The following is a 57671-nucleotide window of genomic DNA, read 5'->3' on the forward strand; positions in this document are numbered from 1 at the left end:
CACCCCCTGGCTGCACTACTACAATCACCACCGCGGCCACACCAGCATCGGCGGCCCACCCACCACACGCGTACCCAACCTCCCAGATCAATACAATTAGGGATCTTGCGGTCACCGGGCGCGGCGGGCCTGGTATGTAAACCGAGCCGCCAAAGGCACGTTGAACTCGTATCGGTCGACGGAAAACGCCGTGATCTGGCTTGGCAGCCACTACTACCCACAACTGGAATCACCCGCTGGCACGAAGCTCCGCCGCCACCTGACGCAACACTGCCCTAGCCTCGTCACCTTCCACCGCAACGGACCACAGTTGCTCGGCGATGCGCTCGTAGAGCACCACATCATCCGGGTCTTCGGTGGACGCCTCGCGATGAAGAGTCTCGACAAGTACATGTCCACTCAGGATGGTGAACCCGTGCAATGGCGGCAACGGGTACTCGACATTGAGTGGGATTATGCCGAACCGTATTGCCGGCAGCCCTTCGAGCGCGAGCAGCCTGTCGATCTGCGCCGCCATTGTCGATCGACTGCCTACCGGACACCGCAGCGAAAACTCAGAGGTCAGCAGTTCAATGGTCTTGCCAGAGTCGTAGAGCACATTCTGGCGCTGCATCCGCGCTCGTACGGCCTCGTCCACGTCACGCACGGTCCCGCGCAGCGTGGCAAGCGAGAGGAACACGTTACGCGCGTACTCCGCTGTTTGTAGCAGCCCGGGAATCAATGCGAGGTCGAACGACCGGATGTGCGTCGCTGCCTGTTCGGATGACGCCATTTCATCCTGGAGGGCCCGATGGCCGGCAGCGAGTTGCCGAACCCACCGGGCTTCATCCGTGCGGATCGAACGCAGTGTGGCACGCAGTTGCTCTGTTTCGTCGTCCGAGGCTCCAGTGACCTGACACCAGGTCAGTAGATCGACATCGGTGACGGCCTGCTTGCCGTTCAAGATCTTCGAGACCTTGCTCGGTTGCCAACCAGCTGCCTTCGCAAATCGACGACCGGACATGCCAGAAGATGACAAGAGCACAGCAAGCCGGTCAGCTAAGCCGATTCGGCGCTGCTCAGTGCTCAACCACGTGACCTTCCGGTGCGACTGGTCATCGATGACGTTGTCGGTATTGCTCGTGCGGTACCGCGTGCGGCCAAATCAAATCACGCCAGCGCCGGTGCTGGGCCACCACCTCCGCATCGGCGCTGACGTGAATCCCGGCAAGTGTCCCATCAGCAGCGAAATCCAGAGCGACGACGCGGCCGTCATCGATCAAGTAGTAGTCGTAGTCGGGCATGGCCAACTCACCCGCCGTTGATTCGCCGACCCACCGGATGTCCTCTCCCGCGTTCACGTTCATGTACGCGACATCGAGTTGACACCGCAGGTACTCAGTAAGCGGATCCGTGAGTAACCGTGCCCGCTCAAACGAGATACCACGACGACGTAACCCTTGGATGTAGTCGACCCAAGCGCGATCGTCGCCAGGGTCGCGCCCGAGTCCGTCCCGCCATCTCTGCAACAGCTTCGCATCAATGGCCGAGTAGTCGCCCTGGCATTCCCAGCGCCATGAGCTCGAAGTGATGCCGGCCAACGCGCCGGGGAGCGAGTCGGCTTTGCCTGTGGACCACGTCAAACCGTTGCCTCCCGCCCGGGCAGCTCCCTCGGAACCTCGATGACGGTCTCATAGTCTGGTATGCCATTGCCGCTCCGTTTCCGCACCTCAGCGAGCACATGGGCATCAGTGACGACCGTGCCCAGCACGAGGTAGGTACCTTTGTCGGTTGCCCACAGGGTCCGGCACCCTCCGTCTGGCGCGAACGAAAGTAGCTCTTTGGGAACCTCGATGACGGCCATGTGACTGGACATGCCGTTGCCGCTATGTTGCCGCACCACTGCAAGAATCTCTGCGTCAGTGACGATCGTGCCCTGCACGACGTAGGGTGTCTCGATCAGTCGCCCACAAGGTCGGGCACGCATTTTTGTCCGAGGTAGTCCCCAAGAAAATCGCTTCCATCTGAACCTCCAACTCTGACTGTTGACCCCTGGGAATCATCTCGACAATTTTCACATCACCGCATCTCGCATTCGAGTGAATCTCCAACACTGCCCGCCTGTTCGGGTGAAACACGGATGTGTTTCTTGTATGTTTCTCATATTTCTCTGACGATGACATGGCGAGCTGAATCATCGGCGCGCGCCAGTCCAACGCCTGTTGGCGCGGCATCAAGACCGCCGCTCGCGGCTCGCTGCCTTGTTCGCTACGTCCAGAACGGGAGCCGATATGAGTTGGTACGTAAGGGAAGACGGAACAGTGGTTGATTTCGACGGCAACGGACCGGTGGACGACGAACCGGACGGCGACGAGTGATGCCAGCTTGGCTCATCACGCCGGCCGTCGCGGCGCTGCTGGTGCTCGGGCTACTGGCGATACGCGGGTTCGCCCGCGCCGCAACTCCGCCTCACCCGCAGCGGGTTCGGGTGGTCATGGACGAAGCGCACGGCTGGCCACCGGTCAGAAAAGTTGATCTCGCCGACGGTGACCTCATTGAGGGCGATAGTCGATGGCTCGGCTAGCCGGGCTGGTTCAGCGGTGGCTCGCCACAACCAGTCCCGCCCAGCCCGATCCCGTGCTGGCCACACGTGAGTGCCCGCGCTGCCCCACGCTGATCGTCGGGCCAGATCAACACACCGCGAACCGGCGCCTCGCCAGCCATCTGCGGCGCAACCACTGGGGCCGACCAGGTCGCTAGCGACGCGTAGTCGTATACATCCGGCGGTCACTGGGCGCGGCAGGCTTTCCTCCTGAAGTAACGTGGTACGAAATCGTTCGACCCAGGAGTAGCCGCGAGTGTCACCCAACACCACCGGGCAGGAAGTCACGCTGCACTTGTCCGGCGAGCGGACCGTGCCCGACGTCCCCGCGGAGAACTACTGGTTTCGCCGGCATGAAGCCGCCTACGAGTACCTGCTGCCCTACTGCGCCCGGCCGGTCGTCCTGGAGGCCGGCTGCGGCGAGGGCTACGGCGCGCACCGGATTGCCGAGGTCGCCGACCAGGTACTCGCGCTGGACTACGACGAGCCGAGCACCACGCATATCGCCGTGAACTATCCGGCGCTCACCCCGGTTCGCGGAAACCTCGGCTTCCTGCCAGTACGCGCGCACAGCGTGGACGTGGTGGCGAATCTGCAGGTGATCGAGCACCTGTGGGACCAGGCGGGATTCCTCGCGGAATGTTTCCGGGTACTCCGGCCGGGCGGGCGACTGCTGGTCAGCACGCCGAACCGGATCACCTTCTCGCCCGGTCGAGACACCCCGCTGAATCCGTACCACACCCGCGAACTCGCCCCGGCGGAGCTGGCCGGCCTACTCACCGAAGCGGGGTTTCAGACCGAGCGGTTACTCGGCCTGCACCATGGCGCCGCGGTGCGCCGGCTGGACGAGCGCTACGGCGGCTCGGTCATCCAGGCACAGCTGGACGTCGTCCTCGATCATCTTCCCGGCCAGGCGCCGTGGCCGCCCGAACTGCTCGCCGATGTGGCGGCGATCGACACCGCCGGCTTCGACATCCACGACCGGGAGCTCGAGGCCAGCCTCGACCTGATCGCCGTGGCGGTGCGCCCGTGACCGAGGAAGGCACCTTCTGTCTCGTCCTGCACAGCCACCTACCCTGGCTACCGCACCACGGCAGCTGGCCAGTCGGCGAGGAATGGCTCTACCAGGCATGGGCGCATTCCTACCTGCCGGTGATCGAGCTGCTCGAACGCCTGGCCGCCGAGGGGCGCAGGGATATCCTGACCCTCGGCGTGACGCCGATCCTCGCCGCCCAGCTGGACGATCCGTACTGCCTGCGGGCCTGTCATGACTGGCTGGGCACCTGGCAGTTACGCGCCCAGCACGCGGCCGACCGGTTCCGCCACGCTGACCCACTCCTGCGGGAGCTGGCCAGCGCCGAGTACCGCGCGGCCGACCACGCACTCGCGTTGTTCGAAACCAAGTGGCAGCACGGATTCTCCCCGGTACTGCGCTCGCTTGTGGACAGTCAGGCGATCGAGCTGCTTGGCGGCCCTGCCAGCCATCCGTTCCAGCCGCTACTCGAACCACGGCTGCGCGGTTTCACGCTACGCACCGGACTTGCCGATACCGCACTGCGGATTGGTAATGCCCCCTCGGGGATCTGGGCACCGGAATGCGGCTACGCCCCCGGCATGGAGCACGACTACGCCGCCGCCGGTGTCCGCCGGTTCCTCGTCGATGGTCCCGCGCTGCGCGGCGAAACCGCACAGGCGCACGAGGTCGGCGACTCGGGCGTGGTCTGCTTCGGCCGTGACCTGGATGTCACGTACCGGGTGTGGTCCCCGAAGGCCGGCTACCCAGGCCATCCCGCGTACCGCGATTTCCACACCTGGGATCACCCGACCGGACTGAAGCCCGCGCGGGTGACCGGAAAGCACATCGAACCAGCGGACAAGAAGCCCTACGACCCCGCGCTCGCCGCCGAGGCGCGCGCCGAACACGTCGCCGACTTCGTGCGCACCGTGGTGCGCAAACTGCGCCGCATTCGCGCCGAGCAGGGCAAGAACGGGTTGGTGATCGCCGCGTACGACACCGAACTGTTCGGGCACTGGTGGCACGAGGGACCGCAGTGGCTGGCCGACGTACTGCGCGCCCTCCCGGAGGCAGGTGTGCGGGTAACCACGCTGCGCGGCGCGCTCGCCGCGGGCCATCAGGGCGCCCCCGTTGACCTGCCGGCATCCTCCTGGGGGTCCGGGAAGGACTGGCGGGTATGGGACGGCGCTCAAGTGTCCGACATGGTTGACACCGGGGCAGAACTGCAACGCGCCATTCTGTCCATTGTCGACGACAAGCTCGGCACGCTGCGCGATCCGACCATCGACCAGATCGTCCGCGAAGGACTCCTCGCGCTGTCCAGCGACTGGGCTTTCATGGTGACCAAGGAGTCCGCGGCGGACTACGCACGGCGGCGCGCCACGCAGCACACCGACCGGTGCACCGAGTTGATCGACCTACTGCGTGCTGGCGAGAACGAGCGAGCAGCCGAACTTGCCGCGTGGCTGCGCCGCGTGGACGGGCCGTTCGGCCAGCTGGACGCGAGGGGACTACGAACCGGTTGACGGCGTACCCGCATCCAGAATGGTGCTGTTGACCTCGCGCAACGAGGACTCGTCGAACTTCCGGACTCTGCGGTCATAGCTGAACAAGCCGTTGACCTCGTTCTCCACATCGGTCAGTTGCGTGTAGACAGATGCGGAAAGGCCCTTGGCGCCGATCACCCCCAGCAGATCGTCGGTCAGCTCGCGGTACCTGCGCAGCAACGCGACCCGGCTCTCGGTCATCTCGTAGGCCTGCGGTTCCCCCGGCCACAGATGACCTGGCACGACCAACCCCAGCCCGCCGTACTCGCCATCCACGATCGCCCGATCCGGATCGGGGTCCGGGTCTCCCGGCCCGACATAGGTGTGGTCGTCGTAGATATCGCCAGCCCCACTGTCCGGATGCGAATGGCAGCAGTTCACGCCACTGTTCGCGTCGACCAATCTCGCTGGGTCGATCCACTTGACCCAGTCGGATACCCGTGCGGTATCAAACTCGCCCCATCCCTCGTTGAACGGAACCCACGCCACAATGGACGGAACCGAGTACAGCTGCTCGATCAGATCGGCCAGCTCACGTTCGAAATTCCGCTGCGCACGCTCCCCCGGCGGTGGCTGCGGTCCTGGCGGATCGTCCAATGTGACCGGCAGCGACGGCATATCCTGCCAGACAAGCAAGCCGAGCCGGTCCGCCCAGTAGTACCACCTAGCCGGCTCAACCTTCACATGCTTGCGGATCATGTTGAAACCAAGCTTCTTGGTCTGCTCGAGGTCGAAGCGCAGCGCTTCATCGGTCGGCGCGGTGTACCCACCATCAGGCCAGTAGCCCTGGTCAAGCGGTCCGTGCTGGTAAGTGATCTTGCCGTTCAATGCGATGCGCTGCCGGCCAGCATCATCCGAAAGCAGCTCGATCGAGCGCATCCCGGCGTAGCTGGACACCTTGTCGCCGACCGCACCATCAGGCTCCACCAGCCGCACGGTCACGTCGTAAAGGTACGGATCTTCTGGCGTCCACAACCGTGCCCCCGGCAGCGAAAGCGCGCTCGGGTCGCCGTTCGGTACCGCCTCGCCCCGCGCGCGCACCGTGCCATCCCGCGAGCGCACCACGATCTCCGCCCGTTCCTCGGTCACCCCGGTTGCCCGCACCCGTACCCGTAACGCCTCGCCTGCTACGTCCGGTTCGAGTTCGAGCGCGTCGATCGACGCCTGCGGAACGGGTTCCATCCAGACCGTCTGCCAGATTCCGGAACTACCCCGATAGAGGATGCCGCCGGGGTCGTCGCGCTGCTTGCCGACCGGGTAAGGCGCGCGTTCGTTGCGGTCCACCGCGCCCACGATCAGTTCCTGCGGGCCGGATCCGCGTAGGGCGTCGGTGATGTCTGCTTGGAACGCGGTGTATCCACCCTGATGCGTGGCCACCCGCTGGCCGTTCACCCACACCGTGGCTTCCTGGTCGACGGCGCCGAAATGCAGCAGTAACCGTTGGCCGGCCCAGTCCGGCGGGACCTCGAAGCTACGCCGGTACCACATGCGATCGTCGTGCCGTTCGATCCCGGAAAGCATCGACTCCGGTGGATACGGCACCAGGATCCGTTCGGCGAGTGTTCGCCCGAACGGCGGTTGCGGATCACTGGCCCGCTCGTACTGCCAGCTCCCGTTGAGGTTGCGCCATTGCGCGCGGACCAGCTGTGGTCGTGGGTATTCCGGAAGTACCGCATCCGGATCAACGTCGGCGGTCCACGGCGTTGTCAACGGCTCGGGCTTCGACTCCTCCAGCGGTCGCGAATCCGCGTTCGCGCCCGGTCCGACGGCAAGCACGAAACCCAGTATGCCCGCGACCAGCGGCACATACCGGCGCCCCGACCGCCGTGCCCACACGAGTACCAACCGTGCCCGGCAATCAGAGACTTGTCGTTGCCCCGACCGGGTGGCGCTACGGTCCGCCGCCTCCCGGATCCGGTCGATGGTTCAGCACGCCCATCGGATCCACCCTGCGCACTTCTTCGGCTCGGCGAGCGTCCAGCTCACCGAGCGACATACCCGACGACGCACGCAGACCCTGACGAATCTTGCGTTCCCTGCGCTGTTTGAGCAGCGCGCCGAGGAACAGTGCGACCAGCAGGCCACCAATGGCGATCCATCCCCAGACTGGCATTGGCACCCACTCCCTCCGCCAACGACTGTCTCATATCGTGGGCGAGTAAGGACGAAAAGCCAGCACGATCGTGCCGACGGCAACCGCGACTCGGTCGAATCGTTAGGCATACCGGCAGTGTGGAATCTTTTCCGAGGTGCAAGGATCGACTCGATGCGCGTGTTGATGTTGTCCTGGGAGTACCCGCCGGTAGTCGTCGGTGGTCTGAGCAGGCATGTGCAAGCGCTTGCGCGCTATCTTGCCCGCCAGGGCAACGAGGTTGTGGTGCTGTGCAGGCACACCGCCGGAACCGATGCGCAGACCCATCCGACCACCGATGCCGTCGCGGACGGCGTGCGGATCATCCGGGTCGCCGAGGATCCCGCACACCTACTGTTCGAGCGGGATCTGGTGGCCTGGACGCTGGCCATGGGGCACGCGATGGTCCGCGCGGGCAATTCGCTGATCGCCAACTGGCGTCCGGATGTCGTACACGCGCACGACTGGCTCGTCGCGCATCCGGCGATCGCGCTTGCCGAGGCCGCGCATGTGCCGCTGGTGAGCACCTTGCACGCCACCGAAGCCGGTAGGCACAGCGGCTGGCTCTCGCATCCGCTGAATCAGCAGGTGCACTCGGTGGAATGGTGGCTGGCCAACCGCGCGGACGAGGTGATCACCTGCTCGGCCGCGATGCGCGCCGAGGTCGCACAGCTGTTCGAGCTCAGCGAGGACGATATTCACGTCATCCACAACGGGATCGAACACACCGACTGGGAAGTGCCGCAGGATGAGGTGGCCGCGATGCGGGCGCGGCACGGCAGGGGAACCGCGCCGCTACTGCTGTTCTTCGGTCGACTCGAGTACGAGAAAGGTGTGCAGGACCTGCTCACCGCGCTACCCCGGATCCGGCGCAGCCATCCGGGCACCCGGCTGGTGGTGGCCGGCGAAGGCCGGCACCTGAACGAGCTGGTTGACCAGGCACGCCGCGCGAAGCTGCTGCGCTCGGTGGATTTCGTCGGCCATCTGCCGGATCACACGCTGTCCGCGGTGGTCGCCGCGGCCGACGCGGTCGTGCTGCCCAGCCGGTACGAACCGTTCGGCATCGTGGCGCTGGAGACAGCGGCGGCCCAGACGCCACTGGTCTCGTCCACCGCCGGCGGGCTCGGCGAGGTCGTGCGGCACGGCCGCACCGGATTGGCCTTCGCGCCCGGCGATGTGGCTGGCCTTGCCTCGGCGGTTCGCGAGGTGCTTGACGACCCGGAGGCGGCGGCCGGGCGTGCGCGGCTGGCGAAAAGCCGGCTGCGCGATGATTTCGACTGGACCGGCATCGCGGTCGCCACCGAGGCCGTCTATCGCCGAACCTGGCTGCGCCCACATCCACCGCTTGGCCGGCCCAAGATCGCCACCGGGAACGCCTTCGGCCCGTGACGGCGCTCGGCGACAGCTAGCGTGCGCGCCTGCGCCGCGCGCGGAACAGCGCCCGCGTCCCCGCGATGGCTACCGCTACGCCGCCCGCGAGGGCACCGACCACCCTGGATAGTTCGACAGCGCGGGTGACGTGCCCGGAGTCGGGATTGCGTCCATCGCCGAGCACCGGCCGGTCCTCGACCCCGTGCCGGTAGTTCGTTCGACCGCCGAGCCGCACCGAAAGCGCCCCGGCGAAGGCGGCCTCCACCTGCCCCGCGTTCGGGCTCGGATGCGCGGCCGCATCGCGCCGCCAGGCATCCCACGCGCCGCGCGCGGAACCACCGACCACCGGGGCCGCGCTGACGGTCAGCGCCGCGGACAACCGCGCGGGCAACAGGTTGACCAGATCGTCCAGTCGCGCTGCCGCCCAGCCGAAGCGGAGATAACGCGGCGAGCGGTGCCCGACCATCGCGTCCAATGTGTTCACCGCGCGGTAGCCGAGCACACCGGGAACTCCGGCGACGGCACCCCAGAACAGTGGGCCGACTACCGCGTCCGAGGTGTTCTCCGCGACCGACTCCACCGAAGCCCGCGCCAGACCTCGGTTGTCCAGTGCGTTCGGATCTCTACCGCACAGATTGGGTAGCCGATCCCGTGCCGCGTCCAGTTCGCCGGCATCCAGCTCCCTGCCCATCGCGGTGCCTTCGGCGGCGAGACTCGCGCCGCCAAGCGCCACCCAGGTGGCCAGCGCGGTGCTGACGGCCTGCCCGACGGGGCTGTGCCTGGTCAACCGCTCCACGGCCAGCCCACCGGCGATGGGCAGGCTGGTGAGCACCACCGCGTATCCGGCACCGACCAGCCGGTTATCCCGGTAACCCGCGCGTTCCGCGGCCTGTGCCATCCGCCCGAACGCACTCACCGGGTGCCAGCGGCGTGGATCACCGAGCGCGGTATCCGCCGCGACGCCGAGCAACAGTCCCATGGCGCGTCCCGCGCTCACCCGAGGCTCCGTTCCGCAGTCCGTTTTGGTACCGCGAGGTTATCGCGCCCACAACTGCCCCGAGCACCGAGACCCGACGTACGGAGGGTTACCGAGTACCACGAAACCCGTTAACCTCGGTGGCTCGCTCGACAGCGAGGAGGCAGCAGATGTCCACCAGACGACGGCACAAGGCCCTCGCCATCGCCACCGCCCTGCTCATCGCGGGTGGCCTCGGCGCGCTCACCCCCGCGGCGGCTGGCCAGCAAGCCACCCCGGAAGCCGATGGCCCTGGTATCTACCGGGTCCACGACGCCGCGGATCGGGCCGATGAGCTGCAGGGCGCCGGCTTCGATCTGGTTGAGGACCGCGCTGGCGATGACCTCTTCGTGGTCGGTGATGCCGCCGAATCGGATCGGCTCCGCAGGGCCGGATTCGCCAATTCGCTCGAAGAAACCGTGCGGGCTCCCGGCGGCGGGCAGCGAGCGAACAACCAGGACACCTATTACGGCGGGTACCACACACCGGCGGCGCAGTACGCGCACCTGGACGAGGTCGCCGCGGCGCATCCGGAACTGACCAAACTGGAAACATACGGTGAGTCCTGGCGCAAGACGACGGGTAACGGCGGTCACGATCTGCGTGCCATCTGCATCACCAAGCTCGCCGAAGGGGATTGCGCACGCGACCCGAACGCCCCGAAGCCACGGTTCTTCCTGATGGCGCAGGCACATGCCAGGGAGATCGCCACTGGCGAGGTCGCCTACCAGTGGATCGACCACCTGGTGAACTCCTATGGCTCGGATGACGCGATCACCAAACTCCTTGACACCACGGAGATCTGGGTCGTTCCAGTAGCGAATCCGGACGGGGTGGACATCGTCGCGCAGGGCGGCGACAACCCGGTGCTGCACCGGAAGAACGCGAACGACACGAACGGCGCCGACTGCACCGGCGGCGAGAACAGTCAGATCGGCATTGATCTGAACCGGAACAACGACAGCTACTGGGGCGAGAGCGGGGTCTCGCAGAACCCGTGTGACCAGACGTATCTCGGCCCGAAGGCCAACTCCGAAGTGGAGAACACCGCACTACAGGGCCTGCTCACCGACCTGTACCCGGATAAGCGGGATGACGGTGACTCCGCGGCCGCGCCGGCGGACACCACCGGTGTGTTCATCACCCTGCACAGCGTCGCCGGCATGGTGCTGTTCCCCTGGGGGCACGACAGCGCGGTGCAGACCGGTAACGACGAGGGGCTGCGCAGGCTGGGTGGCGAACTCGGCGATATTCTCGGTTACCAGTCCGGCCAACCAGGCGAGCTACTTTACGACGCGTCCGGCGCGCATGAGGACTGGCTCTACGACAAGCTCGGCGTGCCCGGTTTCACCATCGAACTGGGCGATGTGGACAGTGGATCGTGCAACGGTTTCCTGCCGGAATACTCGTGTGCCACCGACTACTACTGGCCACAGTTCAAGCCGGCGTTGCTGCACGCGGCACAGCGCGCGGCCGCGCCGTACCAGGCGCCGAGCGAGCAACGTTAGCCAGTTTGGCCGGCGAGCAGGTCGGTCATCTCGATCAGGGCCTGGTCGGCGATTGCCGTCATGGCTCGCTCGGCCCGGTCCGCCTCGCCGCAGCTGATCGCTTCGGCCACCTCGGTGTGCCAACGAACCGCGTCCGGCAACGGCTCGTCCGGCATCAGGTGATAGTGCGTTCGTCCACTGAGGACTTCCGCGACAACCTCGTGTAGCTGCTGGAACATCGGGTTGTTCGAGGCCGCGAGCACCGTGCGGTGGAAGTCGATATCGTGCGCGAGAAACGCGGTTAGGTCACGTGATTTCGCGGTGCTCACCATGCGCATCGCGACACCGATCAACTCGCCACACTGCTCCGCGGTCGCCCGCTGCGCGGCGAGCCGAGCGGCCATCGGTTCGATAGCGCCGCGCAGCTCGGCAAGGGACCGCAGCTGGTCCAGCCGGCCGTCGCCGGCCAGCCGCCAGCGAATCAGCTGCGGGTTGTAGGCATCCCAGTTCGCGCTGGGTTGCACGGTGATCCCGACTCGCCTGCGCGCGGCCACCATACCCATCGATTCGAGCACCCGAACCACCTCGCGCACCACGGTGCGCGATACCCCCAGCCATTCGGCCAGTTCCTCGCTGCGCAGTACCTGGCCCCGCGAATATGCCCCGGTCACGATCGCGCCACCGAGGCGGTCGAGCGCATCGCCGGAAATGCCCTGCATATCCACCTTCCTTGGGCGCATGCCCGAGCACGAGCCAAGATCATCTAAAAAGTACGACTAATTTTGACATAACTCTTGAATAAGTACTACTAAATACGCTTCACTTGTCGCCGCCGGGCAACAGACGCCAGCGGGAGGACGCCGTGCCGCACGCGACCGAGACGGTCATCGTGGTGATGGGCGTATCCGGGTCCGGCAAATCGACCGTGGCGACACTACTGGCGGAACGGCTGAACGTGCCGTTCGCGGAAGCCGACGAGTTTCACCCACCGGCGAACATCGCCAAGATGCGCGGCGGCCACCCACTCACCGATGAGGACCGCTGGCCGTGGCTACGCGCGCTGGCCGGCTGGATCAGCGAGCGTGGCATGCGGGACGGCGGCGTGGTCACCTGCTCGGCGTTGAAACGCGAGTACCGGCGGTTGCTGATCGACGCCTCGGCCGATGTCTGGTTTCTGCACCTGGCCGGCGACCGAAAGTTGATCGCGGACCGGATGCGACACCGCAGTGGACATTTCATGCCACCCGAGCTGCTCGATTCGCAGCTCGCCGATCTGGAACCGCTGCAGCCAGGAGAACCGGGCATGGTCGCCGATCTCGCGGCGAGCCCGGGACAGATCGTGACGGACGCGCTGGACGCGCTTACCGCTCGGGCGAAGGAGACAGACCAATGACCCTCGCCGCCCCGGCCGAGATCAACGAATGGCAGCTGACCGGCGCCACCTTGCTTGGTATCGCGGTGCTGGTCGTGCTGATCACGAAATTCAAACTGCACCCTTTTCTGGCGCTGATTCTCGGCTCCGGGGTGATCGGGCTGGTCGCCGGGATGCCGGTGGACATGCTGGTGGAGAGCTTCACGGCCGGGTTGGGCGAGACAATCGCCGGGGTCGGGGCGCTGATCGCGCTTGGTGCGATGCTCGGCAAGCTGCTCGCCGATTCGGGTGGAGCGGATCAGATCGTGGACACGATCCTGACCAAGGCGCGCGGTCGGGGCCTGCCCTGGGCGCTTGCCGGCGTTGCCGCGCTGATCGGTTTGCCGATGTTCTTCGAGATCGGCCTGGTGATGCTGGTTCCGGTGGTGCTGCTGATCGTGCGGCGCAGCGGGCAACCGATGATGCGGCTGGCGATCCCCGCGCTCGCTGGGCTTTCCGTGTTGCACGGGTTGGTCCCACCGCATCCCGGGCCGCTCGTGGCCGTGGACGCGTTGAATGCCGATCTCGGGTTGACGCTTGGCCTCGGCATTCTGGTCGCTATCCCCACGGTTGCGATCGCTGGGCCGATGTTCTCGGTTCTCGCGGCGAAGTGGGTCGATGCGGCACCGCCCGATGCGCTCGTTCCTGAGTCCAAAGAGGATGATTCCACGCGGCGGCCCAGTTTTGCCGCGACGCTGTTCACGGTGCTGCTGCCGGTCGTGCTCATGCTCGGCAAGGCGATCGCCGCGATGCTGCTCGACGAGCAGGACACGGTACGCAGGGTACTGGACTTCGTGGGTGACCCGCTGGTCGCGTTGCTTGCCGCGGTACTGGTCGGCATGTTCACCCTTGGCCGTGGGGCTGGCTTCGGGCTCAGCAGGATCGACCGGTCCATCGCCGATTCGCTGCTGCCCATTGGCGGCCTGGTGTTGATCGTCGGTGCCGGCGGCGGGCTCAAGCAGATCCTGGTGGACGCGGGTTTCGCGGACCTGATCGTGGGGCTGTCCCAGGACGCGAACATCGATCCGCTACTGCTTGGTTGGCTGATCGCGGTGGCGATCCGGCTGGCGACCGGTTCGGCGACGGTCGCGACGATCTCGGCGTCCGGCATGGTCGTACAGCTCACCGCCGGAATGGATCCGTTGCACACGTCACTGCTGGCGCTGGCCATTGGCGCCGGATCGCTGTTCTTCTCGCATGTCAACGATTCCGGGTTCTGGCTCGTCAAGGAGTACTTCGGGCTTTCCGTCGGGCAGACCATCAAGACCTGGTCAGTGATGGAGACCCTGATCTCGGTCGTCGGGCTGGCAATCATCCTGCCGATCGGCTGGCTCTTCTAACACCGCCTACCCGATAACGCGCTAACCCTAAAGAACGCGGTCACCGTGGACTCGTCTGCGCGGCGCGACACTCCCCACAAACCTCGAACCGAACGAGAAGATCCTCCTGGGAAACGTCCCACGCCGGAGAGCAGACCACACCACACAGAGCCCGCCAACCACGCTGCACACCAGACACCCCCGGCTGAAACCCATGACCATCGGGGATCCAATGCGCAAGCTTCGGACCAACCCGCGAAACCATCCATTGCCGACTACCAAAAGGCGACTCCTCCGGCCACGGCTCAACCCTACTCAACACATCCGGATAGCCCGGATAAACCATCCAACGCGGAACTCGGCACACAGCGATCACCTCAAACTGTCATAAGAATGGAATTTATTTGCGCAGCAAAACATAAACTGCACGATTCAAGTCGAGCACTATAAGAACATCAAGATAAGGTCATATAGTCTTGTCGTGCCCGCGCTATTATCTCGCGCGCTTCGTCACCAAACGAGACATACGAGTCCAGCTCAGCCCAATGATTTTCGTAGCTTCCGACTTCCGTGGCGTCGGTAACCAGCGCAGTCGCCGTCTGTGTACCAAATAAGACAGCACGTGAGTCGTATATCTCGAACGAGTGCAGCAACGGGACGAACACCGGTGTCGTCCACGGAACAACGCCTATGTCGATGTTATCTCGCCGTGACTCTTCGATGATGCGATCCAGCTGAGCGATCATTACTGCGCTGCCGCCCATATTCCATCGAACGGCACCTTCGGCGAGAACAAAAGTGAAGTGGCGATCCGTATCAAGGAGCTGTTGCCGAGACACGCGGGCGGCCACCGTGCGATCCAGATCTTCGGCGGCTAGCGAATCACCGAACAGCGCGCGCATATAAGATTCCGTCTGTAGCAACCCTTGAATCATCAGGGCGCCGACGCTTCGAATCCGCTCGGCAGACTCCTCTACGCGTCCAATTCGTTCCTGAAGTAGCCAGCCACCACGTTCGAGCTCGACCTGGGCAGAAATGCGGGTTTCGCTCAGTTCATGCGCCATCCGAACAAGCCTGCGCCGAACGCTAGCCGGCGCGTCGTAGGCAAGACACAACGCTTCAACTTGTTGCACGGTAGGCATGAATGCACCGGTCTCCGTGCGGGATACCTTGGATTGAGTCAGGCCGGCCCGCTTGGCCGCGGCGGCGCCCGATAGTCCCGCCGCCTTACGGAGTGATCGCAAGGTGGCGGACAGCGAGTTCTCCGGCTCCCTCATCCAATCCCTTCTGGCTCATGTCGAACTGACCCGCCAGTACTGCGGGTGATGCAGCCAGTACTCGGCGAAATCCACACCTGCCGTCCACGCCGCGTCCCGCGCCGCTGTGTACTGCGGCAACAGTTCCGGCTCCGCGATTGTAGCCCCACGAAACGCACCATCAGACATGTAGTGCATGAGCAACAGGTGCTCGTCACCAATGAGCCAGAAATCCTTGTTGACCACCTCTGGAGGCTTGGCGCGCTCGGTCACATCCAATATACGAATGCGCTCACCGGCAGCAGCGTTGTACGCGTAGCCCCATTCGAATTGGTACCGTAAGTAGTCCGTGAGCGGCGAGCTAACGACGTGCACGCGATAAGTAATAAGGCCCCGGGATACCTCATCACGAATGACGTCCGGCCACGTTTTGTTTACTGGCTCCGCTTCACCCGCCAGATACCTAAGATAGTCGTCACCATCTGAATCTACTGAGTATTGCGACAGGGTCTCTAGCCGGAACAGAGTGCTAACAAAGTGCCGGTCAATGTACTCACCGAGCTGATCTTCATCAAGCATGGAGCCCTGCCAGTTCCGGCAATCGTGACGTTTTGATCTCGACCGCTGACTCACCAGTTGGCAGATCGAGCTCAGCCAGCACCACCGGATCATCCACCTGGTCGCCGCGCAAGAGCACGGACCCGTATCCGGTGAAGCGGATGTCCGCGCAAGCAGCTCGCCCGGCCAATTCAGGCAACAATCTCAACGGAACCTCAACCACGCCTTGTTGCGGTGTCCCACAATCACCAGGTACTTCGTAGCCTTGGATGACATACGTACCACGATCGCTGATGTTGATATTGGGACACGTTCTGCCGTTGGCACAAGTACTACGTAGTAAGCAGATTCTCATCTGACCTCCCGTCTCATTTTATGCATACTAGACTGCATAAAACACTGACGCAACTCGGCCCGCCCGTTGGTCAGCGCGGTCGGGCCGCGCAGCGGTCACTCGGCGGTTCGGTGCAGGCCGGTGAGGCGGGCGAGAGCGGCGAATCCGTCGTCGGTGCCCGGCCAGTGCACACGGACGGCGTCGAGGCCAGCGCGGCGAACGACGCTACGGAGTACCGCGGTGACGATGATGGCGTCGTCGGCGTAGCCCAGTACCGGCAGGAAATCCGGAATGATGTCGATCGGGAAGGCAAGGTAGGCCATCAGCAGACCCAGCCGAACACGGACGCCGCGTGGCAGATTCTTGTCCGCGGCAAGTCGACGGACCAGACGCAGCACGTCGGGGAGCAACCGCACCGCTTCGCGCAGCAGGCCCCCGCGCGGACGAATGACAAGCAACACGAGGACGAGAGCTAGCCAAGCCAGCAGTAGCGCGGCCGCGATGCCGATGAGCAGATCCCACCAGAACGAGCCAGTCATGGCTGACCACCGCTCGCAGCTACCGCAAGATCCCTGAAGAATGCGGTTGGGCGGGTACTAGTCGGCGGCGGCCCAGGCCTCCACCATGAGGCGGGCGATCGATGACCCACCGGGCAGGCCGATCTTGTCGGTCCGGCCACCGGCCTCGATCGCCTCCTGAACGTCGGCTCTGGACACCCACCGTGCCTCGGCGATCTCGCCATCGGCCAACACCAGCTCCTCCGCCCGGCTAGCGCGGGCGGCGAACCCGAGCATCAGCGAACGTGGGAACGGCCATGGCTGACTTCCCAGATACCGCACGTTGTCCACATGCACGCCGACCTCTTCACGGATCTCCCGCACCACACAGGCTTCCAGCGATTCGCCGGCTTCAACGAAACCGGCGAGCACCGAGTACCGGCCAGCCGGCCAGCTCGGCTGCCTGGCCAGCAATACCTGTTCGCCGTTGACCCCCGCATCGTCGTGCACCAGGCAGATCACCGCCGGATCGGTGCGCGGATACTCCTCATTGCCGCAGTTCGGGCACTGCGTCGCCCAACCGGCGAACACTCGCCGCACCTCGCCGCCACAACGGGCACAGTGCTGACCACGCCGGTGCCAGTGCAACAACGCGACCGCGGTGGTCAACAGCCCCGCCGAGGTGTCGTCCAGCACGGCGCCAACCCCACGCAGGTCAGCCCAGGTCTCGCCGTCCCCTGGTGCGGGTGGATCCCAACCGCGCCGCCCGAACTCCGCGAGATCAACCGGCGCATCGTCGCTGCCGTGCGTGGCCCAGTACGCGACACCATCCTGTTCACCAAGCAGTACCACGTCCGCCGGCGGCGCACTGCCGAACTCCGCCGCAGGACGCAGCGCGAGGGAGCCACCGCCGTCCCTGACCGGTGTCCGGCCGAGCTTGTCCACCACGACAACCCAGGAATCATTCCACTGCGCGGTAAGCCGCTCCGCATCCTGACGCAGCTGCTCGTCTCTGACCACAGTGGACCGGGAAAGCGTGGGAACCGCACCGAGTTGGAAGGGCACCGAGCTCATGGCAACTGCGCACCGCCAAGCGAGTCCAATGCGTCCCAGAGCAGGTCGGCATCGCCGACGATCACCCCGGTGAACCTACGCGGCGCGAAGAACTCCCTTGCCGCCTCGGCAACCTGCTCGGTCGTGACCTCGGCCAGCCGACCAGGATGCGCGCGCAGCCACTCCGGATCCAGTCCGACGGCGGTCAGCGCGTCCAACTGGCTGGCTAGCCCCGGCTGGTTCGCGGTGGAGGTCAGCAACGCGCCGATAGCGTACTGCCGCACATCGTCCACTTCGGATTCTGACGGCGGCACCAGGCCCAGCCGGCCGAACTCGTAGCGCATCTCGAGCAACGCGGCCGCGGTTACCTCGCTTGCGGTATCCGCCTCGACAAGCAAGCTTGCCCCGAACGGGTTGAACTCGAGCGCGGAACGCGCGTGGTAGGTGTATCCCTTGTCTTCCCTGATGTTCTCCACCAGGCGCGAAGAGAAATAACCACCATAAGCCAGATTCGCCAACTGCAACGCGGGATAGTTGGGATCCGTTCGACCAACGGCGCGCGCGGACAGCCGCAGCTGCGACTGCACCGCGTCCGGCCGGTGCACCAGCTGCAGATCGCCACCAACCACATCGGCGAGTACCGGCAGCTCCGGCGCCGAGCGGTCCGCGGTCCAGGCACCGAGCACATCGCCAACCTCGGCCACGGCGCGCTCCGGATCGATGTCGCCGACCAGAATGAGCACCGAGCCGCGTGGCACCACGGAGTTCTTGTGCAGCTCCCGCACCTGCTCGGCGGTTACCTCGGCGACGTCCTCGGCGTGCGGGATCTCCTTGGTGTACGGGTGATCCCCATAGCGCCGCCGCTGCAACGCTTCCCTGGCGATCACACTCGGCTGCGAGCGCGCCACCGCGAGCCGTTCCACCAACCGGTCCCGCTCGCGCTCCACTTCGTCCTCGGCATAGCTTGCGGAGACCAGCGCATCGCCGAGCACGTCGAGCAGCGTGCGCAACCCGCTGGAAAGCGAACTCCCGGAAAACCGCAACCGCTCGGGATCGACACGGGTATCCAACTCGCCGCCGATCAACGCGAGATCGGTGTCCACCGCGATCCGGTCGCGCTTCGCGGTCCCGGTCAGCGCCGTGTTCGCCAGCACCTCGGCGCGCGCCGCGTAGCCCTGACCGGTACCGGCGAACGGGATCCGCAGGCGCAGCTCGACCATCGGTACCGTGGCTAGCCGGACGGCGAGCACTCGCAACCCGTTGGCGAGCACCGTGTCCACATAGTTCAGTTCGGCGGCCGCGCGCTGCTCGCTCAGCGACGGCAACTCCCTCGGTCCGCGGTCGGTGCGGCCGATCTGCTCGGCCGTACGGTGTGCTGCGTTCATCCTCAGTCCTCCTGGCCAGCGTCGCCGGCACCTGGCTCAACGGTGAGCACCGCGCGGGAATCAGGGCGCAGGGCTTTCGCCGCGGCGGCGACCTGCGCTGGTGTGGTCGCGGAAATCCGCTCGGGCAGCTCGTAGATCAACCCGGCATCCGCGTAGAGCAGTTCGAAGCTGCCCAGACCAAGCGTGCGACTCATGACCCGGTCATGTTCCCGATGCAGGCTCGCCGCCCACCGCGCCGTGACCTTCGCCAGCTCCTGCTCGTCCGGCGGCGTTTCCGCGATGGCAGCCAGCTCGGCATCGACGACGCCAAGCAGATGATCGGTACTGACTCCCGGCGCGTGCACCACCGTGATACTGAAGGTATCCGGATCGCGCGCCTCGAATGGCCCGAAGAGCCCCGCGCCGGCGGTAACCTCGGTGGCCAGCGGCTCGCGATGCAACAAGCGCTGCTGCAGCCGGGAACCGTCGCCCTCGGTCAGCAAGCCGGCGAGCACCAGATAGCCGAGGTAACTGTCCACGTCGTTCACGGGATCGGGCATCCGGTAGCCAACCGCGAAGGCAGGCAGCGGGGCGTGCGGGTCCGGATGGACCTGCCGGAGTTCGCGCTGCGGCGCGGGTTCGGAGAAATCCTTGCGCGCTGGCGCGGAACGCGCTGGCACATCGCCAAAGTGTTTCTCGATCAGCGTCCGCGCACCGTCCACGGTGATGTCGCCGGCGACGGTGAGCACCGCGTTCGCCGGCGCGTAGAAGGTGTCGAAGAAGGCCGCGCAATCGTCCACAGTGGCCTTTTCGAGATCGGTGAAATCTCCGTAACCGTTGTGCGCGTTGGGAAACGTTTGGTAGAGCACCTGCGGAAGGTAGATCCACGGGAACCCGCCGTATGGGCGGTTCAACACGTTCAGCCGGATCTCTTCCTTGACCACGTCGATCTGGTTGGCAAGGTTCTCCTCGGTCAGCCGGGGTGCGCGCATCCGGTCTGCCTCAAGGAACAGTGCGCGTTCCAAGCCTGCGGCCGGCAGGACCTCGTAGTAGTCGGTGTAGTCCGGATGCGTGGAACCGTTGAACATCCCCCCGCTGGACTGCACATGCCGGAAATGCGCAAGCTTTTCCAGGCTTTCGCTGCCCTGGAACATCAGGTGCTCGAACAGGTGAGCGAAACCCGTCCGGCCTTCCGGTTCCGATCGGAAGCCCACGTCGTAGTGCACGCTCACGCCGACCACCGGTGACGTGGGATCGGGCGCGAGCACCACGCGCAGGCCGTTGTCCAGCGTCAGCTTATGTAGCTCCGGTGCGGCCATGGCCCGAGCCTACGGGTTGGCTACCGCACGTTGGAGCGGGGTGGTCGCTGCGTTCACCGGGCGCTAACCAGCCACCGGAGCTGGCGCAGACTCCTCGGCAGGTCGCAGCGAACGCACATGCCCGGACTCGGCGAGCACCCCGTCCAATGCCGCGACAAAGGCTGGGAAATGTCCGGAAAACCGGCCAAGGTTCTCCTCACCTTCGGAGCCACCGAACCAGTAAAGGCCGGGGACCCCGTTGTCGCTCGGGTTGACCTCACCAAGTTGCGTCAGCCAGTGCGAGGTTTCGCCGAGTACCACGGCGTACGGCAGAGCTCGGGAGAACACCATTTCCCGGTCGGCCGCTGGAATATCGGTCGCGCGGGCGGTGTGCAGATAGTCGAGCAAGCCACGCATCTGCCGGACCAGCTGACTACCGCGCGCGGTCCGCGCCGGCAGCAGGTTCGCACCAAGCAGCACGCCGAGGCCAAGCAGAAGTACCGCGACGCCGGTCAACGCGTGCCCGACGGTCAGCGCCAGCGCGAGGGCACCAAGCACCCCCAACGCGGCGATCCCGCCGCCGAGCCAAAGCCAGCGCCGGCTGGTCGCCTGCGGATCCCTTGCCAGCCAACCCTGGCGCAGTACATCCGAATACAGCGCGGCGCGGACGGTGTCCAGTCGAACCGGGTTGCTCCGCGCGCGCAGTTCGGAAAGCAGCACCTGCTCGGTCCCCTGGGGCAGCAACGCCTCGTAGACCGCCCGCTCGTACTCGTGCAGCTGCTCGTCCGGCGCGTTCCGGCGGGACAGCTGCCAGTCGGCAAGGCCGTCCGCACCAACGGTCTCGGCGATCCACAGGTAGTTGCGCACCGCGAGGTCGATCACCGTCGCGGTGACGTCCACAACGTCCACATGTTCATCGGTAACGGTGCCAACCTGGCCGGGCAGCACGCCGTCCGGAGAGGCGAACACGACCCGCTGGCCGTCCGAAAGCAGCACGTCAACCTGGGGAGCGGGGCCCTGCCACGCTGCGGCATCCCGCCGCCGGGCGCGCAGCACCAGGACGAGCCCGACAAGCAGCACCAGCGCCACGGCGATCAGCGCGACAACCGAAGGCACGGTCAGCGCGAACGCGGTGGCCAGGGTGGCAACCGTGGCGAACTCGGCATTGGCCGGTACGGTGCCCGCCGGCTGGCTCACCGACAGGTCCATCCGCTCGCCTGGCGCGAGGCCGTCCTGCGTGATGACCAGCCCACCGGTGTGTTCCAGCACCGCCCGGGTGCACTGGGTTGTCGAACCAACCGGCCCTGCCAGGCAGTTCGGTGACGTCGGCGCGTTCGGCGTGCTCACCGACGCGGTGACGGCGTCCACGGGTTGGTCCCAGCCGCTTGCCAGCCGCCAGCGGATCTCCTGGTGCCCGGCGAGATTGGCGACCGCGCCAAGCACCGTGTAGCGCACCGTGGCCGGACCGCCCGAGCTACTGATCCGCAGCGCGTCATCGGCGACCCCCGCCTCCGCGGCGCCTTCGGTAGTCACATCGCGTACCTGGTAGACGCGATCCTCGGTATCGCTGGTCGCTACCCGCAGCGGCACCTGTTTGCTCAGCGCGGTGCCTTCCGGTGTGTTGATCCGCTCGGTGACCGTGAGCGCGCCGTCCTGCTCCAGCCTCAGCCGCACATCGATGTTGACCTTGGCGGTCTGCTGGTTCAGCCCGCCGGCGAGTTCCTCGGGCGAGTCGTGCCCGTGTGGTCGCGCGGCGTCCGCATCGCGGTCGCCGACGTCGGCCGGATAGGGCGCCGGAGATGGTGGTTCAGCCTGTGCGATTCCGCCGAGGCTCACGCCGGCGAGCAGCGCGCAGAACAGGACAGCGGGTAACCGAATACCCAATTTGGTCAACACGGCCCCGCACTCTAGCGGGAACCCCATATGATCCGCTGGGAAACGAACCATTTGCCCCGAGTGCTCACACCTTCGGGGTTGCGACCGGGGTCTGGGGGATCCGCACGATGACGCAACCACCTCCGCATGGAGGCTACGGCGGCAACGGTGGGTATCGCCCGACACCGCCTCCGCGCCCGGTGGCACCACCCCCAGCGGCTCGGCCGCTACCGCCACGGCAGGGCGCTACGCCCTACGGACGGCACCAGCCGGCCGGACCCGCGCGACCGGTCACTCCGCAACAATCAGTCGGGCCACAACCGGTCGGGCCACCGCCAGCCGCACAGCCGGTGACGCCGCCACCCGGCAACCGCCCGTTGCCACCGCCACGGGCAATGCCCGTCTCGGGATATTCGACGCCGCAGCGCACCCAACCCGGCGGCCACTACGGCGGGTACCCGAGCGGCTGGGGCAGACCGCATCCGATCTACGGCTACCCAACGGCCAGCCTGCCCAAGCGCAGTGGCGGCGGGGTCGTCGCGACGGCTATCGCCGCGGTGTTCGTCTTGGTCGTCGGGGGAATCGCGGTCGCGGCCGGGTTGAACTCGGCCAGCCGGACCAGTGACACGAGCTACAGCTCGGGAACGGAACCAACCTACGAGCCGACCTACACCACCCCGAACACGACCGAACCAGCACCGACGACCGAAGACACGCCGACCACGACGACCGAGGCGGCACCGACCACCACCGAAGCCGCGCCCACGACCGAGGAACCAACGGAAACCACCGAGCAGGGACCAACGCAGGTATTCGAAACCGCGGACAACCCGCTCGTGCTCAGCCAGCTCGGGCTCGAGGGCTACGCCTGCGAGCTCCCGCGTTTCGCCACCGACGCGGCCAGCCAGGACGCTTTCTACCGCGCGATGCTGCCCTGCCTGAACGAGATATGGGCGCCGGTACTGCGCCAGGCCAACCTGCCCTTCGAGTCGCCGAATCTGGTCACCATCACCAACGACACGGAGTCGAAATGCGGCACGATCCCGGGCAATGACGTAGCCCGGTACTGCGGCGACGATCTGACCATCTACATGACCGCCAACTACTACTCGCAGGTCGAGCAGATCGGCCCCTACCCCGGCCGGTATGTCTCCACCTTTGTGCACGAGTACGGCCACCACGTGCAGTGGCTTGCCGGGATCCTGCCCCAGATGCACCAGGAGCGCTATGACGTCGGGGACAGCTCGGCGCAGGGTCTCGAATTGTCCCGGCGGGCCGAACTACAGGCGAGCTGCTTCGGCGGGATGGCGATGGGCGCGCTGACCGGGCAGGGATCGGTGGACACGAATATGGCGCGCGAATCGCTCGAGGACGCGGCACAGCGCGGGGACTACCCGGAGACCGGTCGGCCGAGGGATCACGGAACACCCCAGAACAACGGCGCGTGGATGAACCACGGTTACGAGCGCAACGCCACGGGCGACTGCAATACCTTCGCCGCCGACCCGGACACCGTCGCCTAACGGCTTCGGGCGCGCTCCACGCGCGCTAACCTTAAAGAACGCGATCACGGAATGTCACTGGCGGGCTCAGGCGGTGTTGGGTTTGGCCCGTGACCGAGCCCCCTTGGTCGCCATCGCGTTGGCGAACAGCCCGCCTCCGACACAACTGAGCGCGAGCAGCGCCAGGCTCACCGGCCGGCCAAGGCCGCCCTGTCCAGCTTCCGCGGAGGCGTCAAACACCTCGAGCTGACCGGGACCAGGCTGAATCGGCACCGCGACCTGGCGTTCCTCGCCCTCGCGGTGCCCACAGGCGCTGTAAACCGCCTCGCGTTGCTCGCCGTCCAGCGTCAGCTCGACCGTTTCGCTGGCATCCGGCGAACCGCAGGGTGCCGGTTCGGTGACGGTGGCCGTCACGGTGCGCGTCTGCGCGTCGTTACCGAGTCCGAGCAAGCCAGGGCCGATCAGCCACACGCCAACTACGACGAGTGCGCTGACCACGGTGATGACAATCAGAAGCAGGGACAGCTTGTCCGCCCTGTCATCTGCATCGCTGCCGGCCACGCTGTCGATAGTTCCAGATCGCCCCACCGAATGCCCAGCGACCACCACACAACTCACCTGCGACGCTCATGTATCGGCTTACCGATCCGCTGGTACAGCTCAGGAAGACCGTGGTACGGAGCGCAACAACGCGCGCAGCCCCTGCTCGTCCAGTAGATCCGCTGGCCGCACCGTGTGATCCGCCCGCACGTAGTGAAATGCCGCACGCACCTTCGCGACCGGCGTGTCGGACAGCGCCGCCCACGCCAACCGGTACGCGGCGAGCTGCACGGAAAGGGCGGGGAGCCGGGACTCGTCCGGGACCGCGCCGGTCTTCCAGTCGACCACCGTCCACCCGCCGTCCGGCTCCGCGTAGACCGCATCCATCCGACCACGCAGCGCGATCCCGGCTACCTCCGTGGCGAATGGCACCTCCACGTCGTGCGGCACCCGGTCCGCCCAGGCGCTGGCCAAGAATCGCTCGCGTAGCTTGGCCACCTCCACGGCATCGGCCGCCGCATCGGCGTCCTCGGCGTCCGCCGCGCCCGGCAATTCATCAAGGTCGAGCAGCTCAGCGCGGCCGAACCGCTGCTCCAGCCAGGTGTGAAAGCTCGTACCCCGCCGCGCGAAGGCATTCGGAGGCCTCGGCAGCGGCCGACGCAGTCGTCTGGCGAGCGCATCCGGGTCGTCGGCGAGTTCCACGAGTTGGCTGACCGAGAGGGTTTCCGGCAATTCGACCTGGTGCACCCTGCGCCCGGCCTCGGCGCGCTCCGCGAGCAGCACCTCGGTATCCCTGACCCAGCCGTCCGCGTCCTCGGCGACCAGCGCGGCGATCTCCGCCGACGGTTCGCCATCAGTTTCAGCCGATTGACCCAGTTCCAATTGGACCGGCGTCGTGAGTTCGTCGAGCGCGGCACGGACCAGCTCCGCACCCTCCCGCACGGCCGCCCTGCGGGCGCCTAGCGGATCGACCGGCCAGCGCACCGAGGCGCGCTCGGCGAGCAGTGGGTTTTCCGCATCGGTCGCCGGTTCCGGCGCCCAGTGTTCCGGTTCCGGCCCGCCGGAAGCCACCACTAGCTCGCCCAGCTCAGTGAGGAAGTCCGAGGGCCCGCGCGGGCGGGTACTCGATTCGTTCCACCAATGCCCCGAGCAGAGCAAACCGTGCTCGGCCCTGGTGAGCGCCACGTAGAGCAGCCTGCGTTCCTCGACCAGCTCCCGTTCGGCGAACTCCTCGTCGTGGATGTCCAGCACCTCACCGACTTCTTTGCGATCCATCCCCTCGGACAGCGCGAGCGCTGGCAGGTCAACGGCATCGCCCCGCAGCGAAGCCGGCAACTCGGTGACCGCACGCAGCCAGCAGGAACTGCGCCGCCTGCTGGGAAACACCTCCCGAACCAGATGTGGTACGGCTACGACCTGCCATTCAAGTCCCTTCGCCGAATGCACGGTCAGCACTTGTACCCGGTCCTCGGCGACCTCGACCTCGCCCGGCTCCAAACCGTCTTCGGCGTGCTCGGCGGTGGCCAGATAGTCCAAGAACGACGTCAGCGTCGCGCTCGGGCTGGCCGCCACATACTCGGTCACCACATCCGCGAAGGCGTCCAGGTGCTGCCGGCCAGCGCCGACCGGCCGAGCCATCGCCTCGATATTCAGCAGCAGGGTGCGTTCCACATCGGCGACGAACTCGGGCAACGACTGCGCCATCCGGCCGCGCAGCGCGGTCAACTCGCTGCCCAGCTTGCGAATCCGCTGGTACCCCTCGGTGGAATAGCGCCCCGGATCGCCGGGATCGTCCAGCGCGTCCACCAGTCCGGTATCCGCAACGCCGGAAACCAGCGCATCGAGCACGCCGCTGGCGGCGGGTTCGGCCGCGGCCTCCAGGCCGGCTAGCTCGCGAGCACGCCGCCAGAGCGCGGCAAGATCGGCCGCGCCCAGCCGCCAGCGTGCCCCGGTGAGCAGCCGCGCGGCCGCGGTGCCGGCGAGCGGATCCACCAGTACCCGCAGGGCACTGACCAGGTCCCGCACCTCGGGTTCGTCGAGCAGCCCGCCGAGACCGACCACCTCAACCGGCAGCCCGCGGGCGCGCAGCTGCTCGGCGAGCGGAGCCATATCGGCCCTGCGGCGCACCAGTACGGCGGTACTTGGCGGTTTCCCGTCCGCCGCCAGCCCGTTCTGCCAGCGGGCGGCGACCGCATCCGCCAGCCATTCCCGCTCGGCGTGCACATCGGGCAACAGCGCGCAGCGGATATCCGCCTCCGGCGCGTCGGGTAGCGACCGCAACCGCGCGACGGCGAGTCCCTTGTCGCGCAACGGTTCCGCGACACCGTTGGCGAGCTCGAGCACGCCTGCCGGGTTACGGAAGCTGGTCAGCAGCCCGTAGCTGTCCGCCGGCACCAACTTGCCGTCCCGCAGGCAGGGGAAATCCTCGGTGAACCGGGGCAGGTTCGCCGCGCTCGCGCCCCGCCAGCCGTAGATCGCCTGGGTCGGATCACCAACCGCGGTCACCGGCATTGGCGGCGGTGGTTCAACCACTTTGCCCGGCGCGCCGATGCCGAACAGCGAGCGCAACAGCACGCGCTGGGCGTGCCCGGTGTCCTGGTACTCGTCGAGGAGCACCGCGCCATAGCGCTCGCGTTCGGCGGTAGCCACCGCTGGGTAGTTCGCGGCCAGTTCGGCGGCGAGCGTGAGTTGGTCGGCGAAATCCAGCGCGCCCGCGGCCCTTTTGCGCTCGGCGTACGCGTTGACCAATGGCAACAGCGAAAGCCGGAAGCGTTGCGCGGCAACGATGTCGCGGAGTTTCTGGGGCAGTTCGGCCCGCTGCCGCGCGGCCCTCGGCGCGGTTTCCACCAGCCGGCACAACCAGTCGGCGTGCTCACTCAGCTGCTCGGCGGAGACGAGGTGTTCGGCGAGTTCCCCGGCGAGCGCGAGCACGTGCTGGGTAATCGTGCTCGGCACCTTGTCGGTGTCCAGATCCCCATCCCAACCCGTGACCACCCGGTGCGCGAGCAGCCAGGAGCCGGTTTCGGAAAGCAGCCGTGCCCCCGGTTCCACCGGTAGCCGCAAACCGTGCTCGGCGAGCAGCCGGCCGGCGTAGGCGTGATACGTCAGCACGGTCGGTTCCCCGGTGAGCACCGCCGCGCGCCGCTGACCACTCGGGTCCAGTTCGTCGAGCAGCCCGGAGCCGGCGAGTCTGCGCAGCCGCGCCCTGATCCGGTCGCCGAGCTGGCGGGCCGCTTTCCGGGTGAAGGTCAGGCCGAGTACCCGTTCCGGGGCCACCGCGCCGGAGGCGACCAGCCAGACCACCCGCGCGGCCATGGTCTCCGTTTTGCCCGCGCCAGCACCGGCGGTGACCAGTGCGGGCTCCGGCGGCGCCGCGATCACCGCGGCCTGTTCCTCAGTGGGCGCTGGCAAGCCGAGCGCGCTGGCCAGTCGTGCGGGAGTGAGCATCAGCCGGGCACCTGCCTTCCGGAAGGCTGCGCCGGGCAGCTGAACCGCGCCGGGCAGCGCGCGCAGTCCGCGTTTTCCACCGCCTGGTATTCCGGCCCGAGACTCGCCTTCCCCACCGCGTGCACGACCTCGATCCACTTCTTGATCGCCTCATCGTCCAACGCCAGCTGTTGCCGCTCCGCCGCACCAGTCCGTGCGTCCTGTTTGGACACGAAAACCAGCTGCGCGCCACCGGGGTCGCTGGCAAGACCGAGGTGCTCGAACCCGCCGAGGGCCACGGCGAGCTGATAGGCTGCCAACTGCGGATGCTCGTTCGCGTCAGCCTTGCTGATCGGGGTTTTCGCCGTCTTCAGGTCCACCACTACCGGGCGCCCCTTGCCGTCCCGCTCCAGTCGGTCGACCCGGCCGCGTACCACGACGTTGGGCTCGGTCGCACCGGGCAGCTCGGCGCGGAAATCCTGCTCGGTGGCGATTTCCCGCAGCTCCCTTCGACTCAGCGCCAACCAGGACCGCAGTGCCCGCAGCATCCCCTCGACCCTGGCGCGTTCCCGCCTGGAGAACCACGGCGCGCCGGCGTCCACGGACTGCCAGGCCTGATCGAGCGCACTGGCGAGTTGCTGTTCGTCCGCGCCTTCGGCCATGGCCTGCGCGAGCGAGTGCACCAGCGTTCCGGTCACCGCGGGCAGTTCCGCCGGATCGTGCCCGCCATGCCGTTCGATCAGCCAGCGCAGCGGGCACCGGTTCAGTACGTCCACTGTAGATGGTGAAACGGAGACGGTGTCTTCCTTGCCGGCCAATGGTTGTTCGGTGGAGATCTCGGGTAGCGCGTACCAGTGATCTGGATGAGCACCAGGCACGCCCGCCCTCGCCAGTTTGGCGAGCTGGTGCGCGGCAAGCTGGCGCCGTTCGGGACTACCGTCCGCGGCGCAGACCACGGCGCGCAGCTCGCCGATCAGTTCGGGCAGTACCAGTCCTCTGCCCGGTTCGGGGGCACGCAAGGCTGGCTCGTCGCGGGCGTCATGGCCAACCAGATCAGCCAGGAAACGGGATGGCTGCTCGTCTTGCCCTCGCACCGCACTGAGCAGCAACCTATCTCGCGCCCTGCTCGCGGCGAGCAGCAACAGCCGGCGTTCCTCGGCGAGCAGGGGCGCGGTGGCCGAGACCCGCTCTTCCTTGCGTAGTCCGGACAACACATCCAACAGTTGCTCAACGCCCAGCAGCGAACCACGCAACCGCAGATCAGGCCAGCTGCCTTCCTGCACGCCCGGTACGGCTACGACCGTCCACTCCCTACCCGCCGCGGCATGCGCGGTGAGTAGGGCAACCGCGCCGCTGGTTGGCGCGGCTGGTGCCAGGCTGTCGCCGGCAATCTCCTGCGCGGAAAGGTACTCGGCGAATCCGGCGATACTGCCGCGCGGCAGGCGATCCACGTACCTGCCCGCAGCCTCGAACAGCGCGACCACGGCGTCCAGTTCCCGGTCCGCGCGGGCGCCGAGCTCGCCGCCCCGGTCGGCTTGCCGCAGCCACTGCCGTTCGAGTCCGGACTGCTGCCAAACCTCCCAGAGGACCTGCTCGATCCCGACACCTTCGGCAATCAACCGCCGTGCCGTGGCAAGCAACTCGGCCACCCTGCGCAGCGGCGCCACCTCGGCACTGTCCATCGCGATGAGTAGGTCGTTGTCCACCAGCGCGTGCACGAGTAGTTCATCCGAACCGCGCTGACCGCCACTGGCCAACTCGATCCGGTGCAGCCCCCGGCGCAGTTTGCGCAATGCCAGTGGATCCGCGCCCCCGAGCGGGGAGGAGATCAGCTCGGCGGCGTACTCGGCGTCCAGCACGGCCGGTTCGGCCGCACAACGCAACAGGTTCAGCAATGGGCGGACGGCTGGTTGCTTGGCCAGCGGCAGCGCGTCGCTGGCCACCGAGACGGGCACGCCGGCCGCGCGTAGCGCCCGCTGCAGCACCGGAAAGCTGCGCGCCGCGGAGCGCACCAACACCGCCATCTGGGACCAGGGCACCTCGTCGAGCAGATGCGCCCTGCGAAGCTGATCGGCGAGCCAGCTCGCCTCGGCCGCCGCGGTGGGCAGCACGTGCACTCGTACCGATCCGCGCCGCTCGGTCGGATCGACCGGCGCGGCGGGCTCGATCCTACTGGCACCCGCGCCAGGCAACCCTGCGGCGAGAGTGCCAGCCACCTCGGCGACCGCGCTCGCCATCCGGTGCTGCGCGCCGAGTACCACGGTGTGCCGGCCATCCGGATCCGCCTCGGTCAGCAGCTGCGGATCGGCGCCACGGAAGGAGAACACCGCCTGGTCCGGATCGCCAGCCAGGACGAACTCGGCCGCGCCGGTACCCAGCGCCCGCACCAGCCGGAACTGCAGCGGATCGAGGTGCTGCGCGTCATCCACAAGCAGATGCCGAACCCGCTGCCGCTCGGTGGCGAGCAGATCGGCATCCGACTCCAGCGCGAGCAGCGCATGCGATACCAGCTCGGCCGCGTCCAATGCCGGCCCGGTTGGCCGCACTCCCGAGCTCTCCCCGTGCAACGCGGTGACCTGCTCGTACTGCCGCCAGAACCGGCCAGCCGCGCACCACTCCGCGCGTTCCTGCCGCTCGCCGAGCAGGATCAGGTCTTCGGGTCCGAGGCCACGCTCGGCCGAGCGCATCAGTAGATCGCGTAGTTCAGCGGCGAATCCTGGTAAACCAAGGGCCGGCCGCAGGCTCGGCGGCCATGCCGCCGCGCCCAGCTCAAGATCGCCGGCCAGTAGCTCGCGGACCACCGCGTCCTGTTCCGGCCCGGAAAGCAGCCGGGGCGGGGCTGCCCCGTGCAGGCTGGCCTGCGTGCGCAGCAGGGCGAAAGCATAGGAGTGCACGGTGCGCACCAGTGGTTCGCGGATGGTGCGGGCACCTTCATCGGTACGCAGCCGGGTGATCTGGGCACGTACCGCGTTCGCCGCACGACGCCCGGTGGTGAGCAGCAGGATCCGGGCGGGGTCGGTGCCCGCCGCGATCCTGGCGGCGGCGGTTTCGGCGAGCAGGCTGGTCTTGCCTGCTCCCGGCGCGCCGAGCACCCGCAGGTAGCCGCCGGCACCATGCAGTACGCGACGTGCCGCCGGCTCCCAGTCCCTCGGCTGCTCGGCTGCCACCCGCGGCCGGACCAGCGCGGGCGCCGCCATGTTCGATCGACCCACGACTGCGATAGAACCACGCGGCCCCGACGAACTGACACAGCGGTAGCGGCGCGTCGATCACCCGCGCCAACACCCCTGGGTATCCAGCACACTATTCGGGTGGACGAGCAGCTACACGAACGAGTACGCGAGATCGTGCGGGATATCCCGCCTGGCACCGTAGCCAGCTACGGCGATATCGCCGCGCTGGCCGGTGCGTCGACGCCGCGGCTGGTCGGCCGGATTCTCTCCGAGGACGGCCAGGATCTGCCATGGCACCGGGTGCTGCGGGCCAACGGCACACCCGCGCCGCATCTGGTCACCGAACAGCTCGCCCGGCTACGCGCCGAGGGCGTGCTCGCGGACGGCAACCGGGTCAGTATGCGCACCTATCGCTGGCGGCCGCCCCAATAGCTAGCCAGGGCCCAGTAGCCAGCTAGCGGTCGGATGTGCCACCGCGCAGCTGCTCGCCGTGCGCCACGAAGAACGCCGTAAGCGCCTCCCGCCACGGTCGCGGCGGGGTCAACCCGGCATCTTGCCAGGCCGCGGCGGAGAGCACCGAGTACGCCGGGCGCGCGGCCGGCCGGGGGAAATCCGCGGTGCCACACGGTCGCACCCGATCCGGATCGGTGCCCAGCTCGCTGAAGATCGCCCTGGCGAACTCGTACCAGGTGGTCGCGCCGCCGTTGGTGCAATGCAGTACCGCCGCTTCGGGCGGATGCCCACCGACGACCCACTCAGCCAGCTCGACCAGCCCTGCCGCGAGATCGGCCGCCCAGGTCGGCGCACCGCGCTGATCATCCACAACGGACAGTTCGGCACGCTCACCGGCGAGGCGGACCATGGTGCGCACGAAATTCTGGCCAGTGCCGCCGTACACCCAGGAGGTGCGGACGACCCAGGCGCGCGCCCCGGAACGCAGCACGGCCTGCTCACCGGCCAGTTTGGTACGCCCATAGGCACTCGTCGGGCGCACCTGGTCATCCGGCTCGTATGGCTCGCTCGCCGTGCCGTCGAAAACATAGTCGGTGGAGACATGCAGCAGCGGGACCCGGTGCGCGGCGCAGGCGGCGGCAAGCACGCGGGGTCCGTCCGCGTTCACCGCGAAGGCGGCGGCCTCGTCCTGCTCGGCGGCGTCCACCGCGGTGTAGGCCGCGGCGTTGATCACCACTGGATGCCGGCCCTCGCCCCGCGCGCGCTCCGCGAACCCGGCAACCGAGGCGAGTACCGAGTTCACCTCCGCGACGTTCAGCTCGGCCGAGCCAGGGGCTTCGACCGAAGCTCCCCCGGCAAGCCCCGTTCTGGCAAGCTCGGTGCCAAGTTGACCGGTACCGCCCGGCACCAGAATCGCGAGTTCGCCGCCCAATTACCTCACCTCGTGATCGCCGCGCGCTGTTTCAACGGTTCCCACCAATCGCGGTTGCGCCGAAACCACTCCACTGTGGATTCCAGCCCGTCCGCGAAGGGCACACTTGGCTGGTAGCCGAGTTCAGTGGAGATCTTGCTGATGTCCACTGAGTACCGCCGGTCGTGCCCCTTACGGTCGGCTACTGGTTCTACCATGTCCCAGTCCGCGCCGAGCGCCGCGAGTAGCCGTTTCGTCAGGTCCTTATTGGTCAGTTCAGTGCCGCCGCCGATGTTGTAGATCTCGCCGGGGCGCCCGCCGCTGGCGACCAGCTGTACGCCCCGACAGTGATCGTCCACGTGGAGCCAGTCTCGAACGTTCAGCCCGTCGCCGTACAGCGGGACGCGGTGCCCGTCAAGCAGGTTGGTCACGAACAGCGGGAGAACCTTCTCCGGGAACTGGTACGGGCCGTAGTTGTTCGAACAACGGGTCACACATACCGGCAGGCCATGCGTGCGGTAAAAGGCGAGCGCGAGCAGATCGCCGCTGGCTTTCGACGCCGAGTACGGCGAGTTCGGCTCGAGGATATGGTCTTCCGCCCACGAACCTTCGTCGATCGATCCGTACACCTCGTCCGTGGAGACCTGCACGAACTTGCCGACCCCGGACAGGTACGCGGCCTGCAACAACGTCTGAGTGCCAACCACATTGGTCATCGTGAACTCCGCCGATCCGCTGATCGAACGATCCACATGAGACTCCGCGGCGAAGTGCACAACGAGGTCAACGCCGGCCATCAGCTTGCCGACCAGCTCGGCATCGCAGATATCGCCGGGTACGAAACGCAGCCTCGGGTTGTCGGCGACCGGCGCCAGGTTCTCCTTGCAGCCGGCATAGGTCAGCTTGTCCAGCACGATCAGCTCGGCATCACCGAACTCGTCGTAGCTACCGGAGAGTACGTGTCGCACATAGTTCGACCCGATAAACCCGGCGCCACCGGTCACCAGTATTCGCATCTGCCCATCTCCCGCATGTGTGCTGCTCCGGTTGCCGTATCCGGTCTCAGCCGGACGTAGCACCTCGCTCCCCAATCGCCCCAGTCTTTCATGCCCGCCTTACCGGCGAGACGCAACAATCCGGCTGCGGTTGTCACTTGCGGAGCGGCGCTTCGAACGATCATCAGTACGGTAGATATTGTCGGCGCGCGTGGTTCCGAGTGAGCGGCCAGCACCGGTGCGGACCATGCGATTGGCCGAGGTACAACGCTCGATTACGGGGAGGAGCGTGCGTGGACGGACGTCCGCCGGAAGACGAGGGCCTGGCCGAACCGCCAACCCGCCCTGCCTTCTCGCCGTCCGCCGGTGACCTCCCGGACGATACGTCTACCGGGGACGACGGCACCGGTACCGATTCGAGCGATACCGCCGAGAGTGCGACCACAACGGACGATGCCGAGGTCACGCAGGAACTGCCGCCGGTCCCAGGGCCGCGCGACAAGGCGGCAGCCGAGGGAGCCGAGCCGGCGCCAGCCACGGCCCAGCCAGGCACCAGGCGGCGAACGATCGCGATGCGCACCGGACAGAGCGTCGTCGCCCTGCTCTCGGTCATGGTGCTGGCGGTGACCTGGTACGGCTGGACGATCCTCGGCAACATCAACTCCGGACTCGCCACGACCGACGTGTTCGACGACACACTGCCGCCAAAGCCACTGGACGGCGCGCTCGACATCCTGCTGGTCGGCCAGGACAGCAGGACGGACGCGCAGGGCAACCCGCTACCCGATGAGGTCCTGGCGAAGCTGAACGGCGGGGTCGCCGACGGCGAACGGCAGACCGACACGATGATCCTGGTGCACATCCCGATGGATGGCCGCAGGGCGGTGGCGATCTCGTTCCCCCGTGACTCCTGGGTGGAACTGGCGGGTGGTTATGGCACCCACAAACTCAACGGCGCCTTCGTCTACGCCTACAACGACACCTCGAGCACGCTGCGCCAGCGGGGCGAAACCGACGGCGAAGCGATCGACGAGCAGGCCACGGTCGCCGGCAGGAAGAACCTGATCGCCACGATCGAGAAGCTGATCGACCGCCCGGGCGCGATCGATCGCTACGCCGAGGTCAACCTGGGTAGCTTTTATGAGGTCACCAAGGCCATCGGCGGCATCGAGGTATGCCTGAACGAAGCGACAAGCGACAGTATGTCCGGAGCCAAGTTCAAGGCGGGCAAGCAAACCATCAGTGGAGCGAAGGCACTCGCCTTTGTGCGGCAACGGTATGGCCTGCCGCGCAGCGATTTTGACCGGATCGTGCGCCAGCAAGCCTTCATCAGCGGGCTCGCGCGCAAAGTGATCTCCCAGGACATACTCACCGATCCGACCAGGATCACCGAACTCAGCGATGCGATCAAGAAGTCCGTTGTACTGAGCGAAGGATGGGACCTGACCGAGTTCGCCCAGCAGATGCAGGGGCTCACCGGCGACAACATCACCTTCCACACGATCCCGAACAACGGGAACGCCAACATCGGCGGCGCGGACGTCGTCGATATCGACGAAACCGATGTACGCGAGTTCTTCGACGAGATCACCGGCACCGAAGACGGGTCGGAGGGCTCCGCACAGCCCGATACCGACCAGGATCCACGTATCCCCACGATCAATGTGGAGATCTACAATGGATCGTCGGACGCCGCGGACGCCAGCAGTGCCGCGAAGATCCTGTCGGACAAGGGTTTCCCGGTCGGTGAACCCGTCCCGGCCAGTTCCCGTACCGATACGGTGATTCGCCATCCGGTCGGCGAGGAGGGCAACGCGGACCTGGTCCAAGCCGCCCTTGGCGAGCAGGTCACGCTCGAGCCGGACGCCGATATTCCGAGCGGTAGCATCCGAGTGCTGCTCGGCGGCGACTTCGACGGCGCACAGCCGGACACCCCGGGGTCCGGTGGTGCCGGCCCGGATGAGGACACGACAACGGACTCGGCGGACGAGCCGAGCGGGGACAACGATTCGGGTAACGGAGTGCTACCGCAGGGGCCTACCCCAACGGGGGGTGCTGGCAACCAGGCGCAACAAGAGGGCGACGGATCGGGCGAAGGTGACCCCACGCTGGACGCTGGCGACGTACCCTGCGTGAACTGACCCGGCTAGGTAGCTCACGGTTTGCGCTGGACAGCGCGTGGGCGCGAGTGATCGATGCGCCGGGGGCGCTAGCCTGGGCACGAGGTCCGCTGACGACCGCGAGGGGCAGGGAGGGACGTAGGTGGACGAGCAGCCGAAGCCGGGCGAGCAAGGCGGCGAAGACCCGGCCACCGAGCAAGTGATCTTCGGTCGGGTCGCGCGGAAGTACCAAACGCAGGACGAGGCCGCGCCGCGACCGACGCCACGGTACGCGCCGACACCGGCGCCACCGATGCCGCCCACCCGACGTTCCTCTCCCGCGAAGATCGCGGGTCGCACCCTGGTGGCCATCCTCTCGGTGGCCGCGCTGGTACTCACCGGGGTCGCCTGGTTCACCATCGGCCAGCTCAACGAAAGCACGAACACCACGGATGCGCTCGAGCAGGTGCAGCAGGCCCCCGGCGCGCCATCAGCGAACGATTCGGCGACGGACATCCTGCTGGTCGGCAACGACACCCGGACGGATCTACAGGGCAATCCACTGCCCCTCGACCAGCTCAAAGCCCTGCGGACGGAAGCAACCGACTCGCTGAACACGGACACCCTGATCCTGCTGCGCATCCCGAAGGACGGCGGCATGGGTTCGGCGATGTCGATACCGCGGGACGCCTACGTGTCGATCAACGGCGGCGAACCCGACAAGATCAATTCAGCGTTCGCCAAGGGCAAGGTGCGGGCGAAGGAACAGCTCAGCACCGAGGGGGTCGCCGGCCCCGAGCTGGAAAAGCAGTCCGACCAGGCGGGCAGGGTATCGCTGATCCGCACCATTCAGGACCTCACCGGCGCGCGGATCGACCACTACGCGGAGATCAGCCTGCTCGGCTTCTACCTGCTGACCGAGGCCGTTGGCGGGGTGGACGTCTGCCTGAACAACCCGGTGAATGACCCCGTCTCCGGGGCGGTGTTCGACGCTGGGGTGCAAACCGTCTCCGGTGGAGACGCGCTGTCCTTTGTCCGCCAGCGGCACGGGCTGGCGGACGGAGATCTCGGGCGGATCAAGCGCCAGCAGGCCTTCCTCGCTTCGGCGGTGAACAAGCTGCTTTCCGCCGGCACGCTGACCGACCAGCAGCGGCTGGGCAAGCTCGCCGATGCGGTCAGCCGGTCGGTGGTGCTCGACTCCGGCCTGGACATCTTCGAGCTGGCCGATCAGGCACGTCAGATGGCCTCCGGCACGATCGAGTTCGTCACGATGCCGGTCGACGAAGTCGGCGCCAGGGATGACCGCGGGCAGAGCATCGTCACGCTGCGCGAGAACGAGGTGCGCCGGTTCGTCCAGCAAATGGTGACCGAGAACCCGGGGCCAACATCCGGCGAGGAGCAGGGCGAAGGATCACAGGGCACCGCGCAGCCGTCCGCGGGGACGCCGCAACGGCATGGCTTCGGCCAGCCGGCGACGCTGCGGTTGAACGGGCTCGCTCCCGTCGCACCGGTTGCTAAGCAGAACCCGATCGTCGCCGATGGCGTGCCCTGTGTCGACTAATCACCTGGCCACAACGTTCAGGGATCTTGCGGTTGGCGGCGCCCTCGGCTGACGAACGGATTGTGGTGTGATCGGATTGGCCCGATGAGTATCACCGAAACCCTGCTTCGCCCGTACTTGCGCGATGCCGCCGCCCGCCCGCTGATCACCCACTACGACGATGCGCTGGGCAGCAGGGTGGAGCTGTCCGCGACAACCCTGGCGAACTGGGCGGCGAAGACCGCCAACTGGCTGACCGACGAGTTCGATGTTGAACCGGGGATGTCCGTGGGTGTCCGGCTGCCTGCGCACTGGCAGACCGCCGGAATCCTGCTTGGCTGCTGGTGGTGCGGTGCGCGCGTGGTCGAAACCGGACCGGATCTGGCCGTCACCTTCGGCACGGTGAGCGAGCCAGCCCCGGCCAGCGGCGAACTGGCTGTGGTCTCGCTCGACCCGATGGGTATGGCCCTGCGCGAACCGCCGGCCGGCGGCGCCTTCGACTATGTGTCCGAGGTGCGGGTGTGCGCGGATGATTTCCTTGCGCCACCACCGGTTTCGCCGGACAGTCCGGCGCTGGCCGAACTGTCCGTAGCAGAGGTGCTTGACCAGGCACGGCAGTTGGCGAGCAAGCACGCCCTCGACAAGGAAAGCCGTGTACTGTCCACTCTGGATTGGACAGTACCGGATGGCATCCTGCGTGGTCTGGTCGCGGTGCTGCGGGCGGGCGCGTCCCTGGTGCAGTGCAGCTCGGCCGACCCAGCCAAGCTGAGCGACCGCGCCGCGAGCGAACGCAGCACGGTCCAGTTCAGCTGAGCTGCTTACGCGGCAACGGGTTCCCGCTCGTTGGTGCGCCTGCCCGCGAACACCAGGTGATCGAGGGCGTAGCGGCCACCGTTGAAGCCGAGCGCGAGCCCGGCGAGCGCGAGCACAAGGACCAGTTCGTAACCGCCTTGCCCGGTGAGACCGGCATCCCAGTGGACCAGGAACACGGCGCCAAGCCCGGTCACCGCATAGCCGATGCCAACCAGCGGCAGGGCGAAGCCGAGCATGAACGCGATGGAGCCGATGATCTCAACGCCGATCACGAACAACGCGGCAAGGTAGGCAAGCGGAACACCGGACTGCTCGAACCCATCGGCCGTCGCACCCACACCGGCCTGCCATTTGTCCAGCCCGTGCACCAGGAACACCAGGCCGATACCAAGCCGGCCGAGCAACGCGGCAAGATCCCTGAATACCTGCACACTTCCTCCTGTCGCTGACCATGGTCAGCATATTGTCCAGAAAGGACTAACAGGAGAAACCGTATAGGCCAGCGAGTAAAATCCTCCTCAAGAGCAGGTTGCGATGGGTACGCGGTGCCCGATCATCGTCACACCTAGCCTTTGAGCAGTTTACGGGCCATCACCATCCGCTGGATCTGGTTGGTGCCCTCATAGATCTGGGTGATCTTGGCATCCCGCATCATCCGCTCGACGGGGAAATCGCGGGTGTAGCCGGCGCCACCGAACAGCTGCACGGCATCCGTGGTCACCTTCATCGCGACATCCGAGGCGTAACACTTTGCCGCCGCGGCCGCGAATCCGGCGTCCGCCTCGCCTCGTTCCGCCTTTGCCGCGGCCGCGTAGACCAGATGCCGGGCGGCCTCGATACCCGTGGCCATATCCGCCAGCATGAACTGCACGCCCTGGAAATCGCCGATCGCGGTGCCGAACTGCTTGCGCTCTCGCACATAGCCAACCGCGGCGTCCAGCGCTCCTTGTGCGATCCCGACGGCTTGCGCGCCAATCGTCGGGCGCGTGTGATCCAAGGTAGACAGTGCTGTTTTCAAACCGGTTCCCGGCTCGCCGACCATCCGGTCCGCTGGAATGGCGCAGTTCTCGAAGTAGATCTCCCTGGTAGGCGAACCCTTGATACCGAGTTTGCGCTCCTTCGGCCCAACCGAGAAACCCGGGTCATCGGCGTGCACCGCGAAGGCGGAGATGCCGTTGGCCTTCTTCGTCGCGTTCGGATCGGTTACCGCCATCACGGTGTACCAGGTCGACTCGCCGGCGTTGGTGATCCACGCCTTTGTCCCGTTGAGCACCCAGTTCTGCCCATCGCGTTCCGCCCTGGTGCGCATGGAAGCCGTGTCCGAGCCGGCCTCACGCTCGGACAGCGCGTAGGAGCAGCTGGCCCCGGCCGCGATGTCCGGCAGGATCCGCTGTTTCAACTCCTCCGAGGCGGAAAGCAGCAGCGGCACCGTGCCCAGTTTGTTCACCGCGGGGATCAGCGATGCCGACGCGTCCACCCGCGCGACCTCTTCGATCACGATGCAGGCAGCGATGGCGTCCGCGCCCTGCCCGGAGTAGTCCTCGGGCACGTGGACCGCGTGGAAACCGGCGCTGACCAGCGCGTCGCGCGCCTCGACCGGATAGCGCTCCTGCTCGTCCACATCGGCGGCGTGCGGCGCGATCTCCTTGTCCGCCAGCGCACGAACCGCCTCGCGCAGCGCATCGTGCTCCTCACCGAGCTGATAGAACCCCGCACTCATCTGCCCGTCCACCTTTCCTCAACGCCACCATGACGCTTTCCCGCGCCGAGCGCCAGCCGTCCGGACCTGGGCATCCGGAACTGCGCGGTCGGCACCAACTGCACAGCATGTTAGTACCCGTTTACTAGGACGTCCTCGTGTTTTGCGACACCGATCCGGTCAGGTCTGTTCGAGGGAATCCTGCAGAGCAGCGTCTTTGTCCAGCACAAGCCGTTCGAGTCCGGCCTGGAAATCGGCCATCTTCTCGCGTAGCGCCACATCGGCCGCGGCAAGAATACGCACCGCGAGCAGCCCGGCGTTACGTGCGCCGCCCACCGATACGGTCGCCACCGGGACGCCAGCCGGCATCTGCACGATGGAAAGCAGCGAGTCCATCCCGTCCAGGTACTTCAGCGGCACTGGTACCCCGATTACTGGCAGTACCGTCGCCGAAGCCACCATGCCCGGCAGATGCGCGGCCCCACCCGCGCCCGCGATGATCACTTCGATCCCACGTTCGGCCGCGGAGCCCGCGTAGTCGAGCATGCGCTGCGGGGTCCGGTGCGCCGAAACCACGCTCACCTCGTAGGGCACCTCGAACTCGGCCAACGCCTCAGCCGCGGCTCGCATGACCGGCCAGTCCGAATCACTTCCCATGATCACGCCGACCCGCGCCTGCCCGGTCGTCACCGCAACCACATCCTCTCCGACATCCTCAGCACAATCCGCGACAAGCTCAGTGCACCGCGTATCCGTCCGGCCACTCGGCCATGGCAAGCCAGTGCGCCGCGAGACTTGCCCGCGTACGCGTCGATTCGAGCTCGTCACCGAGCACCGTCACATGGCCGATCTTGCGCCCCGGCCGCTCCGCCTTGCCGTACATATGCACGCGAGCATCAGGAAACCGCGCGAACAGGTGATGCAGCCGCTCATCCACCGGCATCGACGGCGTCCGCGGCGCGCCGAGCACATTGGCCATCACCACGGCCGGACTCACCAGGTCGGTAGCACCGAGCGGATAGTCCAGCACAGCGCGCAGATGCTGCTCGAACTGTGAAGTACGCGAGCCCTCGATGCTCCAGTGCCCCGAGTTGTGCGGGCGCATCGCCAGCTCGTTGACCACCAACCCATCGCCGGTGTCGAACAGTTCGACTGCGAGCAGTCCGACAACCCCCAGCTCGTTCGCGATCCGCAGGGCCAGCTCCTGTGCCGCCTGTCCCTGTGCCTCGGCCAACTCGGGCGCCGGCGCGAGCACTTCGACGCAGATACCGTCCCGCTGAACGGTCTCCACCACCGGCCAGGCCGCGCCCTGCCCGAACGGCGAGCGCGCGACCAGCGCGGCCAGCTCACGGCGCATCGGTACGCATTCCTCCACCAGCAGTGGAATCCCCGCTTCGAGCAGTTCCGGCACGACGCGCGCGGCGGCGTCGGCGTCGTCGAGCAGCCAGACGCCCTTGCCGTCATAACCACCACGTGCGGCCTTGAGTACACATGGCCAACCGTGCGCCTCGCCGAAGGCCAGCACATCGGCCACTTCGGACACTGGCGCGAACTCTGGGCACGGTACGCCGAGCTCGGTCAGCCGCCGGCGCATCACCAGCTTGTCCTGCGCGTGCAGCAACGCATCCGGTCCTGGATAGACCGAAACCCCTTCGGCGGACAGCTCGCGCAGGTGCGTACCGGGTACGTGCTCATGGTCGAAGGTGAGGACGTCGACGCCCTCGGCGAACTCCCGCAGCGCCCGCAGGTCGGTATGCGCGCCGATGGTGACATCCGGCGCGACCAGCGCGGCCGGATCGTCCTTGGCGGCGGCGAGCACCCGCAGCGATTGCCCGAGCGGGATCGCCGCCTGATGGGTCATCCTGGCCAGCTGGCCACCGCCGACCATGCCAACAACCGGAAAACCAGTTCGAGAATCCACGGGTGGCTAACCTACCCAGCCGCCTGCGCCGAGCGTTCGGCCCTGCCCTTGCGAAGTGCCCGAACGCACAGCACGGCCCCGAACACCACGGGGAAGAATACGTAGCTGTTCCCGAGCAGGAACTCGATCGGTCCCCAGCTGAACTCCACACCGTTCCCATTGGGCACGAACATCACCACGCAGCTCGCGAACATCAGCAGCGTCGCGCCCGCGGTACGCCAATGCGCCCTTGCCAGCAGCATGACCAGCAGCGGAACCGCCCATACCCAATGGTGGGTCCAGGAGATCGGCGAGACGAGCAACCCGAGAAAACCGGTGACCAGCAGCGCGGACACCTGGTCGCCGCGTGTGCTGAACCAGCGCACCAGCCACACGGCCGGAATCGCCAGCACCGCCCCAATGCCCAGGGCAACCGGTGCCGACCAGTGCGCTTCCGCGGTGAGGCGAAGCATCGTGCCTTCCAGCGACTGGTTGAAGATCCAGTCCCCGGTGTCCACCAGTTCCAGGTCGCCGCCCAACTCGGTCCAGTACTCCGCGGCCTGACCCGGTACGAACAGGAAGGCAAGCAGCTGCAGGCCGAGGAAGGTACCGACGGCACGGGCGGCGTCCGCCCACCTGCGCACCACGAGCAGATGTACCACGAAGATCAACGGCGTCAGCTTGACCGCCGCGGCCACGCCGATCAGCATTCCGCCGTAGCGGCGCCCGGTCCCCCCAACCACTAGCACGTCGAGGACCACGAGCGCCATCAGCAGGATGTTGATCTGGCCGAGGAACAGCGTTTTCCAGATCGGTTCGAGGCCGATCAGCAGCACGGTGAGCCCCACGCTCGCCGCGACACCGGTCAGCCACACCGGCCGCAGCCGCCCCGCGCGGGTTTCCGCGCGCAGCACCGCGCGAACCGTGGCGTAGAGCGCGAAGACCGAGGCCGCCACGAACAGCCCCCAGGCCAGCGAGGCTGGTGCGATCGCGAGCGGTAGGAAGAGCACCGCGGCAGCCGGCGGGTAGATGAACGGCAGGTTCACCCAGTCCGGCAGAAACGACATCCGCTGCGGTCCGTACAGCGGCTGATCGTGCAGCAGGCTCAACGCGCCCGCCCGGTACACCCCGCTGTCCGCGCCAAGCTGCCAGCCGCCGATACCGGCCAGCACCCCAGCCGCGATGCCGAGTACCAGTAGCACGGCGGCCACCCGAAACGATGGGCGGCGCAGTGGCGTCCGTGCCTCGACTCGCACCAATGTCGTCCCTACTTCCCCCTGTTTGGCGCTCGCCGGGCGCGGCGCAGCTCGCTACCGAGTAACACGGCGCCGAACACGATCGGCGTCAGGAGATAGCAACTGCCGATCACGAACTCGAACGGCGACCAGCGCAGTTCCGCGTCCATGCCGTTGGACATCCAGAGCAGCACGCCACTGCCGAACACCAGCACCACCGCGGCAAGCGGCGACCAGGATCGCCATTGGCCGAGCGTGGCCCCGGCTGGGATACGCGCGGCGAGCAGCACGATCAGTGGAACCACCCACACCCAGTGATGCGACCAGGAAACCGGCGAGACGAGTAGCCCGAAGAACGCGGTGACCAGCAGGGCCTGCAACGGACGACCGCTGCGCTGTAGGCGGAGCATCAGCCAGACAGCGGGGATCGCGAGAATTGCGCCGATGCCGATCGCGATGTAGGTCGTATGGGGGGTCAGCTCGCTGATCCGGGCAACCAGTCCGGCCAGGTTCTGGTTACCAGCCCAGTGGATCGGGCCGGTGCGGCCAGGATCCTGTACCGCGTGCATCCAGAACTCCCGGAAATCAACCGGGATCAGCAGGAACATCAGCCCCTGCAGCGCGAAGAAGGTCACCAGCGCGCGCAGCGCGTCGAGTTTGCGTCCGATGAAGAACAGATGCGCGACGAAGATCAGCGGCGTCAGTTTGACCGCGGCGGCAATCCCGATCAGGATCCCGCCGAACCGGCGCAGGCGTGGTCCGGCCGCGCCGACCACGAGCACGTCGAGCAGCACCGCCGCCATCAGCACCACGTTGATCTGACCGAGGAACAGCGTGCGCCAGACCGGTTCAAGGGCAAGCACGCAGATCGAGAACACTACGGTGGCCGTGGCTGGTTTGGCCCAGCGGCGGGTGGGCAGGTATTCGATCGATACCCGGATAACCAGGACGAGCAGCAGGATGGAAAGCGCGGCGAGCAGTCCCCAGGCGAGCTGGGTGGGCACCAGGGCGAGCGGGATGAAAAGCAGGGCGGCCGTCGGTGGATAGGTGAACGGCAGCAAGGCCCACCACGGTTCCGAGCCAAGCGTGTTGAACTCGTAGAGGGGTTCACCGCGCAGCAGGGTCAATCCGCCGGATCGGTAGACCGCACTGTCCACGCCGAGGCGTAACTCGAATACCGCGCCGACGATGCCGGCCAGCAGCACGCCGAGCGGGATGAGCAGCAGCAACAGCAGGAGTCGCGGCGAGCGGAACAGGCGAGCGAACGAGATGGCCAGCCACTGTCCCGCCCCTTGATCTGAGCTGGCTCCCCGATCTGGGCTGGCTCCCCGATCTGGGCTGGATGGGCCCCCAGCAGGCCTTTCCCCCTGGTCTTCCGAGACCTCCGATGCCGCGCGCTCCACAACCGAAAGGAAACCATGCCGGTGATCACGCCCGAACCGCCCCTGTGCACCCGTCACCCGGAAAGGCATATTTCCGACACGAAGAACAACCGGTAAGCAGTACCGCGCAACCACCCGAACCACGTTCAGCCCGCGAAACGCGCCCCAAAATCAACGGTCAGCCCGCTAAACGTGGAGTTTCGGGTGGTCAGCGGGCTAACCGGCCGAGCAGTTCGATGGCGCGCTCGTAGGTGGCTGGCAGGCGAACCAAGCTGGTACGTGGCTGTCGCTCGGCATGCAGCGCCGGATCAGCGCAGGCCCGCTCGTTCACCAGACGCCGTACCAGTACGGCGCGCGCGGCCAAGCCATCCTCCCGGTCGGCAAGCACCCCAACCGTGCTTGGCCCGAGCGCGCACCGCGTCTCCCCGCCGTCGAACACCGCGCGAAGCACGTCGGCGACCAGCACCATGCTGGCCATCCTGGACCAGCCAGACCGCGCGCCAGGATCGAGTGAAACGACCAACAGCGTGTACCGGTTGTCGACCCAGTGCCCGGCGCGATCGGCACCCCGATACACCTCGTCCAGCCGTTGCCGCAGATACGCGAGGCTGACCAGACCGGTGAGCGGATCAAGCACGCCGGCATCCCTCACCGGCTCCATCGCGGCATCCGCCCAGGCCAACGCCGTGGTGGTGAGCCGAACCGAAGGCGTGCCGTCCGGGTCGATCGTGGCCGGCTCGCTTTCCGCTCCGGGATCGGCGAGTACCGCGTGCAGCGCGGCCAGATCGGTCAACGTCTCCGGTAGCCCCGCGCCCGCGGTGGCCCGCGCCCTGCCGAGTTTTGCCAGCGAATCGGCGATCGCGGCGTCCTCCCCGGCCAGTACCGAGGCGCACACCTCGTCGACCTCGGGTAACGACCAGTCGCTCGGGAACCGCCAGCCGGTCGCCAGGCTCGCCACCCGCCAACGATGGCGCAGTACCCGAACGGCCACCTGTGCCCCCGAGGTTTCGGTGCATTCGCCGAGCTCATCGGCGCCAAACGACGCCCGATGCTCCGCACCACCCAGGCCATCGGCCGCCCCGGTAGCTCCCGTGTCCACTCTTGCGCTGCCCTTCCCCGTCAACCGGACATCCGTCCGCCCGCATCACCCGAGGGACGTACCGAACCGGCAACCGTGACGGCGGTTCACCGACCGAAGTTGGAGCTTGCGACGATCCAACCGGTTCCACGATCCGCCAACTCGCGGGGTTACTGACCCGGGCACTCGCCAAGTGGTTGTGCGCGAGCTAGCCTTAGCGCCCTACAAAGCACCGTTGACCTCAATGGGTCATCAAGTACACCCAGATCGTGACTGCGACGGGCACATCCGTGACACTATGGGGGTTGCCGCGTCTAATTGACATCGGCCGCGTTCTACCCGGATGAGCAGGCCACCCACGACTGGCGCAGAGGAGTCCCGTGTCCACCGTTCCCGCCGACGTCCACGGCTCGAGCGATGCGGAGCTGATCGCTTCGGTCCGCGATGGGCAGATCGAGGCGTACGGAACGCTGTACGAGCGGCATGTCGCGGCGGCCTACAACCTGGCCCGCCAGCTGGCTCGCTCGCCAGCCGAGGCGGATGACCTGGTCTCCGAGGCGTTCTCCAAGGTGCTGGACACGCTGCGCAACGGCCGCGGTCCGGACTCCGCGTTCCGCGCCTACCTGCTCACCTCGCTACGACACACCGCATACGACAAGACCCGCAGGGATCGCAAGGTCGAGTACTCCGACGACGTCTCGACCGTTGGCGGGGTATCCGCCGAGGCGGTGAGCATTCCCTTCCAGGACACCGCCGTCGCCGGCCTTGAGCGCTCGCTGGCCGCGCGTGCCTTCGCGACGCTGCCGGAACGCTGGCAGACCGTGCTCTGGCACACCGAGATCGAACAGCAATCGCCGGCCGAAGTGGCGCCGATTCTCGGGCTGACCGCGAACGGGGTGTCCGCGCTCGCCTACCGGGCGCGTGAAGGGCTGCGCCAGGCCTACCTGCAGGTGCATCTGGCGGAAACCACGGCGGAGCGCTGCCGGGCGACCGCCGACCGACTCGGCGCACATGTCCGCGACGGGCTGTCCAAACGGGAGCGCGCGCAGGTCGAGGCGCATTTGGACGAATGCGACGAGTGCCGCGCGCTGGCAGCCGAACTCGCCGATGTGAACGGCGCCCTGCGGGCGATCATCGCCCCGCTGGTGCTCGGCGGGGCGGTTACCGCCTACCTCACCACCGCCGGTGCGGCGAAGGCTTCCGCGGCGACCGCGGGGTTGGCCGCGGCGGCGAGCGGTTCGGCGGGAAGTGGTGTCGCGGGTGCCGCGGCATCCGGGCCACGGCAGTTCGTCGGCGTAGGCGCATCCGGGGTCGCCATGGTTGCCGCGGTAACGGTCGCGATGGCAGCCGGCGGCGGCCCGGCCGAGATCCCCACCGCTGCCCCGCCGCAGGAACCACCGGCGGCCGAGCAGCCGGCGCAACCGCCCGCGCAGCAGAATCCACCGGCACCGCAGAATCCGCCCGCCGCGCCGAACCCGCCCGCGCCGCCGCCGGCACAGCCCGAGCAACCCCCGCCGGCCGAGCCACCTGCGGAACCGCCACCGCCGGAGGACCCGCCGCAGGAGCAGCCCGGCCCGCCGAGCCTGAACGCGGAGCCACCGCCGAGCGTGCACCTGGTTCCGGGAGGCGGCCCCGCCGAACTACCAATCACCGTGCGTAACACCGGGGACAGCACTTCGGAACCAGTGGAGTCCACGCTGAACTTGCCCGACGGCGTCCGGGCAACCAGTGGAAACAACCTGTCCGGTAGCAAACCACTGCGGTTCGACGCCCCTCGGCTCACTACGCAAGGTCAGCCAAGCGCCAACCAGGTGAGCTGCCCAGCGGGTTCCGGCACGGTCAGCTGCCGCAGTGCGGCCGGGCTACGTCCAGGGCAGTCGGTAACGCTGCTTTACCGGCTGATCGCCGACGAATCGGCAAGCGGCGGTCACATCACCGGCACCGTGGTGGCCGGCGCACAGGTGAATATCCAGGTGAACGTGAAGGTGAACGTCACCCCACCGGAAGTGCGCGATGACGTACGGCTGACGGCGCACGCCGAAGACCCGGGGATCTGGCCGTGGTTCTGGGGCCGGCCGGTGGTACACGCGGTCGCCCGCAACACCGGGGAGAGCACCAACACCGTCACGATCACGCTGGACGCCGAGGGCACCGCCACGCTGTCCCGACCGAACACCGATTGCAGCTCGGACGGCGCGAGTACGACCTGCACTACGACGGAGCCGATCGAACCGGGCGAACGGCTGAACCTGCGGGTGAAACTGTCCGATCGGCAGTACGAGGACCGCGAGGTGGGCCTCACGGCCACGCTCGGGTCGGCCACGGATGCCACGACGGTGACCTTGCCCGGCTGGCCATGGCCATGGCCGTGGCCAGGACCGCCGGACGAGCACCCGACCACCATCCCGAACACGCCGGATGTCGATCGCCCCGAGCCGTCCGGCACACCGGAACAGCCCAGTTCGGGCAACCCCAGCCCGTCGAATGAGCAGGGCAAGCCAACCGGCACACCCACCCCGAGTGGCACGCCTACGCCAACCGGTACGCCAGGGTCACCGTCCACGCCGCCAAGCAACAGCGGCGAGGAAGCGAAACCGACCAGTACCCGCGAGGAATCGAGCTCGTCGACGTCAACACAGTCGAGGAGCCCAGCGCCAACCAGCACCTCGGGACCGGCGCTGAACCGGGTCCCCGGCGGTACCTGGTACTTCTGACCGGTTCCGCTTTTACCTCGATATCACATTTCCCATACGGCAATCTGATATTGCACATACCGGACAGGAGTTGAATATCGCTCGATATTGGCCGGTATTGTCGCGGACATTACAACTGGGTATTTCTACGCATAAGCACTGCGCAATACCCCCCTCGTCCCGCGAATTCGCGAAGGAATAAGATCGGCGGCCATGATCTCCGCGGGAACAGTGTTACGCCGCGTGCCAGCCCCATTACGTGGCCTGCTATTCCGGCATCGCGAGTTGCTGAAGTTCGGCGTCGTGGGCGGCATCTGCTTCGTCGTCACCATCGTGCTGAACTACGCGCTCAAGCTCACCGTGCTCAACGACAAGCCGCTTACCGCACAGGGGATCGCGATCCTGGTCGCGACGATCGTGTCCTACCTGCTGTCCCGCGAGTGGTCGTTTCGCACCAGGGGCGGGCGGGAACGCCGGTACGAAGCCGCGCTGTTTTTCCTGATCAGTGGGATCGCGGTAGGAATCAACGTGCTACCGCTCGCGGTTTCCCGGTACCTGCTGCACCTCCAAGTTCCACAGGTAACGCTGCTTACCCAAGAAGTAGCCGATTTCGGCAGCGGAATCATCGTCGGCACGCTGCTCGCTATGGTTTTCCGCTGGTGGGCATTCAAGAAATGGGTATTCCCGGAAGAGAATGCTCGGCCACGCAATTTGACCAGCACCTCCGGCGTGACCCAGCCGATCGAGCGCGGAAATCGCGCGGCCTGATTCCACCAACCACACGGGCGCGCAGGAGTGTTCCGTAGACTCGCCCCCGTGACCGTTGTCGACTCCGTACTCGCCTGGCTACCGAAACCACTGCGTTCGGTCATGATCAGACATCGCGAGCTGCTGAAGTTCGCGATCGTGGGGGCGACGACCTTCGTGATCGACAACGGCGTGTGGTTCACCCTCAAGTTCACCGTGCTGGAGACCAAACCGGTCACCGCGAAGGCGATCGCCGTGCTGATCGCGATCATCGTCTCCTACGTGCTCAACCGCGAGTGGTCGTTTCGCACCAGGGGCGGACGCGAACGCCATCACGAGGCCGCGCTGTTCTTCCTGATCAGCGGGGTCGGCATCGGGATCAACGTAATCCCGCCGTACATCTCCCGATACGTACTCGAACTGGAGACCCCGCACGTATCCCTGCTGGTGCAGGAAACGGCGGACTTCGTGAGCGGCTCGATCATCGGCATGCTGCTCGCGATGGGCTTCCGGTTCTGGGGCTTTCGCCGCTGGGTCTTCCCTGATCAACTCGGTACCCGGCGGCGAGAGCTTGCCGACGAGCACGACTAGCAGCCATTCACCAGCGTAGGTTCGCCAGGTACTCGTATCCGGCCCGCGCGGTGCCGAGCGGATCAGTCGGTTCGTCGTGCTCCACGATGTACTCGGCCAACCTGCCGTGCTGGGTGGCCCGAAAGATCCCGGGGAAGTCGATCACCCCGGCACCTGGATCGACCATCTCGCCGTCGGCCGTGCGGTCCTTGACGTGGTACTGGCGAACCCGGGGGAAGTGGCCGCGGAACAGCTCAACCGGGTCCTCTCCGGCGTCCACCGCCCAGAACAGGTCCAGCTCGAAATACACCAGTCGCGGATCGGTGCACTCGGCGATCACGTCGAACGGCTTGGTACCGGAGATCTCCCGGAACTCGTGGTCGTGGTTGTGGTAGCCGAATCGGATACCCGCCGCGCGGAACGCCTTGGCCGCCTCGGTCAACTGATCGGCGAACGTTCGCCATTCGGCGATCGTGTCGAAGTCCGCGAAGGGTACCGCCACGTACTGGTTGCCAAGCGTTTGCGCGTCCTCGACAAGGGAATCCAACGGACCGTCGTCGATGCCCACATGGCTGGATGTCGCCCGCAGGCCATGCTTGTCGAGCAGCTCGCGGAACTCGGCGGCCGAGTACCCGTAGGTGCCGGCCATCTCCACCTTGCGGTAGCCAATCGCGGCCAGTTCCCGCAGGGTGTCCTCGACATCATGTTCCAGCAGCGTGCGCAGGGTGTAGAGCTGAATGCTGATCTTGCTACGCGGTATACGCCGCCAGCCGGCGCTCGAGCCGGCGGCGACACCGGCACTACCAGCAAGCGCGCCGGCGGCGACCGTACCGGCGAGCAGGCCCCGCAGCGCGGTACGGCGGGACAGTTGACTGTTCGTTAAACGGGAATCCGACATGTTCGCTCCACTCATTTGTCGGCGCGAATGGCCCATTCATTTGTCTGTACGGAAAACGGAGTCGAAGGCCGCCTCGGGCGGTTCGAACAGCACCTCGCGGAGGTAGCGCACGGCCTCGGCGGCACCACGCAACCGATCCATGCCCGCGTCCTCCCATTCGACGGAGATCGGGCCGGCATAACCGATCGCGGACAATGCGCGAAACGCCGCTTCCCAATCCACGTCACCATGTCCGGTCGAGACGAAATCCCACCCGCGCCGGGCGTCCGCCCATGGCAGATGCGAGCCGAGTCGGCCGTTTCGGCCGTCGAACCGCTTCTTGGTGTCCTTGCAGTCGACGTGGTAGATCCGGTCGGCGAAGTCCAGGATGAAACCCACCGGGTCGAGGTCCTGCCACACGAAATGCGAAGGGTCCCAGTTCAATCCGAAGGCCGGCCGGTGCTCGACCGCGGCCAATGTCCGCTGTGTGGTCCAGTAGTCATAGGCGATCTCCGAGGGATGCACCTCGTGCGCGAACCGCACCCCTTCGGCGTCGAAAACGTCCAGGATGGGGTTCCACCGCTGGGCGAAATCCGTGTAGCCGTCCTCGATCACCCCCGCGGCGACCGGCGGAAACATCGCTACGTACTTCCAGATCTTCGAACCGGTGAAGCCGACGACCGTGTCCACGCCGAACTTGGCCGCGGCCCGAGCGGTATCGGCGAGTTCAGCGGCGGCGCGCTGGCGTACCCCCTCCGGTTCGCCGTCTCCCCAGATCCGCGCGGGCAGAATGGCCTGGTGCCGGTGATCGATCGGGTCATCGCAGACGGCCTGGCCGACCAGGTGATTCGAGATGGCCCAGGCACCCAGCCCGTGCTCGGCGAGCAGCTTGCGCCGGCCAGCCACGTAATCGGGTTCGGCCAGCGCTCTGTCCACTTCGAAATGATCACCGGAGCAGGCGATCTCCAGGCCGTCGTAGCCCCATTCGGCTGCCAGCCGGCACACTTCGGTAAACGGCAGATCGGCCCACTGGCCGGTGAACAGCGTGATCGGTCGACTCATCGCAGCGCTCCCTTGTCCAACTCGCCTACCGGCTGACCTACTCCTGAAAGCTCGAGCAACAGATCGCGCACCTCGGTCGCGGCCACCCTGCCGCTGGATTCGATCCCGGCCGGGGCCCACGGCTCGGAACACAACAACACCGGCCCGTCCGCGGCCGTATCCGGCAACCTGCCATGCGAACCGCGAACCCAGCTGCCTTCCAGCGGGACCACGTTCATCGCGTAGCGCAGGCCGACCTTCTTGCGCGCCAGATTCGCCGCGGCCTTGGCTTTGACCAGCGGATCGCGCGGGTTGAAGAACAGCTCGGCTGGGTCGTAACCGGGTTTGCGGTGGATCTCCACGCCGCGCGCGAAATCCGGCGCCGCATCCGGACGCAACCAGTAGTAGTAGCTGAACCAGGCATCCGGTTCGGCGACCGCGACGAGCTCGCCGGCCCTGGCATGGTCCAGGCCAACTTTGGCCTGCTCCGCCCGGTCCAGCACCTGATCCACCCCTGGCAGCTCGGCGACAACGGCGCGCGCCCGAGGTAGATCCGCTTCGTCGGCCACGTAGACATGTGCCACCTGATGGTCGGCGACCGCGAACGCCCTGGATGCCCACGGATCGAGGTATTCCATCCCCGCCTGGGTATAGACCTCGAGCAAGCCGGCCGCGCGCAACGCGCGGTTCACCGCAACCGGGCGGGACGCAGGGGTGATGCCGTACTCGCTCAACGCCACCACCGAGGCGCCAGCGGTCAACGCGTCCTGAAGTAACGGCGCGATCGCCGCGTCGGCATCGCGTGCGGCGGCGATCGCCTGCGGCGAATCGGGACCGTAGCGCTGTAGGTCGTAGTCCAGATGCGGCAGGTACACCAGCAGCAGATCCGGCCGATGCCTGGCCAGGATGCGCCGGCTGGCCGCCACGATCCATTCGGTCGAGGCAAGCGAGGCGGTTGGGCCCCAGTACTGGAACAGTGGAAAGGCACCGAGCTCCGCGGTCAGCTCGTCGTGCAGCTCCGGCGGGCGGGTATAGCAATCCGGCGATTTCCGACCGTCAGCGTGATAGATCGGCCGGGGCGTCACCGTCCAATCGGTACTCGCGCCCATCGCGTACCACCAGCAGACGTTCGCGGTGGTGTGCCCGGGCGCGTACCTGCGGGCGGCATCCCAGATTTTCTCCCCGGACACCAGCTTGTTGTGCTGCCGCCAGAGGTAGACCTCGCCCAGCTCCCGGAAATACCAGCCGTTGCCGACGATCCCGTGCTCGGCCGGCCGCAGGCCGGTGAGCAACGTGGACTGCGCGCTACAGGTGACGGCGGGCAGCACGGTGCCGAGCTCGGCTTGCCAGCCTCGCTGGCCAAGCTCACGCAGCCGTGGCATATGCCCGAGTAGTTTCGGGGTCATCCCTACGACGTCGAGTACCACCAGTGGTTTCGCACCGGGCTGGCTAACTGGCTTCATACCGCCGCCCTTTCTTCAGCAAGCACCGCATCGAGCGTTCGGTTGGCCCAATCGAGTTCGGCCGCCGTCCCCGCGACCACATCCACCCGCGTGCTCCCGCGCGGTTCGGGCAACACCTGCCAGGTGTAGGTCTCCACCTCGAGATGCGGCAGGGGGCCCACCGCCGTGACGGCAGCCAGTGCCGCACGCAGCACTCCCGTCGTGGCCACCAGCGGTGCGGTCGGTTCGGCGTGCAGTGGGACATGGAAGTGCACCCGCTGCGTGCCCACCCCCGGCAGCTCGGCGGCCGCCTGGGGCAGGTCGTCAATGGCATGCACCGTGCCGTCGCTCGCCCGTTCCCGCACCTGGTGCAGGTAGCGTGGCTCGGAGAACCCTGCCAGTGCCGCCCTGCCATGCGGATCGGTGGCGTCGGGAAGTTCCAGCGCGGCGGAGAGCTGCACCTTCACGATGTCCAGCCCGACCGCGTGAATGCGCGCCACCTCGGCCGCGGGGTCCGCGAACGAGACCGCTAGGTGGCAGGTATCCAGGCACAGTCCGATGAACCGCGGATCGACGCGCCCGGTCAGCCAGTCCACCGCCGCGGCGATGTTGTCTAGTTTGGACCCTGGTTCCGGTTCGACGGCCAACCGGATCGGCCGTCCGGCCCGCGCCTCGCTGGTGCGCAGCACCCTGGTCAACTCGTCGAGTGCCATCGCGCAGCGCGTCTCCCGCGAGCTCGTCCACGGTTCGCGCCAACCGAGCGGCAGTGTGGAGATGCTGCCATAGACCGCCTGCTCGTCGAGCAGCTCGCTGAGCACCGTGACACAGTCCAATGTGTAGCGCAGCCTCGCCGGATCACTCCATGGCGGCTGGAACACCCGGTGTTTCACCACGTCGTCGTGGAAACCGCCATAGGGGAAGGCATTCATGGTGACCACCGCGAGCCCACGGGCCGTCAGCTCGGCACGCAACCGGCGGCGGCTGGCCGGTTCCGCGGCCAGCTCGGCGGCTACCGGTGCGGCCAGCCAGATGCCGAGGCCAAGCCGGTCCCAGCCCAGCCGCTCCCTGATCGGTACGGCGAAGTGGTCGAGCTGGTCAAGTACGCCGGGTAGGTCCTCGGCCGGGTGCACGTTCGTACAGTAGGAAAGCATCTCAGCCGTCACCTCCCGGCCGGCCGCCGCGCAATACCGAGTTACCCGCGAAGGTCTCGGCATCCGGACCGGATCCGGCGAGACCGTCCAGCAACAGCCGGCCGCTCTGCCCGTAGAACTCGACCGGGTTGTCCCACAACACCTTCCCGATCTCGGTGTCCGTGAAGCCAGCCGCTCGCATGGTGGTCGCCACCGCGTGTGTCTTCAGCGGATCGGACCGGCCCCAGTCGGCAGCCGAGTTCACCAGCACGCGATCGGTGCCGTACTCGCGGAGCAGCTGAACCATCCGGTGTTCGTCCATCTTGGTATCCGGGTAGATGGAGAACCCCATCCAGCAGCCGGATTCCGCGACCATCCCGACGGTCGGCTCGTTCAGGTGGTCGATCACCACCCTGTCCGGAGGCAGTCCGGATTCGGCGACCACGTCGAGGCTCCGGCGCGTGCCGGTGAGTTTGTCTCGATGTGGGGTGTGTACGAGCGCGGGAAGTTCGTGCTCGACGGCGAGTTCCAACTGCCTGGCGAAGGCCGCGTCCTCCTCGGCGGTCATCGAGTCGTAGCCAACCTCGCCGACCGCGACCACCCCGTCCTTGGCCAGATAGTGCGGTAGCACGTCCAGAACCGGGGTGCACCGGGGATCGTTGGCTTCCTTCGGGTTCAGCGCGATGGTGCAGTGGTGCCGGATACCGAACTGTGCGGCGCGAAAGCGTTCCCAGCCGAGCAGGCCGTCGAAGTAGTCGGTGAACGAACCGACGCTGGTACGGGGCTGACCGAGCCAGAAAGCCGGTTCGGTCAGCGCGCGTACGCCTGCCGCGTACATCGCCTCGTAGTCAGCGGTGGTCCGCGAGGTCATATGGATATGTGGATCGAATATCCGCATCACTGGCTCCCCTCGAGCAATCGGCGAGCATCCGCCGGCACCTGCCGACCGGCGGCCGTTCGTTCCGCCGCGAAATCGCGCACCATGCGTCGTAGTTCCGCGTCGCTTCTGCGGTCCAGCCCGGCGACCGCTTCGGTCGGTACCCCGACGAACAGGCATTTGAGCACCCCGTGTCGCCAGGAATGCTGATCGAGCTCCCGTTCGGCGAACGGCCCGAGCGCGGCGGCGATCAACCGGGTGTCGTTGGTGCGCAAGGCATCCGCGACGATCGGTAGGCCGGCCGCACCGGCCTCCGGGCCGAGTTCGGCCAGCCCGCGCAGTACGCCACGGCGTTCCGCGTCATCGCCGTACCGGTACAGCTCGGCCAGCTCCGCGGCGACCTCAGCCGCGTCATGGTTGCGCACCAGTACGCCGATCAGCTGACGTCGCGCGAGATCGTCGACGGTGCCATACACCAGCCCCGCCGGATCCTCGGCGGACCGCAGCGGCTGCCGGCCGACCTTCCTGCCAACCGCGGGGAACAAACCCCGGATCGCGGTCAACTCGGTCGCGACCCGTTGTTCCGCCTCGGCCAGCCAGGGATGCGGGCTCACCTGGCGCCAGGCTGCGCGAAGCGCGTCCATCGAGCGTGCCGCGACCACCGGCGCGGCGTGGCTGTGCCTCGGCAACTCGACGGCCGCGACTCCACGATAGTCCACTTCGGATAGAGCGGCGAACCCTTCGGCCAGGTTCACCTCCCCGGTACCGAACTCGAGATGCTCGTGCACACCGCTGCGCATATCGTCGAGCTGCACGTTCACCAGCAGTGGCCCGGCCTGCCGGATACAGTCGGCGAGACTGTCGGTTTCCACCGCGATGCAGTGCCCGATATCCAGGGTAATGCCGAGCAGCGATGGTTCGCCGAGTTCCGCGCGCAGCCGCAGCGCGTCCGCCAATCGCTCCACGAACATACCCGGTTCGGGTTCCAGGCCAAGCGGTACACCCACCTGTTCGGCCCGCGTAAGCACCGTGCCGGTTCCGTCCAGCATCCGCTGCCAGGCCCGTTCGTCCGGCAGCTCAACCGGTTTGCTACCGGACCAGTAGGACACGCAGTCCGCGCCGAGTTCGCTGGCGATCTCCAGCGCGCGCTGGAGAAAGTCCAGCCGCGGGCCGGGTTCGTCGTCCAGTAACGTCGGCGCGTGTTTGGCACGCGGATCGAGTAGATAGCGCGCCCCGGTCTCCACCACGACGCGCAGGCCGAGCTCTCGTAGTCGACCGGCCAGCCTGCGTGCCTGCGCGGTGGCATCCGGGGCGAACGGGTCGAGATGGTGATGGTCCAGGGTGAGCGCGATGCCGGTGTAACCGAGCTCGGCGATGATCTCCACCGCGTCGTCGAGCCGATGGTTGGCGAACCCGTTGGTGCCGTAGCCGAATCGAAGGCCCGTGCTCATGTCGGGCTCACCCGCTTCGCCAGCCGGCGCGCCAGCGGCAAGCCCGCGCCGAGTAACGCCGCGGTCCACCGGCTGCCCCTGCGGGCAAGCACCGTTGCCTGTAACGGGACCATGCCGTGGATTCCGGCCGCGGTCGCCGCACGCACGGCCGGCGCGGCCGGTTCCCGTACCGCCTGCCACTGTGCGGTGCCCACGGTGCCGGCATAGACCGCACCCCAACCGGCCGCGGCTACCCGATCGCGCGGAAACCGCGCCCGGCCACTCAGCGCGGTCACCGCGGCTACGGCCGTGGTACCGAGCGCGAACCGTGCGGTTGACCGCGCCGCGCCGTGCACCTCACCGGCGGACAACGCGGTCACCGCGTAGGTATGCGCGCCGATCGCGGCAACCGTCGGCAGCGCTTCGCGTTGCCGGGAGCCGCTGGCCCCGAGCAGCACGTCCAGTGCTCGGCAACTGGCCATTCCCGCCGGTCCGAACGCGGTGGGTTTCAGCGTCGTGTCATAAGCCCAGATGGCCGCGGCCAGCGCGGTGGCGGTGCCGAACCCGCGGCGCCCACCGCCGAGCCCGGCGAGCGCCAGCCCCGCGCCGGTCAACCCGGCAGCCGTGCCGAACGCGGCACCGGGACTGATCCGACCGGACGGAATGGGGCGCTCCGGTCGTTCCACCGCGTCCAGGGCACGATCCGCCCAGTCGTTCAGCGCCATTCCCGACCAGTACAGCGCCACCGAGGCGAGCGGCAGCAGCAACCTCCTGCCACGCATCGGCGCGCCCACACTGGCCGCACCGGCAAGCGAGTCACCGAGCACGCTCAACGCGGCCGGTGCCCTTACCAGGTCCACAATGGTCTTCACCCTTGCGCTCCTTCCGCATGCAGACCGCCAATCCAGTCGGCCAGCTCGCGCGCTTGCTCGGCAAGCCGGTGCTCGGTGCTACCTAACGGGTCCTTGAAGAAGAAGCCAAGCGCGCCAAGCGCGCCCCGCTCGCCGGCCCTGCGAGCGGCGGTGACCAGTCGTGTCAGGTCCAGGATCAGCGGCGCCGCCAGCGCCGAGTCGTAGCCATTCCAGGTGAACTGCAAGGTCAGCTGGGTGCCGAGGAAACCCTCTACGGATACGTGATCCCATGCGGTTTTCTGTTCGCCGAGCTCCGGGACATTGTCGATATGCAGCGGCGCGGTCACCTCCTCGCCGAGCAACGCGGCAAGACCACGTCCCTTGCTGGCCAGCTTGCCGCGCACCTGCTCGGCATCGGCGAGGGTCGCACCGTCGCCACCGCCAAGCAGGTTGGTACCCGCCCAGGAACGCACCCGCAGGGCGCGCTCGGTGAACATCGGCGCCAATGCGGTGCGCAGCAATGTCTCGCCGGTTTTACCGTCCGCGCCGGCATAGGGCAGCCCGGATCTCTCGGCGAGCGCCCGCAGCGCGGGTACCCGGATGCCCAGCGAGGGCGTGAACTCCACGTAGGCGCAGCCAGCCCGCACGGCCGCGTACGCCGCCACCGAGCTTGGCGGCAGCACGGTGCGTGCCGGATCGCGCAGCGCGGCGTCCAGCGCCGCGAGGTCGTCGTGTTCCGGCAGTTCGGGAAACGGTGCTTCGGTTGACGAAACGTTGACCACCACGACCTGCTCGAGATCGTGGCTATGCTGGAATCGGGCGATATCGGCGGCCATCCGGTCAATCGCGGCCGCGGCGGGTTCGTGTGCTTCGGCTGGGTGGTAACCATGCCGGATCTCCGCGCTTACCGCTCGTAGGTCATCCGCGATCGCCGGCACGATGCGGTGCGGTAGCACGCCGGCATCGGCTAGCTGCTCCGCCCGTTTGGCCAACGGCTGATGCGCGATATCGTGCCCGCCGACGACCAGTTCGGTCCAGCCGGGGAACAGTTCATGCGCCAGTTCGGGCCGCGCGGTCACGCAACCAACCGGCTCAACAAGGTTCGCCCGCAACGCGAGTAGGCCGGTGATCGCGGTGGTCGCGACCGAGCCGCGTG

The 57671-nt window shown here is 67.0% G+C and carries 50 protein-coding genes (1 of these 50 running past the window's edge); 15 read left to right on the top strand and 35 right to left on the bottom strand.

The window, feature by feature from the left end:
- Positions 1-229 precede the first annotated feature (229 nt).
- From EV191_RS00005 to EV191_RS00015, 3 genes are read right to left on the bottom strand one after another with little or no spacing between them, the layout of a single operon-like run.
- Positions 230-1069 (bottom strand): helix-turn-helix domain-containing protein, encoded by an 840-nt coding sequence (locus tag EV191_RS00005; protein ID WP_279388397.1) that lies wholly within the window; start codon positions 1067-1069, stop codon positions 230-232.
- Between the two features lie 25 nt (positions 1070-1094).
- Complete coding sequence (locus EV191_RS00010; protein ID WP_132874727.1) at positions 1095-1622, bottom strand: DUF6879 family protein; 528 nt, start codon at positions 1620-1622, stop codon at positions 1095-1097.
- The gene (locus EV191_RS00015) at positions 1619-1879 is read right to left on the bottom strand and encodes a hypothetical protein (protein ID WP_243658653.1); all 261 of its coding nucleotides are present in this window, start codon (positions 1877-1879) and stop codon (positions 1619-1621) included. Before EV191_RS00015 ends, EV191_RS00010 begins: the two co-directional genes overlap by 4 nt.
- Before the next feature lie 477 nt (positions 1880-2356).
- Between EV191_RS00015 and EV191_RS00020 the strand changes: the two genes are divergently transcribed.
- From EV191_RS00020 to EV191_RS00030, 3 genes are all read left to right on the top strand, one after another.
- Complete coding sequence (locus EV191_RS00020; protein WP_132874728.1) at positions 2357-2563, top strand: hypothetical protein; 207 nt, start codon at positions 2357-2359, stop codon at positions 2561-2563.
- Positions 2564-2837: 274 nt separating this feature from the next.
- Entirely contained in the window at positions 2838-3614 is a 777-nt protein-coding gene (locus EV191_RS00025) for a class I SAM-dependent methyltransferase (protein WP_132874729.1), read from the top strand.
- Entirely contained in the window at positions 3611-5122 is a 1512-nt protein-coding gene (locus tag EV191_RS00030) for a 1,4-alpha-glucan branching protein domain-containing protein (protein ID WP_132874730.1), read from the top strand. Before EV191_RS00025 ends, EV191_RS00030 begins: the two co-directional genes overlap by 4 nt.
- Here EV191_RS00030 and EV191_RS00035 read toward each other — a convergent pair.
- Both EV191_RS00035 and EV191_RS00040 read right to left on the bottom strand, forming a co-directional pair.
- Positions 5108-6979, bottom strand: a complete 1872-nt coding sequence (locus EV191_RS00035) for a glycoside hydrolase family 2 protein (RefSeq protein WP_424565413.1) — start codon at positions 6977-6979, stop codon at positions 5108-5110. The genes EV191_RS00030 and EV191_RS00035 overlap by 15 nt on opposite strands.
- A gap of 55 nt (positions 6980-7034) precedes the next feature.
- Entirely contained in the window at positions 7035-7256 is a 222-nt protein-coding gene (locus tag EV191_RS00040; RefSeq protein ID WP_132874731.1) for a hypothetical protein, read from the bottom strand.
- A gap of 153 nt (positions 7257-7409) precedes the next feature.
- Here EV191_RS00040 and EV191_RS00045 point away from each other — a divergent pair, with 153 nt between their 5' ends.
- Positions 7410-8663, top strand: a complete 1254-nt coding sequence (locus tag EV191_RS00045; protein WP_132874732.1) for a glycosyltransferase family 4 protein — start codon at positions 7410-7412, stop codon at positions 8661-8663.
- 16 nt (positions 8664-8679) lie between these two features.
- Here EV191_RS00045 and EV191_RS00050 read toward each other — a convergent pair whose 3' ends face one another.
- Positions 8680-9642 (bottom strand): cobalamin biosynthesis protein, encoded by a 963-nt coding sequence (locus tag EV191_RS00050; RefSeq protein WP_132874733.1) that lies wholly within the window; start codon positions 9640-9642, stop codon positions 8680-8682.
- A 149-nt stretch (positions 9643-9791) separates the two neighbouring features.
- Between EV191_RS00050 and EV191_RS00055 the strand changes: the two genes are divergently transcribed.
- Entirely contained in the window at positions 9792-11168 is a 1377-nt protein-coding gene (locus tag EV191_RS00055; protein WP_132874734.1) for a M14 family zinc carboxypeptidase, read from the top strand.
- On the opposite strand, the gene EV191_RS00060 is transcribed toward EV191_RS00055, so the two are convergent.
- Positions 11165-11866 (bottom strand): FadR/GntR family transcriptional regulator, encoded by a 702-nt coding sequence (locus EV191_RS00060; RefSeq protein ID WP_132874735.1) that lies wholly within the window; start codon positions 11864-11866, stop codon positions 11165-11167. The two genes, EV191_RS00055 and EV191_RS00060, sit on opposite strands and share 4 nt — an antisense overlap.
- A gap of 176 nt (positions 11867-12042) precedes the next feature.
- On the opposite strand from EV191_RS00060, the gene EV191_RS00065 reads away from it, so the two are divergent.
- Both EV191_RS00065 and EV191_RS00070 read left to right on the top strand, forming a co-directional pair.
- Positions 12043-12540: a gluconokinase gene (locus tag EV191_RS00065; RefSeq protein ID WP_132876023.1), complete on the top strand. Its 498-nt coding sequence runs from the start codon at positions 12043-12045 to the stop codon at positions 12538-12540.
- Positions 12537-13898: a GntT/GntP/DsdX family permease gene (locus EV191_RS00070; protein WP_132874736.1), complete on the top strand. Its 1362-nt coding sequence runs from the start codon at positions 12537-12539 to the stop codon at positions 13896-13898. The genes EV191_RS00065 and EV191_RS00070 overlap by 4 nt, the downstream gene beginning before the upstream one ends.
- Before the next feature lie 434 nt (positions 13899-14332).
- On the opposite strand, the gene EV191_RS00075 is transcribed toward EV191_RS00070, so the two are convergent.
- From EV191_RS00075 to EV191_RS00110, 8 genes are all read right to left on the bottom strand, one after another.
- Positions 14333-15154 carry a helix-turn-helix domain-containing protein gene (locus tag EV191_RS00075; RefSeq protein ID WP_243658654.1) on the bottom strand — a complete coding sequence of 274 codons (822 nt, stop codon included), beginning with the start codon at positions 15152-15154 and terminating at the stop codon, positions 14333-14335.
- A 15-nt stretch (positions 15155-15169) separates the two neighbouring features.
- Positions 15170-15712, bottom strand: coding sequence for a DUF6879 family protein (locus EV191_RS00080; RefSeq protein ID WP_132874738.1), 543 nt, complete (start codon positions 15710-15712; stop codon positions 15170-15172).
- Positions 15705-15914, bottom strand: coding sequence for a hypothetical protein (locus tag EV191_RS00085; protein WP_132874739.1), 210 nt, complete (start codon positions 15912-15914; stop codon positions 15705-15707). Before EV191_RS00085 ends, EV191_RS00080 begins: the two co-directional genes overlap by 8 nt.
- Positions 15915-16141: 227 nt before the next feature.
- Positions 16142-16564 (bottom strand): YkvA family protein, encoded by a 423-nt coding sequence (locus EV191_RS00090; RefSeq protein ID WP_132874740.1) that lies wholly within the window; start codon positions 16562-16564, stop codon positions 16142-16144.
- Between the two features lie 57 nt (positions 16565-16621).
- Entirely contained in the window at positions 16622-17596 is a 975-nt protein-coding gene (gene nudC / locus EV191_RS00095) for an NAD(+) diphosphatase (RefSeq protein WP_132874741.1), read from the bottom strand.
- The gene (locus tag EV191_RS00100) at positions 17593-18960 is read right to left on the bottom strand and encodes a M16 family metallopeptidase (RefSeq protein WP_132874742.1); all 1368 of its coding nucleotides are present in this window, start codon (positions 18958-18960) and stop codon (positions 17593-17595) included. The genes nudC and EV191_RS00100 overlap by 4 nt, the downstream gene beginning before the upstream one ends.
- A gap of 2 nt (positions 18961-18962) precedes the next feature.
- On the bottom strand, positions 18963-20258 hold the full coding sequence (locus EV191_RS00105; RefSeq protein ID WP_132874743.1) for a M16 family metallopeptidase: 1296 nt from the start codon (positions 20256-20258) through the stop codon (positions 18963-18965).
- A 63-nt stretch (positions 20259-20321) separates the two neighbouring features.
- A complete protein-coding gene (locus EV191_RS00110) occupies positions 20322-22133 on the bottom strand; it encodes a DUF2207 family protein (RefSeq protein WP_243658655.1) in 1812 nt (603 codons plus the stop codon).
- A 374-nt stretch (positions 22134-22507) separates the two neighbouring features.
- Between EV191_RS00110 and EV191_RS00115 the strand changes: the two genes are divergently transcribed.
- Positions 22508-23635: a neutral zinc metallopeptidase gene (locus EV191_RS00115; RefSeq protein ID WP_165912768.1), complete on the top strand. Its 1128-nt coding sequence runs from the start codon at positions 22508-22510 to the stop codon at positions 23633-23635.
- 66 nt (positions 23636-23701) lie between these two features.
- Here EV191_RS00115 and EV191_RS00120 read toward each other — a convergent pair whose 3' ends face one another.
- The 3 genes from EV191_RS00120 to EV191_RS00130 all read right to left on the bottom strand — a co-directional run bounded on the left by EV191_RS00120 (position 23702) and on the right by EV191_RS00130 (position 30777).
- Entirely contained in the window at positions 23702-24175 is a 474-nt protein-coding gene (locus tag EV191_RS00120) for a hypothetical protein (RefSeq protein ID WP_132874747.1), read from the bottom strand.
- A 99-nt stretch (positions 24176-24274) separates the two neighbouring features.
- Positions 24275-27601 (bottom strand): ATP-dependent helicase, encoded by a 3327-nt coding sequence (locus EV191_RS00125; RefSeq protein ID WP_132874748.1) that lies wholly within the window; start codon positions 27599-27601, stop codon positions 24275-24277.
- Positions 27601-30777, bottom strand: a complete 3177-nt coding sequence (locus tag EV191_RS00130; RefSeq protein WP_132874749.1) for an ATP-dependent helicase — start codon at positions 30775-30777, stop codon at positions 27601-27603. Before EV191_RS00130 ends, EV191_RS00125 begins: the two co-directional genes overlap by 1 nt.
- Positions 30778-30891: 114 nt before the next feature.
- Between EV191_RS00130 and EV191_RS30480 the strand changes: the two genes are divergently transcribed.
- Positions 30892-31185 (top strand): MGMT family protein, encoded by a 294-nt coding sequence (locus tag EV191_RS30480; RefSeq protein ID WP_243658656.1) that lies wholly within the window; start codon positions 30892-30894, stop codon positions 31183-31185.
- A gap of 22 nt (positions 31186-31207) precedes the next feature.
- On the opposite strand, the gene rfbD is transcribed toward EV191_RS30480, so the two are convergent.
- Together rfbD and rfbB are read right to left on the bottom strand one after the other, a co-directional pair.
- Positions 31208-32137 carry a dTDP-4-dehydrorhamnose reductase gene (rfbD, locus tag EV191_RS00140; protein ID WP_132874752.1) on the bottom strand — a complete coding sequence of 310 codons (930 nt, stop codon included), beginning with the start codon at positions 32135-32137 and terminating at the stop codon, positions 31208-31210.
- 5 nt (positions 32138-32142) lie between these two features.
- Positions 32143-33132, bottom strand: a complete 990-nt coding sequence (rfbB, locus tag EV191_RS00145) for a dTDP-glucose 4,6-dehydratase (RefSeq protein WP_132874753.1) — start codon at positions 33130-33132, stop codon at positions 32143-32145.
- A gap of 272 nt (positions 33133-33404) precedes the next feature.
- On the opposite strand from rfbB, the gene EV191_RS00150 reads away from it, so the two are divergent.
- The 3 genes from EV191_RS00150 (at position 33405) to EV191_RS00160 (ending at position 37563) form a co-directional block, all read left to right on the top strand.
- Complete coding sequence (locus EV191_RS00150; protein WP_243658657.1) at positions 33405-35252, top strand: LCP family protein; 1848 nt, start codon at positions 33405-33407, stop codon at positions 35250-35252.
- Between the two features lie 121 nt (positions 35253-35373).
- Positions 35374-36771, top strand: coding sequence for an LCP family protein (locus tag EV191_RS00155; protein WP_132874754.1), 1398 nt, complete (start codon positions 35374-35376; stop codon positions 36769-36771).
- Positions 36772-36855: 84 nt separating this feature from the next.
- Positions 36856-37563 (top strand): TIGR03089 family protein, encoded by a 708-nt coding sequence (locus tag EV191_RS00160; RefSeq protein ID WP_132874755.1) that lies wholly within the window; start codon positions 36856-36858, stop codon positions 37561-37563.
- 5 nt (positions 37564-37568) lie between these two features.
- Here EV191_RS00160 and EV191_RS00165 read toward each other — a convergent pair whose 3' ends face one another.
- From EV191_RS00165 to EV191_RS00195, 7 genes are all read right to left on the bottom strand, one after another.
- The gene (locus EV191_RS00165) at positions 37569-37994 is read right to left on the bottom strand and encodes a DoxX family protein (RefSeq protein WP_132874756.1); all 426 of its coding nucleotides are present in this window, start codon (positions 37992-37994) and stop codon (positions 37569-37571) included.
- A gap of 134 nt (positions 37995-38128) precedes the next feature.
- The gene (locus tag EV191_RS00170) at positions 38129-39283 is read right to left on the bottom strand and encodes an acyl-CoA dehydrogenase family protein (protein WP_132874757.1); all 1155 of its coding nucleotides are present in this window, start codon (positions 39281-39283) and stop codon (positions 38129-38131) included.
- Between the two features lie 159 nt (positions 39284-39442).
- Positions 39443-39952: a 5-(carboxyamino)imidazole ribonucleotide mutase gene (purE, locus tag EV191_RS00175; protein ID WP_279388398.1), complete on the bottom strand. Its 510-nt coding sequence runs from the start codon at positions 39950-39952 to the stop codon at positions 39443-39445.
- Between the two features lie 46 nt (positions 39953-39998).
- On the bottom strand, positions 39999-41183 hold the full coding sequence (locus tag EV191_RS00180) for a 5-(carboxyamino)imidazole ribonucleotide synthase (RefSeq protein WP_132874758.1): 1185 nt from the start codon (positions 41181-41183) through the stop codon (positions 39999-40001).
- A gap of 11 nt (positions 41184-41194) precedes the next feature.
- Positions 41195-42418, bottom strand: a complete 1224-nt coding sequence (locus EV191_RS00185) for a glycosyltransferase 87 family protein (protein ID WP_243658658.1) — start codon at positions 42416-42418, stop codon at positions 41195-41197.
- A gap of 11 nt (positions 42419-42429) precedes the next feature.
- On the bottom strand, positions 42430-43857 hold the full coding sequence (locus EV191_RS00190; RefSeq protein ID WP_243658659.1) for a glycosyltransferase 87 family protein: 1428 nt from the start codon (positions 43855-43857) through the stop codon (positions 42430-42432).
- 130 nt (positions 43858-43987) lie between these two features.
- Positions 43988-44878, bottom strand: a complete 891-nt coding sequence (locus EV191_RS00195) for a GGDEF domain-containing protein (protein ID WP_132874761.1) — start codon at positions 44876-44878, stop codon at positions 43988-43990.
- 359 nt (positions 44879-45237) lie between these two features.
- On the opposite strand from EV191_RS00195, the gene EV191_RS00200 reads away from it, so the two are divergent.
- The 3 genes from EV191_RS00200 (at position 45238) to EV191_RS00210 (ending at position 48888) form a co-directional block, all read left to right on the top strand.
- Positions 45238-47571: a sigma-70 family RNA polymerase sigma factor gene (locus tag EV191_RS00200; protein WP_132874762.1), complete on the top strand. Its 2334-nt coding sequence runs from the start codon at positions 45238-45240 to the stop codon at positions 47569-47571.
- A gap of 192 nt (positions 47572-47763) precedes the next feature.
- Positions 47764-48318 (top strand): GtrA family protein, encoded by a 555-nt coding sequence (locus EV191_RS00205; RefSeq protein WP_132874763.1) that lies wholly within the window; start codon positions 47764-47766, stop codon positions 48316-48318.
- 48 nt (positions 48319-48366) lie between these two features.
- On the top strand, positions 48367-48888 hold the full coding sequence (locus tag EV191_RS00210; protein WP_165912769.1) for a GtrA family protein: 522 nt from the start codon (positions 48367-48369) through the stop codon (positions 48886-48888).
- A 7-nt stretch (positions 48889-48895) separates the two neighbouring features.
- Here EV191_RS00210 and EV191_RS00215 read toward each other — a convergent pair whose 3' ends face one another.
- The 8 genes in view from EV191_RS00215 to EV191_RS00250 are tightly spaced (at most 36 nt apart) and all read right to left on the bottom strand, a layout consistent with a single transcriptional unit that may run on beyond the window.
- Complete coding sequence (locus EV191_RS00215; protein WP_132874764.1) at positions 48896-49765, bottom strand: sugar phosphate isomerase/epimerase family protein; 870 nt, start codon at positions 49763-49765, stop codon at positions 48896-48898.
- Positions 49766-49801: 36 nt separating this feature from the next.
- On the bottom strand, positions 49802-50806 hold the full coding sequence (locus EV191_RS00220; protein ID WP_132874765.1) for a sugar phosphate isomerase/epimerase family protein: 1005 nt from the start codon (positions 50804-50806) through the stop codon (positions 49802-49804).
- Positions 50803-52248, bottom strand: coding sequence for an alkaline phosphatase family protein (locus EV191_RS00225; RefSeq protein WP_132874766.1), 1446 nt, complete (start codon positions 52246-52248; stop codon positions 50803-50805). Before EV191_RS00225 ends, EV191_RS00220 begins: the two co-directional genes overlap by 4 nt.
- Positions 52245-53378 (bottom strand): metabolite traffic protein EboE, encoded by a 1134-nt coding sequence (eboE, locus tag EV191_RS00230; protein ID WP_132874767.1) that lies wholly within the window; start codon positions 53376-53378, stop codon positions 52245-52247. The genes EV191_RS00225 and eboE overlap by 4 nt, the downstream gene beginning before the upstream one ends.
- Position 53379: 1 nt before the next feature.
- Positions 53380-54255, bottom strand: coding sequence for a TatD family hydrolase (locus tag EV191_RS00235; protein WP_132874768.1), 876 nt, complete (start codon positions 54253-54255; stop codon positions 53380-53382).
- Positions 54255-55685, bottom strand: a complete 1431-nt coding sequence (locus EV191_RS00240) for an EboA domain-containing protein (RefSeq protein ID WP_132874769.1) — start codon at positions 55683-55685, stop codon at positions 54255-54257. The genes EV191_RS00235 and EV191_RS00240 overlap by 1 nt, the downstream gene beginning before the upstream one ends.
- Positions 55682-56536, bottom strand: a complete 855-nt coding sequence (locus EV191_RS00245) for an SCO3242 family prenyltransferase (RefSeq protein ID WP_207894354.1) — start codon at positions 56534-56536, stop codon at positions 55682-55684. The genes EV191_RS00240 and EV191_RS00245 overlap by 4 nt, the downstream gene beginning before the upstream one ends.
- Positions 56533-57671, bottom strand: the 3' portion of a protein-coding gene (locus EV191_RS00250) for an inositol-3-phosphate synthase (RefSeq protein ID WP_132874770.1). The gene runs 34 nt beyond the window's last position; 1139 of the gene's 1173 nt are visible here — the last part of the coding sequence; the start codon falls outside the window, past its right edge; it ends in the stop codon at positions 56533-56535. Before EV191_RS00250 ends, EV191_RS00245 begins: the two co-directional genes overlap by 4 nt.

The sequence above is a fragment of the Tamaricihabitans halophyticus genome (assembly GCF_004340875.1).
Classification (GTDB): domain Bacteria; phylum Actinomycetota; class Actinomycetes; order Mycobacteriales; family Pseudonocardiaceae; genus Tamaricihabitans; species Tamaricihabitans halophyticus.

Coding starts and splice junctions, on each gene's coding strand:
- EV191_RS00205 (WP_132874763.1), top strand. CDS start 47,764: ATGATCTCCGCGGGAACAGTGTTACGCCGCGTGCCAGCCCCATTACGT.
- EV191_RS00235 (WP_132874768.1), bottom strand. CDS start 54,255: ATGCGGATATTCGATCCACATATCCATATGACCTCGCGGACCACCGCT.
- EV191_RS00160 (WP_132874755.1), top strand. CDS start 36,856: ATGAGTATCACCGAAACCCTGCTTCGCCCGTACTTGCGCGATGCCGCC.
- EV191_RS00040 (WP_132874731.1), bottom strand. CDS start 7,256: ATGCCAGTCTGGGGATGGATCGCCATTGGTGGCCTGCTGGTCGCACTG.
- EV191_RS00060 (WP_132874735.1), bottom strand. CDS start 11,866: ATGCAGGGCATTTCCGGCGATGCGCTCGACCGCCTCGGTGGCGCGATC.
- EV191_RS00215 (WP_132874764.1), bottom strand. CDS start 49,765: ATGTCGGATTCCCGTTTAACGAACAGTCAACTGTCCCGCCGTACCGCG.
- EV191_RS00020 (WP_132874728.1), top strand. CDS start 2,357: ATGCCAGCTTGGCTCATCACGCCGGCCGTCGCGGCGCTGCTGGTGCTC.
- EV191_RS00170 (WP_132874757.1), bottom strand. CDS start 39,283: ATGAGTGCGGGGTTCTATCAGCTCGGTGAGGAGCACGATGCGCTGCGC.
- EV191_RS00055 (WP_132874734.1), top strand. CDS start 9,792: ATGTCCACCAGACGACGGCACAAGGCCCTCGCCATCGCCACCGCCCTG.
- EV191_RS00070 (WP_132874736.1), top strand. CDS start 12,537: ATGACCCTCGCCGCCCCGGCCGAGATCAACGAATGGCAGCTGACCGGC.
- EV191_RS00240 (WP_132874769.1), bottom strand. CDS start 55,685: ATGAGCACGGGCCTTCGATTCGGCTACGGCACCAACGGGTTCGCCAAC.
- EV191_RS00100 (WP_132874742.1), bottom strand. CDS start 18,960: ATGAACGCAGCACACCGTACGGCCGAGCAGATCGGCCGCACCGACCGC.
- EV191_RS00080 (WP_132874738.1), bottom strand. CDS start 15,712: ATGCTTGATGAAGATCAGCTCGGTGAGTACATTGACCGGCACTTTGTT.
- EV191_RS00090 (WP_132874740.1), bottom strand. CDS start 16,564: ATGACTGGCTCGTTCTGGTGGGATCTGCTCATCGGCATCGCGGCCGCG.
- EV191_RS00225 (WP_132874766.1), bottom strand. CDS start 52,248: ATGAAGCCAGTTAGCCAGCCCGGTGCGAAACCACTGGTGGTACTCGAC.
- EV191_RS00115 (WP_165912768.1), top strand. CDS start 22,508: ATGCCCGTCTCGGGATATTCGACGCCGCAGCGCACCCAACCCGGCGGC.
- EV191_RS00125 (WP_132874748.1), bottom strand. CDS start 27,601: ATGCTCACTCCCGCACGACTGGCCAGCGCGCTCGGCTTGCCAGCGCCC.
- EV191_RS00130 (WP_132874749.1), bottom strand. CDS start 30,777: ATGGCGGCGCCCGCGCTGGTCCGGCCGCGGGTGGCAGCCGAGCAGCCG.
- EV191_RS00105 (WP_132874743.1), bottom strand. CDS start 20,258: ATGGCCGCACCGGAGCTACATAAGCTGACGCTGGACAACGGCCTGCGC.
- rfbB (WP_132874753.1), bottom strand. CDS start 33,132: ATGCGAATACTGGTGACCGGTGGCGCCGGGTTTATCGGGTCGAACTAT.
- EV191_RS00045 (WP_132874732.1), top strand. CDS start 7,410: ATGCGCGTGTTGATGTTGTCCTGGGAGTACCCGCCGGTAGTCGTCGGT.
- EV191_RS00065 (WP_132876023.1), top strand. CDS start 12,043: ATGGGCGTATCCGGGTCCGGCAAATCGACCGTGGCGACACTACTGGCG.
- EV191_RS00075 (WP_243658654.1), bottom strand. CDS start 15,154: ATGAGGGAGCCGGAGAACTCGCTGTCCGCCACCTTGCGATCACTCCGT.
- EV191_RS00220 (WP_132874765.1), bottom strand. CDS start 50,806: ATGAGTCGACCGATCACGCTGTTCACCGGCCAGTGGGCCGATCTGCCG.
- nudC (WP_132874741.1), bottom strand. CDS start 17,596: ATGAGCTCGGTGCCCTTCCAACTCGGTGCGGTTCCCACGCTTTCCCGG.
- eboE (WP_132874767.1), bottom strand. CDS start 53,378: ATGCTTTCCTACTGTACGAACGTGCACCCGGCCGAGGACCTACCCGGC.